The following is a 55807-nucleotide window of genomic DNA, read 5'->3' as shown; positions in this document are numbered from 1 at the left end:
CCCGCCGCTCCCGCCGCCTCCGCCGCTCCGGCCGTTCCCGCCGACCGGCCCGTGTACGTCATAGGCGCCGGCCCCGGCGGGCTCGCCGTCGCGTACGCGCTGCGCGCCCGCGGCGTCCGCGCCGTCGTCCTGGAGAAGTCCGACCAGGTCGGCGCGTCCTGGCGGCGCCATTACGACCGGCTCCACCTGCACACCACCCGGCGGCTGTCCGCCCTGCCGGGGCTGCCCATCCCGCGCCGCTTCGGCCGCTGGGTGTCCCGCGACAACGTGGTGCGCTATCTGGAGAAGTACGCCGAACACCACGAGCTGGAGATCGTCACCGGAGTCGAGGTCTCCCGCGTCGAGCGCTCGCCCGACGGCACCGCCTGGCTGCTGCACGCCACCGGCGGCCGTGAACTGACCGGCGCCGCGGTGGTCGTGGCCACCGGCTTCAACCACACGCCCCACATCCCCGACTGGCCGGGCCGCGATTCCTACACCGGCGAGCTACTGCACGCCGGCGCGTACCGCAACGCCGAGCCCTACGCGGGCCGGGACGTGCTGGTCGTCGGGATCGGCAACACCGGCGCCGAGATCGCCGTGGACCTGGTGGAGGGCGGCGCCAAGCGGGTACGGCTGTCCGTCCGCACGGCCCCGCACATCCTGCGCCGCTCGACGGCCGGCTGGGCCGCCCAGTACACCGGTGTACTGGTACGGCGACTGCCGGTCGGGCTCGTCGACCGGCTGGCCGGGCCGGTCGGCAAGCTCAGCGTGCCGGACCTCTCCGCCCACGGCCTGCCCCGCCCGGACACCGGCCTCTACAGCCGCGTCACCGCGGGGTCGATCCCGGTCCAGGACGTCGGCCTCATCGACGCCGTGCGCAAGGGGAAGGTCGAGATCGTGGCCGCCGTGGACGGCCTGGAGGACGACGAGGTCGTGCTCGCCGACGGCAGCCGCATCTCGCCGGACGCCGTCGTCGCCGCCACCGGCTATCTGCGCGCGCTGGAGGACCTGGTCGGCCACCTCGACGTGCTCGACGCCCGGGGCCGCCCGGTCGTGCACGGCGCCCGCACCCCGCGCAACGCTCCCGGCCTGTACTTCACCGGCTTCACCAACCCGATCAGCGGCATGTTCCGCGAGCTGGCGATCGACGCGGAGAAGATCGCGAAGGCCGTCGCGGGCGGCGCGGCGGGCACCGAGGCGGGGCAGGTGTCCCGCCTCCCGAACTGACCCGGTACCGGCGCACGCCCCGCCCGCCGTCCGGCCCCGGCCCCACGGCGAGCGGGCGGCCGCCCGTTCTTTGCGTGCACAGCCATTCCTGACGGATCGTCAATTCAGTAATCTGACAGTGCGTCAGTTATTGGCTGTCACACAGGAGCGGGCGGACCGATGCTTGGATCAACCCACGGCACCCTCACCACCGACTCCCGCCGGGCCCGCGTCATCGCGTGCGGCGAGCCCCCGGCGCCGGCCGTCCACGGCCGCCCGGCCGACGTGGACGACCTCGACGTCGGCGGACGCCCGCTGTACGCCGCCGTCCCCGACCTGGACCGCCTCTTCCGGCCCGAGTCCGTCGCCGTGGTCGGCGCCTCGGACGCCGACGGCCGGCCCAACACCGGCATCACCCGGCAGTTGCTCGCCTGGGCGGAACGGGTGGGCGCGCGGCTGCACCCGGTCCACCCCACCCGCGCCTCGGTCTTCGGCATCCCCTGCCTGCCGTCCGTCGCCGAGCTGCCCGGGCAGGTCGACCTCGCCGTGCTCCTGGTCGCCGATCCGCTCCCGGTGGTCGAGGAACTTGCCGAGGCCAAGGTGCGGTTCGCGGTGGCCTTCGCCTCCGGGTTCGCGGAGACCGGGGCGGCGGGCGCGGCCGCGCAGGCCCGGCTGGCGGACGCCGCCGCCCGGTCCGGGGTGCGGCTGCTCGGACCCAACACCAACCTCAACGCCTTCGAGCACTTCCGGGACGACCTCGAAGGACCGGCGATCGCCCTCATCACCCAGTCCGGCCACCAGGGCCGTCCCGTGTTCGCCCTCCAGGAGCTCGGCATCCGCCTCTCCCACTGGGCGCCCACCGGCAACGAGGCCGACCTGGAGAGCGCCGACTTCATCTCGTACTTCGCCGAGCGGCCCGAGGTCGGGGCCATCGCCTGCTATGTGGAGGGACTGAAGGACGGCCGTTCCTTCCTGCTCGCCGCCGACCGGGCCGCCCGGCGCGGGGTGCCGGTCGTCGCGGTCAAGGTGGGCCGCACGGAGACCGGCGCCCGCACCGCCGCCTCCCACACCGGCAAACTGACCGGCTCGGACGCGGTGGTGGACGCGGCGATGCGGCAGTTCGGGGTGATCCGGGTCGACGGTCTCGACGAGCTCCAGGACACCGCCGCCCTGCTGGCCCGGGCCCGCGCCCCGCTCGCGGACGGGGTCGTCGTCTGCTCCATCTCGGGCGGCACGGGTGCGCACGTCGCCGACCTGGCGACCCGGGCCGGGCTGCGGCTGCCGGTGCTGTCCGAGGCCAAGCAGGCCGAACTGCACCAGTGGATACCCGAGTACCTGAGCGTGGCCAACCCGGTCGACAACGGCGGGCATCCGGTCGGCGACGAACGCGGCCGGAAGATCATCGACGCGATCCTCGACGACCCGGCGGTCGGCGTGCTGATCTGCCCGGTCACCGGCCCCTTCCCGCCGCTGAGCGACCGGCTGGTCCAGGACCTGGTGGACGCGGCCGAACGGACGGACAAGCTGGTGTGCGTGGTGTGGGGGTCGCCGGTCGGCACCGAGCCGGCCTACCGCGAAGTGCTGCTCGGCTCCTCGCGGGTGGCCACCTTCCGTACCGTCGGCAACTGTCTGGCGGCCGTGCGCGCCCACCTCGACCACCACCGTTTCGTACGCGCCTACCGCTCGCCCTTCGACGAGGCGCCGCGCACCACCTCCCCCTCCTTCCGCAAGGCGCGCGCCCTGATGCGGCCGGGCGAGCAGCTCAGCGAGCACGCGGCGAAGCAGCTGCTGCGCGCCTACGGCATCCGGGTGCCCCGCGAACAGCTGGTGACCAGCGCGGCGGCGGCCGTGCGCGCGGCCGGGCTGGTGGGCTACCCGGTGGTGATGAAGGCGTCCGGCGCGCGGATCGCCCACAAGACCGAACTGGGGCTGGTGAAGATCGGTCTGACCTCGGCCAGCCAGGTCCGCGACGCCTACCGCGAGCTGACGGAGATCGCCCGCTACGAGGACGTGCCGCTGGACGGCGTGCTGGTGTGCCAGATGGTGGAGCGGGGCGTGGAGATGGTCGTCGGCGTCACCCACGACGACCTGTTCGGGCCGACCGTGACCGTGGGGCTCGGCGGGGTGCTGGTGGAGGTCCTGCGGGACACGGCCGTGCGGGTGCCGCCCTTCGGCGAGGACCAGGCCAGGACCATGCTCACCGAACTGCGCGGCCGGGCCCTGCTCGACGGGGTCCGCGGCCGCCCGCCCGCCGATGTCGACGCCCTGGTCGAGGTCGTGTTGCGGGTGCAGCGCATGGCCCTGGAACTCGGCGGCGAACTCGCCGAGCTCGACATCAATCCGCTGCTGGTGCTGCCCCAGGGGCAGGGCGCGGTGGCCCTGGACGCCCTGGCGGTGTGTCGCTGAGATGAGCGCGACCGAATCCGCCGGGTCCTGGGTCCTGCACAGCGTCGAGGACCAGGTCTGCCGCATCACCCTCAACCGGCCCGAGGCCCTCAACGCGCTCACCCCCGACCAGCGGGAGCGCGTCATCCGGCTGCTCGCCGACGCCTCCGCCGACCCGCAGGTGAGAGCCGTGGTGGTCACGGGCACCGGCCGCGGCTTCTGCGCGGGCGCGGACCTGCGGGGCGCTCCGCCGGCCGGGGAGCGGGTCGCGGGCGATGTCGCCCGTACGCTCCGGCTGGGCGCCCAGCGGCTGATCGCCGCCGTCCTGGACTGCGAGAAGCCGGTGCTCGCCGCCGTGAACGGCACGGCGGCCGGTCTCGGCGCCCATCTCGCCCTGGCCTGCGATCTCGTGCTCGCCGCGGAGTCCGCCCGGTTCATCGAGGTGTTCGTACGACGCGGCCTGGTCCCCGACGGCGGTGGCGCCTATCTGCTGCCCCGGCTGGTCGGACCCCAGCGCGCCAAGGAGCTGATGTTCTTCGGCGACGCCCTCACCGCGCCGGACGCCGAGCGGCTGGGCCTGGTCAACCGGGTCGTCCCGGACGAGGAGCTGGCCGCGACGGCCCGGGCCTGGGCCGACCGGCTCGCCGCCGGTCCGACCCGGGCCCTCGCCCTGACCAAGCAGCTCGTCAACGCCTCGCTCGACGCCGACCGCGCCACCGCCTTCGCCGCGGAGGCCGCCGCGCAGGAGATCAACATGACCACGGCGGACGCGCGGGAGGGGGTGGCGAGCTTCGTGGAGCGGCGGGGGCCCGGGTTCCGAGGCCGCTGACCTCCTCGAAAACGGCTCCCGGTGCCCCGCACACCCCTTCCCATCTGACGCATCGTCAGCTTCAATGGTGGATGTGATGGGACACGCGGGGATGGCGGCAGCCGCCGTCCGTTGGCTCAGGTCGGCCGAGGCCGCGCCGGCTGCGCACGTGGAGGCGCTGCCGCGGCCGGAGTTGCGGTGTGTCGGCGAGGACGAGCGGGCGCCGGTCGACAGCGCCGAGTTCCGGCGGGTGCTGGGGAACTTCGCGACCGGCGTGACCGTGATCACCGCGCCCGCCGCGGACGGCGGGGGCTCCCCCGCCGGTTTCGCCTGCCAGTCCTTCTCCTCGCTCTCCCTCGACCCGCCGCTGGTCGCCTTCATGGTCGGCCGTACGTCGACGACCTGGCCGCGCATCGCCCGCGCCGGGGTCTTCTGCGTCAACGTCCTGGACGAGTCCCAGGACGAGCTGTGCCGCGCGTTCGCGGTGAGCGGCGCCGACAAGTTCGCCGGGGTCGCGCACGAACCGGCCCCGGTCTCCGGCGCACCGCGCCTGGCCGGGGCGCTCGCCTGGGTCGACTGCACCGTGCACGCCGTGCACACCGGCGGCGACCACCTCATCGTGGTCGGACGGGTGGACGCCCTCGGCACCGGCGAGGCCCCCGACGGGGGCGGCGGACCGCTCCTGTTCCACCGGGGGCGCTTCGCGCGGCTCGGACCGGCCCGCTGACCCGTCGGAGCCGGTCCGCCGGCTCTCAGGCCATCGCCGGCAGCGTCGGCATCGGCGCCGGCCGCCGCCTGATCACCAGGGCCATCAGCGCCGCCGCCGCGCACAGCGCGCCGGACGCGTACCAGACCACGTCGTACGAGCCGAAGGCGTCCCGGGCGACACCGCCGAGGAAGGCGACGAGCGCGGCCCCCACCTGGTGGGAGGCGAGCACCCAGCCGAAGACGATGGCGCTGTCGTCGCCGTACTGCTCCCGGCACAGGGCCAGGGTGGGCGGCACGGTGGCGACCCAGTCGAGGCCGTAGAAGACGATGAAGAAGATCATCGGCGGGTGCACGGCGGGCGCCAGCAGCATCGGCAGGAACAGCAGCGAGACGCCCCGCAGCGCGTAGTACACGGCCAGCAGGCGGCGGGGTTCGAAGCGGTCGGTGAACCAGCCCGAGGCCACCGTGCCGACCACGTCGAAGACACCGATCACCGCGAGCAGCGAGGCGGCCGCGGTGATGGGCATGCCGTGGTCGTGCGCGGCGGGCACGAAGTGGGTCTGCACCAGGCCGTTGGTCGAGGCGCCGCAGATCGCGAAGGTGCCGGCCAGCAGCCAGAAGGGGCCGGTGCGCACCGCCGAGAGCAGGACGGTCACGGCGCGGCGGGCGGCACCGGGGACGGGCTCGGGCTTCGGCACGAACTCCGCGGACCCGTACGGCTTCTGCCCCACGTCCGCCGGGTGGTCCCGCAGCAGCAGCCAGACGAAGGGGACGACGGCCAGGGCCGCGAGGGCCACCGTGACGGCGGCCGGCCGCCAGTCGTGCTTCTCGACGATCCAGGACAGCAGCGGCAGGAAGATCAGCTGGCCGGAGGCCGAGGCGGCGGTGAGGATGCCGGTGACCAGGCCCTTGCGGGCCGTGAACCAGCGGTTGGTGACCGTCGCCGCGAACGCCAGCGCCATCGAGCCCGAGCCGAGGCCCACCAGCAGGCCCCAGCACAGCATCAGCTGCCAGGCCGCCGTCATCCACACCGTCAGGCCGGAGCCGACCGCGATCACGGTCAGCGCGACCGCGACCACCCGCCGGATGCCGAAGCGGTCCATCAGCGCGGCGGCGAAGGGCGCGGTGAGCCCGTACAGCGCGAGGTTGACGGAGACGGCGGCGCCGACCGTGCCGCGCGACCAGCCGAACTCCTGGTGCAGCGGGTCGATGAGCAGACCGGGCAGGGAGCGGAAGGCCGCCGCGCCGATGATCGTGACGAAGGTGACGGCGGCGACGAACCACGCGCGATGGATGCGGGACCGGCGTGCGGGCGGGGTGTCCGCCACGATGGCTGCGGCTTCGGATGTCTGGGTCACGTCGTAGAGCATCCAGTGCGCGACCATGACAAACGAGTGGCCGGAAGGACAGCATTCGCTAGGATCGGGCCATGACCCGTGAGCGTGCGTTCCGCCCCCACCGTGTCGTCGTGCTCGCCCTCGACGGGCTGCTCCCCTTCGAGCTGGGCATCCCGCACCGCATCTTCGGACGGCCCAAGGACGCCGCGGGACGGCACCTGTACGAGGTCGTCACCTGCTCCGTCCGGCCGCCGGGCCCGGTCGAGACCGACGCCGACTTCGCCGTCCAGATCGCCCACGGACCGGAGGTCCTGGCCACCGCCGACACGGTCGTCGTCCCGGCGTCGTACGAACTGGGACCGGTCTACGAGCAGGGCGTGCTGACCGACGAACTGGCCGCCGCGCTCGCGTACATCCGGCCCGGCACCCGGCTCGCCTCCATCTGCACCGGCGGCTACGTCCTCGCCGCCGCCGGCCGGCTCGACGGCCGTCCGGCGACCACGCACTGGGCCGACGCCGCGCACTTCGCGCGCCTCTTCCCCAGGATCAAGGTCGACGCGGACGTCCTGTTCGTCGACGACGGCGACGTGCTGACCTCGGCGGGGGTCGCGGCCGGCATCGATCTGTGCCTGCACATGGTCCGCCGCGACCACGGCACCGCGGTCGCCAACGAGGTGGCCCGCCGGACCGTCGTACCGCCGCACCGGGACGGCGGGCAGGCCCAGTACATCCACCGGCCCGTGCCCGACCCGCAGGTGTCGGGGACGACCGCCGCCCGCGCCTGGGCCCTCGGCCGCCTGCACGAGCCGCTCCAGCTGCGCGACCTGGCCGCCCAGGAGTCCATGTCGGTACGCACCTTCACCCGCCGCTTCCGCGAGGAGGTCGGCGTCAGCCCGGGGCAGTGGCTGGCCCAGCAGCGGGTGGAACGGGCCCGGCACCTCCTGGAGTCCACCGATCTGTCGGTCGACCAGGTGGCCCGGGACGCGGGCTTCGGCACCGCCCAGTCGATGCGCCAGCACCTACAGACGGCGCTCGGGGTCACCCCCACCGCGTACCGGCGGACGTTCCGGGTCGGCGGCAGCGGCGACGACGTGCGGCCCGGCGACGACGCCGTCGGCGACGGGAGCCCCGTCGGCGCCGGTGCGGGCAGCGAGGCCGACCTGCGCGTCGCGCACTGAGCGGCCGTCCCGCCGGGCCTCGCCCCACCAGCCGAGCGCCGTCAGCACGAGGGTCAGCGCCACCCCGGCCAGGATCGCCGTCGACGGCGCCACGAACCGGAGCAGGGCGCCGGCCAGGGAGCCGGTGGCCGCGTACCCCGCGCCCGCGGCCGCGTACATGACCGAGTAGCCCGCGGCCAGGGCGCCCGGCGGAAGGGCCTCGCGCAGGGAGAGGTTGCGGGTGAGCATCGCCCCGGACTGGAGGGCGCCGCCCACGGTCAGCGCGATCGCGATGCCCGCCGGATGCGGGAGCAGCGCGGCGAACGTGATGCACACCGAGGTGCCCGCCATCAGCACCACACTGCGGGTACGCAGCCGTCCCGGCCAGTTCCGCAGGCCGTAGGCGAACGCGCCCAGCCCGGCGCCCACCGACATCCCGGCCAGCAGCGGGCCGGACCAGCCGACGCCGACGCCGCGCTGTTCGAGCAGGGCGGGCAGGACGAGTTCGCTCAGGCCGAGCAGGGTCAGACTGGCCGCGCCCGTGACGTACACCGGCCAGGCGTCGAGCAGCGGCCGCCGCCGCTCCACCCCGGGCCCGCCGCCTTCGCCTGTTCCCCGTCCGTCGTACGGGGCGTCCTCGCCGCCCGCGCCCCAGCCGGCCGGGAACAGCCGCAGGCCGGCCACCGACGACGCCATCAGGGCCGCCGCCAGCAGCAGCGGCACCCGCGGCGCGACCCCGAGGGCGAGCCCGGCGACCGCGGCCGGGGAGACCGCCCACACCCCGGCCGACAGCATCGACTCCACGGACAGCGCCTGGGCCGCAGCCCGCGCCGGGACCAGCTCGGTGAGCAAGGTGCGCAGACCGCCGGTGACGGCGGCCGGGGCGGCACCGGCGACGCACGCGAACCCGGCCAGGACGGCAGCCGGGGCGGCCGGGAACAGCCCGAGCCCCAGGAAGCCGGCGCTTCCGACGGCGAGCCCGGCGGACAGCTGGGCGCGGGTCCGCTCCGGCCGCAGCCGCGTCCCGAGCACCGGGGCGCCGACGATCTCACCGATGACGTACGCCGCCGCGAGGACCGCGCCCAGGGAATAGCCGCCGGGCCGCTCGCGCGCCAGGAAGACCAGGGCCAGCGGGGCCATGGCCACCGGCATCCGGGCGCCGACGGCGGTACAGGCCCAGGCCAGTACCCGCCTGGAGGCGATGTCGCGATAGGTCATGCGCAGACGGTACGGGCCGGGGCCGACGACGCCCCGGGGTTTTTCCACGGCTGTGGACGACTGCCGGTCGCCGTCAGAACGTGAGCACCCCGCGGGCCACCCGGCCCGCCTCCGCGTCGGAGCGTGCCTTCTCGAAGTCCTCGACCGGATAGGTGGCCGTGACCAGTTCGTCGAGCAGCAGCCGGCCCTGCCGGTACAGCTCGGCGTACAGCGCGATGTCGTGCTGCGGGCGGGAGGAGCCGTAACGGCAGCCGAGGATCGCCTTGTCCAGGAAGAGGGAGGAGACCTTGAAGGACGCCTCGGCCGTCGCCGGGGGCACCCCGAGCAGGATCGCCTGGCCGTGCCGGTCCAGCAGGTCGATCGCCGCGCGGATCAGCTCCACCCGGCCGACGCACTCGAAGGCGTGGTCCGCGCCGGTCGGCAGGACGTCCCGCACGCCCTCGGTGGAGGTGAGGAAGTCCGTCGCCCCGAACCGCCGGGCCATCGCCTCCTTCTCCGGGTTGGCGTCCACCGCCACGATCCGCAGCGCGCCCGCGATCCGCGCGCCCTGGAGCACGTTGAGGCCGATCCCGCCGGTGCCGATCACGAGCACGCTGTCCCCGCGGTCCACGCGCGCGCGGTTGAGCACGGCGCCCAGCCCGGTCAGCACCCCGCACCCGATCAGTGCGGCGGACGGCAGCGGGATGTCCTTCGGGATGCGCACGGCCTGCACCGCCTTCACCACCGTCCGCTCGGCGAAGGCCGAGTTGGCGGCGAACTGGTACACCGGGCGGCCGTCCCGGGAGAACGGCCGCCCGGGCCGGCCGATGGCCTGCCGGCACATCGTCGGCCGGCCCCGGTCGCAGTCCGCGCACGTCCCGCAGTTCGCGAGCGTCGACAGGGCCACGTGGTCCCCGGGCACCACATGACCGACCCCCGCGCCCACCGCCTCGACCACGCCCGCGCCCTCGTGCCCCAGCACCACGGGCACGGGGAAGGGGATGGTCCCGTCCAGCACGGACAGGTCGCTGTGGCACAGGCCCGCGGCGGAGACCGCGACCAGCACCTCCCCGGGTCCGGGATCCCGTACCTCCAGGTCGTCCGCGACCCGGACCTGCTTCCCGTCGTAGATCACGCCTCGCATCACGCGGCTCCCTTGGGCTCCCTGGGCAGGCCGAGCACGCGCTCGGCGATGATCGTGCGCTGGATCTGGTCCGAGCCGCCGTAGATGGTGTCGGCCCGGGAGAACAGGAACAGGTGCTGGAGCGCGTCGAGTTCGTACGGCGCCGCGGGCGACCAGTCCACCGGCCCGACGGTCGCCGCCGCGCCGCGCGCCAGCATGGCCAGCTCCCCGAGCCGCTGGTGCCAGCCCGCCCACAGCAGCTTCGCCACGCTGGGCGCCCCCGCGTCGCCGGTGCTGCCGAGGGTGCGCAGCGCGTTCCAGCGCATCGCGCGCAGCTCGGCCCACTGGCGCACCAGCAGGTCCCGTACGACGGGATCGTCCGCCGTGCCGGTCTCCACGGCCGTGCGCACCACCCGCTCCAGCTCCGCGGCGAACCCGATCTGCTGGGCGAGGGTGGAGACGCCCCGCTCGAAGCCGAGCAGACTCATCGCGACCCGCCAGCCGCCGCCCTCGCCGCCGACGACGTGCTCCACGCGCGCGCGTGCCCCGTCGAAGAACACCTCGTTGAACTCGCTCGTGCCGGTCAGCTGCCGGATCGGGCGGACCTCGATACGGCCCGGCTGGTCCATCGGCACGAGCAGGAGGCTCAGTCCGTGGTGGCGGTGCGAGCCGGGCTCGGTACGGGCCAGCACGAAGCACCAGTCCGCCTCGTGCGCGAGGGAGGTCCAGATCTTCTGTCCGGTGATCCGGTAGTGGGTGCCGGCCGGCTCACGGGCGGCCGCGGTGCGCACGCCCGCCAGGTCGGAGCCCGCGCCGGGTTCGCTGTAGCCCTGGCACCACAGTTCGTCGCCCGCGGCGATCGGGGGCAGGAAGCGGGCCTTCTGGTCGTCGGTGCCGTGGGCGAGCAGGGTGGGGGCGAGGAGGTTCTCGCCGATGTGCCCGGAACGCGGGGGCGCGGCCGAGCGGGCGTACTCCTCGGCCCAGGCGACCTGCTGGGTGAGGGTGGCGGTGCGGTTGCCGTAGCCGTCCTCGGGCCAGCCCAGGCCGATCCAGCCCGCCTTGCCGAGGGCGCGTTCCCAGCTACGGCGGTCACGGGCGTCGCCCGCGTGCGCGGCGAGCCATGCCCGTGCCTCGGCGCGGAACTCCTCGTCCTGCGGCGTGAACCCGAACTCCACGGTGACCTCCTCGGAAGGGACGCGGGACCGTTCTCGGTCAGGCGTTCGGCCGGGCTCCGTCCCGCGCCGCCCGCTCCATCGCCTCGACCCGCTCCAGCAGCGGCATCGGATCGGTCCCCACCGTCCCCGGCAGGAAGTCGGCGATCCGCTGCGGGGTCCAGGCGCCGTCGGCGTAGGCGGCCCGCAGCTCCCTGGGCTGCGCCCACACCGCGATCTTGGGTCCGGCGATCGTGTACACCTGGCCGGTGATGCGCTGTTCCCTGGCCCGGTCGGACAGCAGATAGACCACGAGCGCGGCCACGTCCTCCGGTTCGCCGATCTCGGTGAGCTCCATGGGCACGTTCGCCGACATCCGGGTACGGGCCACCGGGGCCACCGCGTTGGCGCTCACCCCGTACTTGTGCAGACCCAGCGCGGCGCTGCGCACGAGCGAGATGATCCCGCCCTTGGCGGCGCTGTAGTTGGCCTGCGAGACCGAGCCCTGGTGATTGCCGCTGGTGAAACCGATCAGGGTGCCGGAACGCTGCGCGCGCATCACCGCGGAGGCCGCCCGGAACACGGTGAAGGTGCCCTTGAGATGGGTGGCGACGACCGGGTCCCACTCCTGCTCGGACATGTTGAACAGCATCCGCTCGCGCAGGATCCCGGCCACGCAGACGACACCGTCCAGCCGGCCGTACGCCGACACGGCCGTGTCGACCACGCGCTGTCCGCCCGCCATGGTGGAGATGTCGTCGGCCACCGCGACCGCCGTCCCGCCCGCGGCCTCGATCTCCTTGACGACGGTCTCGGCGACCTCGCTGCTCGGTGCGGCGCCGTCCACGGCGACACCGAAGTCGTTGACGACGACCTTGGCGCCCTCGGCCGCCGCCGCCAGCGCCACCGCGCGGCCGATCCCGCGTCCGGCGCCCGTCACCGCGACGACCTTGCCTGCCACGAAGTTCCCCACGCCCGGCCCCTTCCCGCGTTATCTGACGGACCGTTAGATTTTATGACCGGTCGGATGCCTGGAGACAAGCCCCGGGGAGCACCCATGTCACTGCCGGACGAGTTCCACGAGATCGCCAAGCGCGTCAACAACTGGGGCCGCTGGGGGGCCGACGACGAGCGCGGCACCCTCAACCTGATCACCGACGAGGTCGTCCGGGAGGCGGCCGGGTGCGTGCGCACCGGGCGGCGTGTCCCCCTCGCCCTGCCGCTGCGGCAGGACGGCGTGCAGACCGGGATGATCCCGGGGCGGATCGACCCGCTGCACGTCATGGTGCAGATCAACCAGGAGATCTTCGGGCCGGGGACGGTGGCGTGCAGCGACGACGCCGTGACGATGGGGCTCCAGGCCGCCACCCACTGGGACGCGCTGCCGCACGTCTCGCACTCGGGCCGACTCTACAACGGCCGCCCGGCCGGCACGGTCACCGCGCACGGCGGCGCCGGGTTCGCCGGCATCGACAAGGCGGAGCACATCGTCTCGCGCGGGGTGCTGCTCGACGTGGCACGCGCACGGGGCGTCGACCGGCTGGCCGGCGGACACGCCGTCACCCCGGAGGACCTGGAGGCGGCCGAGGAACTGGCGGGCACCCGGGTGCGCGCCGGGGACATCGTGCTGGTGCGGACCGGGCAGGTCCGGCTCTGCCTCGCGGGCGACCGGCACGGGTACGCCCATCCGTCGCCGGGCCTCTCGGTGCGCACGCCGGAGTGGTTCCATGCGCGCGACGTCGCCGCGGTCGCGAACGACACCCTCACCTTCGAGGTGTTCCCGCCCGAGATCGACGACCTCTGGCTGCCCGTGCACGCGCTCGACCTGGTGGAGATGGGCATGCTCCAGGGCCAGAACTGGGATCTCGAAAAGTTGTCCACAGCCTGTGGAGAAGAAGGGCGCTACGCGTTCCTGCTCTCGGCGATGCCCGAGCCGTTCGCCGGCGCGACGGGGACGCCGGTGGCCCCGGTCGCGATCCTCTGACCGAGCGCGGACCGCCGGGCACGGGCCGACAGGCACGGCCCCACAGGCGCGGGCCGCCGGGCACGGGCCGACAGGCGCGGGCCCACAGACGCGGGCCCACAGACGCGGGCCGACAGGCGCGGGCCCACAGACGCGGGCCCACAGACGCGGGCCCACAGACGCGGGCCCACAGACGCGGGCCCACAGACGCGGGCCCACAGACGCGGGCCCACAGACGCGGGCCCACAGGCGCGGGCCCACAGGCGCGGGCCCACAGGCGATACGCGGGTCCGGCCGTCCACGGGCGGGGCCCGCCGGACGGGTTCGGCTGGCGGCGCGCCGCTGCCCGCCCCGAGCACGGCACCGCGCGCCGCCATCCGACCTCGGCGCACCCGCCCCGGTCCCTCTGCCCTGAGAAGAACGGCGCCGAACTCACGACCCGCCCGCGCCGAGGGCCCCCGTCACCGGGGCCCTCGCCGTCCCCCCGGCGAATCGCTGCCACAAGCGTGATCAAACGGACACGCCGCGTCAACACCCGATCGGGGATTTATCGCTTACGACCCGCTTTGCCCTGGGCGCGCACGGAAGCACATCCGGGCGCACACCGTCCCGGCCCTCACCGGACGACGACGCCTCACACACCCGGGCACCAGCGGCAACGGGTTTCCGTCCGCCGTGCGCCCGCCCTGCGCGCCCGCACCGGGCACGGTCACGGTCACGGCGACGGGCGCGGGTCACACGGCTTCGTAGGCCCCGTACACGAGTCCCTCGTAGCCCTCGCACGCCGCCACGCGGCGGCAGGCCGCCTTCGGGTCCTCGGCCTCCTCGGGCCGGTCCACCTCGCACCAGATGCGCTTGCCCGCGCCCTCGGGGCTCCAGCCCCAGCGGTCGGCGAGGCCGTCCACGAGGGCCAGACCGCGGCCGCCGGTCGCGTCGCCGTCGGCGCAGCGGGGCACCGGGGCCCGGTCGCTGGCGTCGGCCACCTCCAGCCGGACGGTGGCGACCTCGGCCGCCACGGCGGCCAGCGACAGGCGCAGCACGGCCGGCCGGCCGGTGTGCACGACGGCGTTGGTGACCAGCTCGGAGACGAGGAGCACGAGGGTCTCGGCGAGCGGTTCGTCGGCCTCTATCCCGGACCCGGCGAGCCGCGAGCGGGCCCACCTGCGGGCGCGCCCGACCTCGGCGGGGTCGGGCCGGATCTCCAGCTGCACTTGTAGCACCTGCACCGCTCACACCATCCGAACCGGCGGACACATGGCCTCGCGCCACGCGAGCGCCACGACGAGGGCCATGACGAGGGCCACGATCGTAGCCATTTTCAGCATGGCCAGGACAATGGCCGCAGCCAGGATCACTGATCGTGAATCCCTTGTAGGACAGCTTGGTTGACGTACAGTCACGCCAACAAGCGCTTCGGGCATATTCCAGCGCCAAGGAGTACCTGTCCGGCATACTGTGCGACCGATGCCCACGGAAGTCGAACAGGTGGGGAAACGCCGCTCGGGGCAAGCCCTTTCTGCCTTGCCGGCAGTGATGCGCACCGCCGGATCCGGGGCCACCCCTGGGGCGGCACCCGCATGGCTCGTACCCGGAACCACTCGCATCCCACACAAGGTACCGGAGCAAGGTGCCGACTCCGGGCCGTGACGAGCCCGCCCCTGGACACAACCCGATATCGACGCTCCGTAGTCCCGGAATGCCACGATCCGCGGCACTCCGGCGCGGCGCACCCCCTGAAGGGCGGTCCTCAGGCCGGTTCGGCGGCCAGATCGGCGGCGAGCAGTTCGGCGCCCTGGGCGCCGCCGCCCGCGCGCCGGGCCCGCACCCACGCCCGCTTCAGGTGCAGATGCACCTCGGACTCCCAGGTGAAGCCCATCCCGCCGTGCACCTGGAGGCAGTCGCGCGCGCCTCGTACGGCCGCCTCGTCGGCCAGCAGCCGGGCCGCGGCGATGTCGACGGGGTCGGCGGTGACGGCGGCCGCGTAGACCGCCGCGCGGGCCGGTTCGGTCCGCTCCAGGATCTGCGCACACAGGTGCTTGACGGCCTGGAAGGCCCCGATCGGCTGCCCGAACTGCTCTCGCGTCCGGGCGTGTTCCACCGCCAGTTCGCACACCCGCACGGCCGTGCCGAGCTGTTCGGCGGCCGTCAGCAGCACCGCGACGGGGTCGGGGGCGGCCTCCGGGCCGTCCGGCGCGGGCACCCGGTGCAGCGGCGTCAGCGGGTCCACGGAGGTCAGCGCCACGGCCTTCGCCACGTCGCCGAGCACCACGTCCGCCTCCGCCAGCCACTCCACGAGCACGCCGTCGACGGCCGCCACGACGACCTCCCCGGCGGCCGCCCCGGGCACCGTGCCCGCCGCGAGATGGGTGGCCACCAGGGGACCCGGCAGCAGGAACCGCCCCGCCTGCTCGAACGCCAACACCGCCTCGGGCAGTCCCAGTCCGACCCCGCCGTCCGCCTCCGGCACCCGCAGCGCGAAGAACCCGGCCGCGCCCAACTCCCGCCACAGCCTCCGGTCCAGGTCGCGCCGTTGGACGGCCGCGCGCAGCGCCTCGGCCCCGAAGCGCCGGGTCAGCAGCTCGCGCACGCCGGCCCGCAACGCCTCCTGGTCCCGGGTGAGTCGGAATCGCACGGTCCGTGTCACCGTCCCTTCGGCAGTCCGAGGATCCGCTCGGCCACGATGTTGCGCTGGATCTGCGAGGTGCCGGCCGCGATCGTGTAGGCCAGCGAGGACAGCCGGTCGAGCACCCAGGGCCGGTCGAGGTCGAGCGAGTCGGCGCCCAGCACGTCGGCCGCGGTGTCGTAGAGCTCCTGACGCGCGTGCGAGTACCTCAGCTTGAAGACCGAGCCCCCGACGCCGGGCACCGCTCCGCCCGCCGCCTCCGCCTCGCTCACGTTCCACTGGGTCAGCCGCCACAGCGCGCGGAACTCGGCGTTGAGCAGACCCAGCCTGCGCCGCAGCCCGGGGTCGTCCCAGCGGCCGTTGTCGCGGGCCGCGCGGGCGAGCTCGTCCAGCACCCGGCGGCAGGCCACCACCTCGCCCACGAACGCCGTGCCGCGCTCGAAGGACAGGGTCACCATGGTCACCCGCCAGCCGTCGTTCTCCGCCCCGACCCGGTTGGCGACCGGCACCCGCACCTCGTCGAGGAACACCTCGGCGAACTCGGCGGACCCGGCGAGCGTGCGCAGCGGCCGTACGGTGACGCCCGGGGCGTCCATCGGCAGGGCCAGCCAGGTGATACCCCGGTGCCTGGGCGCGGCCGGGTCGGTGCGCACCAACAGTTCGCACCAGTCGGCGACTTCGGCGTGCGAGGTCCAGATCTTGGATCCGCTCACCACGTAGTGGTCGCCGTCGCGGTGCGCGCGGGTGCGCAGCGCGGCCAGGTCCGACCCGGCGCCCGGCTCGCTGAAGCCCTGGCACCAGACCTCCTCGCCGCGCAGGACCGGCGGCAGCCAGCGGGCCCGCTGTGCGGCCGTGCCCTCGGCGGCGATGGTCGGCCCCGCGTGCAGCAGCCCGACGAAGTTGGCCCCCACATAGGGCGCCCCGGCCCGCTCGGTCTCCTCCAGGAAGATCAGCTGCTGGGTGGGGGTGGCGCCCCGGCCGCCCGCGTCGGCGGACCAGTCCAGCCCCGCGTACCCGGCGTCGTAAAGCATCCGCTGCCAGCCGAGGTCGTAGGCCCGGCGCGCCGGCCAGTCGCCGGGGGACGGCTTCGGCGGCAGCGCGGGCAGCACCCGCGCGAGCCAGGCCCGCAGCCCCGCGCGGAACTCCTCCTCCTCGGGCGTGTGGGAGAGGTCCATACGCCACCCGTCTGATAGTCCGTCAGATAGTCGCTGCCGAGCAGGCTAGCCGCGCACCCCTGGACCGACAAGGCGGCCGGGCCTACGCTCTGCCCACCATTTGACGCATCGTCAGCTATCTGTGGGGGCCGAAGTGGACGACACCGCACACACGCTGAGCTCCGCCCGCACCCTGTGGGACCTGGTGGTCCGCCGCGCCGGGCTCACCCCCGACCGGCCGGTGTTCCTCCAGGGCGAGCGCTCCTTGACCTTCGGCGGGCTGCGGGCACGGGCCGAGCGGGTGGCGGCCGGGCTGTACGGCCGGGGTGTGCGCCCCGGCACGGTGGTCGCCTGGCAGCTGCCCACCCGCGTCGAGACCGCCGTGCTGTCCTTCGCGCTGGCCCGGCTGGGCGCCGTGCAGACCCCGGTCATCCCGTTCTACCGGGACCGGGAGGTCGGCTTCGCCCTGCGCAAGTCACGGGCGGAGTTCTTCGCCGTTCCGGGCGTCCTGCGCGGCTTCGACCACACGGAGATGGCCCGGCGGCTGGGCGCGAAGAACGTCTTCGAGGTGTACGAGGACGAAAGCCTGCCCGACGGCGATCCGGCCGTGCTGCCGCCGCCGCCCGCCGAGGGGACCTCGGTGCGCTGGATCTACTGGACCTCCGGCACCACCTCCGACCCCAAGGGCGTGCTGCACACGGACCGCTCGCTGCTCGCGGGCGGATCCTGTCTCGCCCACGCCCTGCGGCTGTCGGCGCACGACGTGGGCTCGATGGCCTTCCCGTACGCGCACATCGCCGGCCCCGACTACACGGTGATGCTGCTGCTGTACGGCTTCCCGGCCGTGCTGTTCGAGCAGTTCGCACTGCCGGACGCGCTGGCGGAGTACCGCCGGCACGGGGTGACGGTGGCGGGCGGCTCGACGGCGTTCTACTCGATGTTCCTCGCCGAACAGCGCAAGCGGCCGAACGAGAAGGTCATCCCGACCCTGCGGCTGCTGGCGGGCGGCGGAGCGCCCAAACCGCCCGAGCTCTACCACAGCGTCGTACACGAGATGGGGGTGCAGCTCACCCATGGCTACGGCATGACCGAGGTGCCGATGATCACCATGGGGGCGCCGGACGACACGGCCGAGAACCTGGCCACGACGGAGGGGCGGCCCCCGGAGGGCATGGAGATCCGGATCGTGGACGGGGAGGTGCGGCTGAAGGGGGAGGCCGTCTGCCAGGGCTATCTGGACCCGGCGCAGACGGCGGAGGCCTTCGACGACGACGGGTTCCTGCGCACCGGCGACCTCGGGCATCTCACCGGCAGCGGCCATCTGGTCCTCACCGGCCGGCTCAAGGACGTCATCATCCGCAAGGGCGAGAACATCTCCGCCAAGGAGATCGAGGATCTGCTGCACGCCCACCCGGCGGTCGGGGACGTCGCGGTCGTCGGGCTGCCGGACGCCGAACGCGGGGAGCGGGTCTGCGCGGTCGTCGAACAGCCCGCGGGCGCCGCCCGGCTGACGCTGGAGGCGGTGACGTCGTATCTGCGCGAGGCAGGGCTGTCGGTGCACAAGCTGCCGGAGCAGCTGGAGGTGGTGGACGCCCTGCCGCGCAACGAGACCCTGCGGAAGGTCCTCAAGTACCGGCTCAGGGAGCGCTATTCGGGGACGGTGAAATAGCGGGCGAAGGCGGGCACGATCTCCGCCTCGCCGACTCGGCCGTCGCCGTCGATGTCGAGCTCGGCGGCCGTCGTACGCGCGATCTCCTCGGGCACGCCCAGGATCATCAGCACCCGCGCCGTGTCCGCGACGGCTGCCGTGCCGTCCTCGGCCGCCGCCAGGTCCAGGGCCGCGTGCAGGAAGGGGCGGGCGATCTCGCCGAACCGCTCGGGGTTGTCGCGCAGCCGCTTGACCGCGCCGTTGACGAACTCCTCCCGGGTGATGCGCTGGTCGCCGTCCCGGTCGGCCATGCCGGCCATGCCCTGCCAGAACGCCTCGGCACCCGCGTACAGGGCCTGTCCCTTGTCGGAGCGGGCCGCCGTGTCGAACTCCGCGAGCAGCGCCTTGGCCGCCGTGCTGAAGTCCTCGCGGTCGATGTAGCCGTTGCCGTCCTGGTCGAAGACGACGAACCGGGCCGCGATCCTGCGCTCGTACTCGCTGCTGACCATGTCTTCTCGGTCCGCCTTACCTCACGTCGGGTGCATCGGGTGCCTCTGACCGGGAGCGTACGACGCCGGAGGCCGTCCGGGAGGGGGAAAACGGCGCTTGCACCAAGACCGGGGAAATTCCGGGACAACGGTACGACCGCCGGCGGCAGCCCACCGCCGCCGTGCGGGCGGGGAGACCGCGCGCCGGCGCTCAGGCGGAGAGCGGGCTCGACTCCTCGGCGGCGACCGCAGCGTCGAGGTCCGGATGGACGTCGAACAGCCGCCGCACGCCCAGCGCGCCGAAGACCCGGTTGACGTGCGAGCCCTCCACCGCGCCCTGGGCGGGCAGGACCAGCCGCAGCCGGCCCTGGCAGGAGCGCAGCAGCCGGCGGGCCGCGATGAGGACGCCGACCCCGCTGGAGTCGCAGAAGTACACCCCGGACAGATCGAGGACGAGCCGGTGGCGGCCGTCGGCCACCACGTCGTGCACCCGCTGTCGCAACGTGGGCGACGTCACCAGATCCAGTTCGCCCGACACATGGAGCACGGCCCAGTCTCCCTGTGTGCCGTCGGTCACTTTGAACGCCACCACCACGCCCTTCGTCCGCCAAACGGAAGCTGTCCCATCACTTCCTTGCAGCGCGGCTGCCCAGCGGGCTGTTCCCTGAAACACCGACCAAAAAACGAAGACTGACCGAAGTCGGCTTGTTTCAATCGTCTTCGATCCTGTTCGATCGAGTCTGATCACCCGGATTTCGGGGAACCGGGCGATCGAAGCCTTTCCATGCGGGCCCCTGCCGGGTTCGCTACCACTCACGGCCGCTCCAGGGGCGCACATTGCAACAAAGGGGCGTGCGTTGTCGGACGTGCCGACTACATTCGAGGAGACGGTGGGCGCACGCTGATCTCAGGGACGAACCGGCGAGAGGGGCACGATGGCGAAGAAGGACGCACCGCCCCGCTGGGACCGCAAGATGCAGCAGCGGCTCGCCCGCGGCGAGTTCTACGACCGTTTCGCTTCACTTGTGCACGGTCTCGCTCATCGCGTGCTCGAAGACGACCAAGCCGCGGACAGTGTCACCCGCGAGGTCTTCACCCATGTCTGGGAACACCCGGACGCCTACGACCCGAAGACGGGACCCCTGCGCACCTGGGTGGCCGCCCTGACCCACCGTCTCGCCGTACAGCGGCTGCGCGCCACCGGAACCGCGGCGCTCACCGACGAGGACGGCGGGGCGAGCGCCGCGGAGCTGGAGCTCAAGGTGCGTCACGCCTCGGTCGCCGCCCGCGCCGACTACATCGTCCAGTCCATGCCCGCGCCCCTGCGGGCCGCCCTGGACCTGGCCTACTTCCAGCGCCGTGACTACCGCCAGACCGCCGCCGACCTCGGCGTCACCGAGGACGAGGCCCGCCGCAGGCTCCGCCTGGGCCTGCAACTGCTCTCCACCGCCCATGACGCGGGCGCCTCCGGGGCACCACCCGAATACGGAGGTGCCGCGTGAGCGGGGCGGACCGCTTCGACCCGGGCGACGAGAGCGCGCACGAGAAGCACGAGGACCTCGAAGGGCACGGGGGGCAGGACGGGGACGGAAAGAACGCAGAGGGCGAACCGGTGCAGAACGAGCAGGGAGAACGCGGGTCCGGCGGACCGGGCGGCCCCGACGGCGGACGGGTGCCGGACGAGGGCCGGCTGCGCATACCCACGCCCCGCGCCTCCGTCGAGGACACCGGGCTGCCGCTGCCCGCGCCCGCCGACCCTGCGCCCGGCGCCGCCCCGCTCGCCCTGGAGCACCCGGTCCTGAAGTCACTGCTGGGCGCCTGGGCGCTGGCGGCCTGCTCGGCCGAGGAGACGGCGGCCGTCGAGGAGCACCTGGGCGACTGCGGCTCCTGCGCGGACGAGGCCCGGCGGCTGCGCGAGGCGGTCGGCCTGCTGCACCCGCCCGAACCGCTGGACCTCGACCCGGGGCTGCGCACCCGGGTGCTGGCCGGCTGCCTGGCCCGGCGCCCGCCGCGCATCCCGGTACCCGACTGGGCCCACGCCTACGACGCCGAGACCGCCCGCCTCGACGCGCTGCTCCAGGACTTCGGGGACGCCGAGTGGCACGCGCCGGTGCGGCTGCGCTGGTTCGACGGGACCGCCACCGCGAGCCGCCGTACGACCGTCGCCGGGGTCATCGCGCATCTGCTGGCGGTCGACGGCCTCGTCGCGACCGCCCTCGGTCTCGACGACCCGGTGGCCGGCCTCCCGGCCGACCGGACCGCGTCACCGGGAACCCGCACGGAGGCGTACTGGCGGGCGTCCCACTTCCCGCCCACCCGCTCCGTGCGCACCCCGTGGCGCCGGCTGAGCCACGACATCGTCCGGACGGTGTCCTTCACCGGCGGGAGCGCCGGGAAGCTGGCGGTGTCCTACGGCGGCACCGGCGACGGCGGCGAGATCGCGCTGCCTCTGCGCGACGCGATGCTGGACCGCGCCTTCGAGTGCTGGGTGCACGCGGAGGACATCGCGGAGGCGGTGGACTACCCCTACGACCCGCCGTCCCCGCGCCATCTGCACCGCATGATCGACCTCGCGGCCCGGATGCTGCCGCTCGCCCTGGCCGAGCGCCGCCGCGCCGGACTCGCCACGCCGGGCCCGGGACGGCATCTGGTCCCGGCCGGCACCCCGGGACGCAGCCTGCGGCTGGAGATCGAGGGGAACGGCGGCGGGCAGTGGCTGATCCCGCTGGACTCCCCCGCGGCGACCACCTCACCGGACCACGAGGTGGCCCATGTCGCCCTGGACGGCGTGGAGTTCTGCCGGCTCGCGGCCGGACACGTGCCTCCGGAGGAGGCGGCCGCGGGGCAGGTCGGGGACCGCGAGGCGATCAGGGACGTACTGCTGGCCGCGGCCTCGCTGAGCCGTATGTAGCCGCCCGCGGCACGGGACCGCGCGGGCAGACGGGACTTTCGAAACACGCCCTAGGCGAAGACGACCGTCCGTCGGCCGTTGAGCAGGATGCGGCGCTCCGCGTGCCACTTCACGGCCCGCGCCAGCGCCTGGCACTCCACGTCGCGCCCGATCGCGACGAGCTGGTCCGGCGTGACGTCGTGGCCGACCCGCTCGACCTCCTGCTCGATGATCGGGCCCTCGTCGAGGTCGGCGGTCACGTAGTGCGCCGTCGCACCGATCAGCTTCACCCCGCGCGCATGTGCCTGGTGGTACGGCTTGGCGCCCTTGAAGCTCGGCAGGAAGGAGTGGTGGATGTTGATGATCCGGCCGCTGAGCGCCTTGCACAGGTCGTCCGACAGCACCTGCATATAGCGGGCGAGGACGACGAGCTCGGCGTTCTCCTCGCGCACCAGGTCCAGGAACCGGGCCTCCGCGTCGGCCTTGGTCTCCTTCGTCACCGGGATGTGGTGGAAGGGGACGTGGTACGAGCCGACGAGCTCGGCGAAGTCGGTGTGGTTGGACACCACGGCCGCGATCTCCACGGGCAGCGCGCCCGTGCTCGCCCGGAACAGCAGGTCGTTCAGGCAGTGCCCGAATTTGCTGACCATCAGGACGACACGCATCTTCTCCGCGGCCCGGTGGATCTGCCATTCCATACGGAAGGTGTCACCGATCGCCGCGAAGCTGGCCCGCAGCTTGTCCAGCGTCACCGGCGCCTCCGCCGTGAAGTGGACGCGCATGAAGAACAGACCCGTGTCGTGGTCGCCGAACTGCTGGCTGTCCTCGATGTTGCAGCCCGTCATGAACAGGTAGCTCGACACGGCGTGCACGATGCCCTGCTTGTCGGGGCAGGACAGGATGAGGACGTACTGGTCGGCCGGGGCCGCGGCTCGGGTGGACTGCTCATTCATGCAGGACAGGGTCCCATATCCGCCCCGCACCGGCCGAGCACCGTCCGCTACGCGGACCGCGTCATGATCTGGAGCACTTCGAGGGTGCGCGGCGGCGCGTCCGGGTCGTCCCCGTCGCTCACCGCGAGGCGCACATGGGCGTCGCGCGCCGCGCGTATCGCCTCCGGCCACGCCTCGTGGTCGACGTAGGCGGAGACGGGCGCGTCCGGGCCGACCTGGTGCATGATCCGCAGCACCCGCAGCACGGCGGTGTCGACGAGCGCCGCCTCCTGGGAGTCGCGGAAGATCGTGCCGACGTACTTCTCGGCCGACCAGTTGTCCAGCCAGGTGTCCTCGACCAGGCGGTACACGGCGTCGGTGACGTCACCGTAGCCGTCCACGCCGGCCAGCCAGACGTCCCGCTGGAACACCGGATCGGAGAGCATGTGCAGCGCGGAACGCACGTTGCTGCGCCAGCGCCACCAGGGCATGTCGTTCAGTGGCATGCCGCCCATGGTGGATGAGCGACGGCCGCGACGGGAAGAGTTCTCCGAACCTTGCACGGTCACCGATCGTACGTTCTTCCGCTCCGGCCCCTCGACACCCCCTGCAATTCACCTTGACGTCACCGCTCGTTGACCCGAGGTCACTCCACGGTTAGCGATGTGGCGGAATCGTGCATGCTCATGACTGGCAGGCAACACACGCGCAGCACCTTTCCTCCCCACACCAGCCGGCGCGCCAGAGCTGTCCGCCGCACCCTGGGTGTGCTGGTGGCATGCGCGTCCCTCACCGTCGGCTGCGGGGCCCTCCCCGGCACCGACGGAGCATCGGGAGACGACCCGATCACCGTGATGACCTGGGCGCCCCAGGACACGAACGCCACCAACAAGCCCGGTATGCCCGCCTTCGCGGCGGCGTACGCCCGGTACATCAACGCGCACGGCGGCCTGGCCGGGGGCCGCAAGCTGAAAGTCCTCACCTGCAACGAGAAGAACGACTCCGTCACCGCGGCGAAGTGCGCCCGGCAGGCCGTGAAGGCGAACGCCGTCGCGGTCCTGGGCTCCTACAGCCAGTACTCGGACTCGTTCTTCCCGCCGCTGGAGGGCGCCGGCATCCCCTACATAGGCGGCTACGGCATCACCAACTCCGAGTTCACCAGCCCGCTCTCCTACCCCGTCAACGGCGGTCAGGCGGTGCTGCTGGCCGGCCTCGGCAAGGAGCTCGCGTCGGCCTGCGGATCCGTCGCGCTCGTGCGCCCCGACAATGTCGCCGGGGACTCGCTGCCCGAGTTGCTCAACTCGGGACTGACAGCCGGCAAGCACGCGCCGACGGTCGACGTGCTGGCCGAGGACGACGCCACCGAGTACTCCACGCAGTCGCAGAGCGCTCTTCGCGAGGTCGCCACCTCCGGCGGCGGGAAGAACGACCAGGGGTGTGTGGTGCCCGCGCTCGGGGACGCCACCAGCACCTTCATGGACTCCTTCCGGCGTGACCGCGAGGACTACCCGGCCGTGCGGACCGCCACCGTGCTCGGCAGCGTCGACCAGACCGTGATCGACGCGTCCGGCGGGGCCTCGGGCCCGTACGAGGGCGCGTACATCACCGGCTGGTACCCGCCCGCGAACGACGGGCGCTGGGACAACATGAAGAAGGTGATCAGCGAGCAGGCCTTCTCCGACAACCGGATCGACCCCGCGGACGCCGGCGTGCAGACGACGTACATCGCGTACACCGTGTTCAAGCGGATCGTCGAGTCGCTGGCCGGCGGCGAGGTGTCCGCCGACACCGTGCGGCACGCGCTGGACGACGGCCTGGAGGTCGGTACGGGCGGGCTGACACCGACCCTGCGGTGGCGGTTCCAGGACCGTCTCGCCTCCGTCGGCTTCCCGCGCCTGACCAACGCCGACGTGACCGTCCAGGTCGTGACCAAGGGGCGGCTGGTCTCGGCCAGGAAGGGCTTCATCGACGTCACCGGGACGCTGGAGGCCGCGAAGCTCAGCTGACGTGCCAGGGCCGGGAGGGGGATCCCGGCCGACGGGGCACGACCGAGGGACCAGGGCCGGGAGGGGGATCCCGGCCCACGGAGCCCGGCCCACGGAGCCCGGCCGACGGAACTCAGCCGACGGACCGGGGCCGGGAGGGGTGATCCCGGCCCGCGATCCTCACAGCTGGGTCGACTGGCGCTCGGTCAGGCCGTACTTCCGCGCGATCGTGTTCCACAGCTGCGCGGCCTTTTTCTTCTGCGCGCTGGCGTTGCCGCTCGCCACGTTGCCCGCCTGGGCCTCGCCGGTGTTGCGGGCCTGGCCGTGCTTGCAGGCCTTCTTGTTCCCCGCGGTCTGGTCCGCCCACGCCGCGTAGTGGGTGTCGGCCGACGCGGACGCCTTCCACGCCTCGGTGAGCGCGCCGGTCAGCCGATCGTGGTCGGGCAGCTTGTCGACGGACAGCCCGGACAGCCTGGTGACCAGCTCGTTGCGCTGCTTGGCCGCGTCCCGCAGGTCGGCGGCCGCCTGGCCGAGGTTGTCGCAGGACTTGACACTGGCGACCGCCGCGATGACCGAGGCCCGGCTGCTGCCGCTGTCGGCCAGCAGCTTGTCCAGCTCCGCGGCCTGCGCCTTCGCCCCGTCGCCGCCGGCGGCGGGAGCGGCGCCCTGGCTCGCGGACGCCGAGGCGGAGACGGTCGCGCCCGCCTCGCCCTTGTCGTCGCCCCCGCCGCCGAGCAGCGAGCCCGCGCCGATGCCGACCACGGCGATGGCGATGCCGATACCGGCGATCAACGGCACCCGGGAACGGCTGCGGCCGCCCCCGGCCCCGCCCTCGCCCGGGTGGCCGGCACCCCAGCCGTCGTCGCCCCGGGCGCCGCGGCGGCCCGCGCCGGGACCGGCGGGACCGGCGGGCGGGGCGTACGAGGCCTGCGCGGGGTAGCCGCCCGGCCCGCCGTACGCCGCGGGTCCGGCGTCGTGCTGCGGGATGCGCGGCAGCTGCTGCGTGGACCCGGCCGGAACGTCACCGCCCATGTCGTTGCGGAACAGGTTGTCGAACTCGGCGGGCGGCTGCCGGTCGCCGCCGTCACCCGGCAGACCCCCGCCGTACGGTCCGGCGGACGGGTCGGCGGGCACCGGCGCGATGTACTGCGTCGCCTGGGCGTCGGGGTGCATCCCGGCAGGCGCCGCCTCGGGCGGCAGGGCCCCCGGCCCCACCGGCGGTATGAACTGCGTCGCTCCCTCGTCCACGGCGGGCGCGACGACGGGCGGCAGGAACTGCGTGGCCCCCTCGACGCCGCCCGGCGCGGGCGGGACCGGCGGAATGAACTGGGTGGCGCCCTCGTGGGCGGCGGGCGGCAGCGGCGCACCGTACGCCGCGTGCGGCGGCTGCGGGTTCTCCGGCGGCATCGGGCCCGCGCCGCCGGAGGCCTGCGGCCAGGACGGCGCGGCGGGCGCCGCCTCCGGCGCGCCCCAGGCCGGCTCGGCGGGTGCGGCGGGCGGCCAGTCCGCGGCGGGCGGCTGGGCCGCCCCCGGGTGCTGGCCGGGACCCCACGCCCCGCCCCAGGCCTGCCCGCCGGCCGGTGCCGCGCCGGCGGTGTCCTGACCGTACGTCTGTCCGTACTGCTGAGCGCTGTCCTGATAGCTCTGGTAGGGCATGCCGGCGGGCTGCGCCGACATGCCGGGGAGCACCGGCTCGCCTCCGTCGGAGGGCAGCACGATGCCTTCGCGCGCTGACCGCGCCGAGGGCTCCTCGCCCTGTCCACTCTGCGTCACCGGGACTCCTACGAATGGGGGACCTTCGGGATCGTCGGCTCACGCTACCGGGTCCCCGGAACCGGGTGCTACGCAGCTCAGGACCTGACCTGCCTCCTTGTGACGTCAGTAACAGATCCGGGGCGCCGTACGCTGTTCATGCCGGATCCCGCGCACCGGCGGGCCGTTTCCCGCAGATTCACGCGGCGGCGCCCTCCGTGTTCACGCGGCCACCGGCAACTCCAGTCGCGCCCCGAACTCCCGCACCACCGGCTCGTCACGGTACGGATCCAGCCGCTGCTGGAAGTCCTCCAGATACTCGGCGCCCCGGTTGGAACGCAGCGTCTCCAGCAACTCCACCGCCTTCAGGCCCGTGTTGCAGGCCTCCTCGATCTCGCGCTGCTGCACCTGGGCGGTGGCCAGCAGCACATAGCCGATGGCCCGTCGGCGCGCCCGCGACTCGGGGTGCCCGGCCAGGGACTCCTGCGCACACCGCGCCGCCGCCTCGGCCTGTCCCAGGTCGCGGTGGCAGTGCGCCAACTCGTCGGCCAGATAGGCCTCGTCGAAGTGCGCGATCCACGCCGGGTCGTCGCCCGAGGCCGCGTCCGCCTGTTCCATCGCCGAGACCGCGCGCCCCGAGGCGATCTGGGCCGCTCGCGCGTCGCCGAGCAGCGCGTGCCCGCGGGCCTCCGCCGCGCAGAACATGGCCTCCGCCCGCGGGGTCACCCTGCCCCGCGCCCCCTCCTGGGCCGCTCGCGCCAACTGCGCGATCTCCCGCGGGTTTCCGAGCTGCGCGGCGAGATGGCTCATGGACGCGGCGAGCACGTAGCCGCCGTACCCGCGGTCGCCCGCCGCCTGGGCCAGCCGCAGCGACTGGATGTAGTAGCGCTGCGCGAGACCCGGCTGCCCGGTGTCCACGGCCATGTAGCCGGCGAGTTCGGTCAGCCGTGCCACCGCGGCGAACAGGTCGCGGCCCACCGCCTCCCGGTACGAGCCGGCCAGCAGCCCGGAGACCACGCTGTTGAGGTAGTGCACGACGACCGGGCGCACATGCCCGCTGCCGTACTGGTGGTCCAGGTCGACCAGCGCCTGGGTCATGGCCCGTACGGCCGTCACGTCGGACTGGCCCACGCGGGGACCCGCCGCCCGCGCCACCTGCGAGTCCGGCACGGAGATCAGCCAGTCACGGCTGGGCTCGACCAGCGCGGACGCGGCGACGGAGGACCCGGACAGGAAGTCCCGGCGTCCGACGTCGCTGCGCCACAGCTCGCAGACCTGCTCGATGGCCCCCAGTACCGTCGGCGAGAACTGGAGACCGACCCCCGACGCGAGGTTCTTGCCGTTGGCCATGCCGATCTCGTCGATCGTGACCGTACGGCCCAGCTTGCGGCCGAGCGCCTCGGCGATGATCGCCGGGGCCCGTCCCCGCGGCTGCTGGCCCCGCAGCCAACGGGCCACGGACGTCTTGTCGTAGCGCAGGTCGAGGCCGTGTTCGGCGCCGCACATGTTGACCCGGCGGGCCAGCCCGGCGTTCGAGCAACCCGCTTCCTGGATGAGCGCCTGCAACCGTTCGTTCGGCTGCCGGGCGACGAGAGGCCTTGCGGCCATGGCTGAACCCCCTGTGGCTGCGGTGCCTGCCCACGCACCGAGTTGACGTGTCTTCACTGGCCGGACCCGGTCGGATCCGCCGAGCGGATCCGGCCTCGAAGATCAATGCCCAACGGACATAGCGAAAATGCCAGACATGCGAGGATTGCCGGGGTAAAGGTGGAAGCCGACCCCACTCGTGGCTACCCACTTCCGCCGTGGATCCTCCTGCGCGCCCCCACACGTGCATCCATGCGCCCCGGACACGGAAGCAGTGCTCCTCCCCCGCGCGCGCCGGAACAAGCCCCGGGGCCGTAACCCGAGGTGTGTGCGGAAGTTGAGTGGGCGTGGAAGAGACGATCCCGGCCGCCGAAGCCGCCCAGATTCCTCAGCAGCGCAGGGAATCGCTGCTGGAGACCGCCGTTCGCTACGCCGAGGAACGCCACTGGGAAGTGGTCCCCGGCACCTGGCTGGAAGCCGTCGCGGGGGTGGAGCGCTGCTCCTGCGGCCGGGCCGAATGCGGCGCGCCGGGCGCGCATCCCGCGCGCGAGGACTGGGCGACGCAGGCGACCGGCAGCGCGAGCGTGGTGCGCCGGATGTGGCAGTGGCAGCCGACGGCGTCGATCCTGCTGCCGACGGGCCGTACGTTCGACGCGATCTCGGTGCCGGAGTCGGCCGGCTTCCTGGCGCTGGCCCGGATGGAGCGGATGCGGCTCACGCTCGGTCCTGTGACGTCGGCGCCCGACCGGCGGATGTACTTCTTCGTGCTGCCCGGGGCGTGCGCGAAGGTGCCCGAGCTGGTGCGCCGGCTGGGGTGGGCGCCGGCCTCGCTGGACCTGGTCGCGCTCGGGGAGGGGGCGTACGTGGCCGGGCCGCCCACCCGGTTCGGCTCCCGGGGGGCCGTGCAGTGGGCGTGCCGGCCCACCCCGGCCAACCGGTGGCTGCCGGACGCGGAGGAGCTGATCTCGCCGCTGGCGTACGCGTGCGGCCGGGACCGGTAGGGCGGGCCCGTCCCGCGCCACCCGCGCGCTGCGTACGGTCGTAGGGTGCATCCATGACGCAGGGAGCAGGGGTGGGCGCAGCCGCGGTACGCGTGCAGGGGCTCTGGAAGCGGTTCGGGCAGCAGGTCGCCGTCGCCGGGATCGACCTGGAACTGCCCGCGGGCAGGTTCATCGGGCTGGTGGGGCCGAACGGGGCCGGGAAGACCACCACCCTGTCCATGGTGACCGGGCTGCTCCGGCCCGACCAGGGCCGTGTCGAGGTGGTCGGGCACGACGTGTGGCAGGACCCGGTCGCGGTGAAGGCCCGGATCGGGGTGCTGCCGGAGGGGCTTCGGCTCTTCGACCGGCTCTCGGGGCGGGAACTGCTCGGCTACTCCGGCCGGTTGCGCGGGCTGCCCGGCGCCGAGGTCGACAAGCGCGCCGCCCAGCTCCTCGACGTCCTCGACCTGACCGGCGCGCAGCACAAGCTGGTCGTCGACTACTCGACCGGCATGCGCAAGAAGATCGGGCTGGCGGCCGCGCTGCTGCACAACCCCGAAGTCCTCTTCCTCGACGAGCCGTTCGAGGGCGTCGACCCGGTGTCCGCGCAGACCATCCGGGGCGTCCTGGAGCGGTACACGGCCTCGGGCGCCACGGTGGTGTTCTCCTCCCATGTGATGGAGCTGGTCGAGTCGTTGTGCGACTGGGTCGCCGTGCTGGCCGCGGGCCGCATCCGCGCCCAGGGCACCCTCGACGAGGTGCGCGGCGGGGCGCCCACGCTCCAGCAGGCCTTCCTCGAACTCGTCGGCGCGCACAGCCGCGACACCGGCTCCGAACTCGACTGGCTGGGCGGCGGGGCCCGATGACGCATCCGGCCGACCTCCGTCCCACGGCCCCCGCGAACCCCCGTCCCGTCGGCCTCACGGCCACCGTCGTGCGGCTGAAGCTGTCCCTGCTGCGCAACGGTCTGCGGCAGTCCGGCGGGCGGCGGGCGGCCTTCGTCGTCTCCGCCGTCGCCGCGCTGCTCTTCGCCGCGCTGCAACTGCTCGGGCTGATCGCGCTGCGCGGCCACGCGCACGCCGCGTCCCTGGTCGGGCTGCTGACGGCGGTGCTGGCGCTGGGCTGGGCGGTGATGCCGCTGTTCTTCCCCAGCGGCGACGAGACCCTCGACCCGACCCGGCTGGTGATGCTGCCGCTGCGGCCCCGGCCGCTGGTACGGGCGCTGCTGACGGCGTCCCTGGTCGGCGTCGGCCCGCTGGTCACCCTCATGCTGCTGGCCGGCAGCGCGGTCTGTGTGGCGCACGGGACGGCGGCGGGTGTCGTCGCGGTCGTGGCCGTCGCCCTGGCCCTGCTGGTCTGCGTGGCCCTCGCGCGGGCGGTCGCGATCGCCAACATCCGGCTGCTGACCAGCCGCAGGGGCCGCGATCTCGCGGTACTGAGCGGCCTGGTCATCGCGGTCGGCGCGCAGGTCGTCAACTTCGGCGCGCAGCGGCTCGGCGTGTCGGGTCTGGCACCGCTCGACCCGGTGTACGCGGTGGTGCGCTGGCTGCCGCCCGCGTCGGCGATCGGGGCGGTGGACTCGGTGAGCCGGGGCGCGTACGGCGTCGCCGCCGCCCAGCTCGCGCTGACCACGGTCGCGCTGGTGCTGCTGGTGGCGGCGTGGGCGCGCAGTCTGACCCGGCTGATGACCTCCCCCGACGGCTCGACCTTGCAGCGGACCGAGTCCGAGGGCCGCGAGCGCGCTACGTCGTGGGCTCCGGCCCGGCTGCTCCCGGCCGGCCGCACCGGCACCGTCATGGAGCGCAGCCTGCGCTACATCTGGCGCGACCCCAAGACCAAGGCGGCCTGGGTGACGTCGCTGGCCATCGGTCTGATCGTGCCGGTGTTCAACGCCTTGCAGGGCACCGGCTCGATCTACTTCGCCTGCTTCGCCGCGGGGATGCTCGGCATCCAGATGTACAACCAGTTCGGCCAGGACACCTCCGCGTTCTGGATGGTCGCGCTGACCATCTCCACCCCGCGTGACGCGTACGCCGAGCTGCGGGCCCGGGCGCTGGCGCTGCTGCTGATCACCCTCCCGTACGCCACCCTGGTCACCGTCCTGACGACCGCGGTGCTCGGCGACTGGCGCCGGCTGCCGGAGGTGCTGGGGCTGTCCCTGGCGCTGCTGGGGGCGATGCTGGCGACCGGCGCCTGGACCTCGGCCCGCTTCCCGTACTCCATCCCGCAGGAGGGCTACAAGAACGTGGCGCCGGGGCAGAGCGGTCTCGCCCTGATCTCGATCCTCGGCGGCATGGTCGCCGCCGCGCTGCTGTGCGCCCCGGTCCTCGCGCTGACGATCTGGCTGAACGTCAGCGCGGGCGGCGATGCGTGGACCTGGCTGCTGCTGCCGGTGGGCGCGGGGTACGGGACGGCGATCACCGCGCTCGGGCTGCGCCTGGCGGCCCCACGCACCGCCGCACGACTGCCGGAGATCCTGGCGGCGGTCAGCAAGGGCTGAGACGGGCGAGGCGCCGGGCGCACGGACTCGGACGGCGGCGGCGGACGGCAGACGGCAGACGGCGGTCGGCGGTCGGCAGACGGCGGTCGGCGGTCGGCACGGACTCGGGCACCCGGCCGGTAGTCGGCCGGGACTCGGGCGCGATCGGCACGGACTCGGGCGGCGGACGACGGTCGGCGAAGGGCGAGGTGGTGGCGCGGGCGGGGTCAGGGGGTGAGGACGCCGTCCAAAAACGGCTCGATCGCCGCCCGCCAGGCCTCCGGCTGGTCGTAGTGGACGAGGTGGCCGGCGTCGGCCACCTCCGCGTACTGCCCGCTGGGCAGCACCCGGACCATCTCCTGCGCCTCGGCGCGGCCCAGCTCGCCGTCCTGGCCGCGGACCACCAAGGCGGGGCAGCGGACCTGGGCGAGCTCCTCCCAGTGCGCGTCGTACACCCACGTCTCGCGGGACTTCAGCATCTGCCCGGGCTCGAAGACGGGACGCCAGCCGTCGGAGGACTCGTGCATGACCTCGGCGTAGAACTCGCCGCGGGCCGGGTTGGGGCGTTCCACCCAGGGGTCGTCCTCGCCGAACCACTTGCGTACGTCGGCGAGGGTGGCGAAGGGGACGGGCCAGGACTTGAACCAGTCGGCCCACTCGCGCTGCGAGGCCGCGCCGAGCGCGGAGGCCCGCATGTCGCAGATGATCAGACCGTGCACCAGATCGGGGCGCTTGGCGGCGAGCTGCCAGGCGGTCAGCGCGCCCATGGCGTGACCGACGAGGACCACCTGGGTGAGGCCCACCTGTTCCAGGGCGGCCTCGGCGTCCTCGACGTAGGCCTCGCGGGTGAAGGACGCCTGTGGGGGCTTGCCGCTCTGTCCGTGGCCGCGCTGGTCGAGGGCGACGGCCCGGTGCCGCTCGGAGAGCCAGCGGGCGGTGGACGCCCAGTGGGAGGCCCGGCCCATCAGTCCGTGCAGTAACAGGACGCCGGGCGTGGCCCCGCTCTCCTCCGGCAGACCCCGGTCGTACGGGTCCCGGCCGTGGGTCTCCGGTCCGGGTGGTCCGGCCTGCTCCGGCAGGAGTGCGGCCGGGTCGCGCTTGGGCGGGTCGCCGAACTCCCAGGCGGCCAGGCGCACGCCGCCCGCCCCGGTCACGTCGATGCGTCGCGCCATAGGTCCTGGCACCCCCCTAGCTCCGCTCGGACCGCTCGCGCCGGCCGGTCCTGTGAACCGCTTGCTGCCTGCCGTCGTTGCCGTGGTACCGCTTTCCCTCATCCACATCTACGGACTCTACGCAGACTCATCCGCAAATTATCGAAAAAGTATTCGAAGTACGCCTTCTCCGCGGGCAACACCCCTCGTTCGAGTGACCCCTCTCAAGGAATGATCGCCTCAGCCGAGGGGAGATCTTCAGCGGGAGGCGGACCGCTCGGGGAAAACGGTCCGAGGGAATCGACCTTGAGAGCTCGGGGCTCCAGGTCGGAACAGGGGAGGACAGGCCCCGGCGCCTTCGGGCGCCGGGGCCACCCTGGTCTCCGCGGCACATCCTCCCCGCCCCCTCAGCCCGTATGCCTCGTGCGACAGCAAGCCTGGCACGCGAAGCGGCGGACCGCTGCGATTCGGCGCACTCAGCGCTTGGCGACGAACACGTGCGAGGCGACGTCCGCCACCAGCTCGGCGGCCTCGCCACCGCTGCCCACCAGCACACCGCCGGGGGACTCGGTCACGCTCACCACCGAGCCGGGCTGCACGCCCGCCCGGCGCAGCGTGTACATCAGCTGCGCGTCCGTCTGGATCGGCTCGCCGATCCGGCGCACCACGACCGTCTTGCCCTCCTGGCCCGGGTCGAGTTCGGCCAGGGACACCATGCCCTCGTCCAGGAACGGGTCGGCGCCGTCCTTCTCGCCGAGCTCCTCAAGACCGGGGATCGGGTTGCCGTAGGGCGACTCGGTCGGGTGACGCAGCAGCTCCAGCACGCGCCGCTCCACGGCCTCGCTCATCACGTGCTCCCAGCGACACGCCTCGGCGTGGACCTGCTCCCACTCCAGACCGATCACGTCCACCAGGAGGCACTCCGCGAGCCGGTGCTTGCGCATCACCCGGGTGGCCAGCCTGCGGCCCTCGTCCGTCAGCTCCAGGTGCCGGTCGCTGGCCACGGACACCAGCCCGTCGCGCTCCATCCGTGCCACCGTCTGGCTGACGGTCGGCCCGCTCTGGTCGAGCCGTTCGGCGATCCGGGCGCGCATGGGGACCACACCTTCCTCCTCCAGCTCGAGGATGGTGCGGAGATACATCTCCGTGGTGTCGATCAGTCCGGACATACCTGCCCCTAAATGAGATCTGCCGGAAGCACGGCTGGCTCCGCGGCGCGTGCGCTGGCCCTGGGCTCAATTCTGACGCATGGCACTGACAACCGTGCCGCGCCTGCGAAACGGGACGGTTACGCGGGAGCGCGGGGCTCCCCGAGGCGGCCGCCGGTCGACCGGGTGACGCGCGGTCACCCGCGGGCCGCCCAGGAGAACCGGACACCGGCGGACACGGAGTGCACCCGGTCGGCACGACCGGCGCCGCCGTATTGACAGGGCACTGGTCCAGACCGCACGGTGATCGGCGGCACAGACGCCGCCAGACGCTGTGAAGGGGCATCGCATGGGCGACAGCACACCGGCCGGCCAGTTCTTCGACGCCGCGATCACCCTGCTGCAACGGGTGCGCGACGAGGAGGCCGAGGCCGTCGAGGCGGCCGGCACGCTCCTCGCCGACGCGGTGGCCGACGGCGGCCGGCTCTTCGCCTTCGGTGCCGGACACTCCTCGCTCGCCGCCCAGGACCTCGTCTACCGGGCCGGCGGCCTGGCGCTGATGAACCTGCTCACCGTGCCGGGCATGGTCGGCGTCGACGTCAGGCCGGCCACCCTCGGCTCCGCCCTGGAGCGCGTCGACGGGCTGGCCGACGTCGTCCTGGACTCCTCCCCGCTGCGCGCGGGCGACGTCCTCGTGATCGTCTCCCTCTCGGGCCGCAACGCCCTCCCCGTGGAGATGGCCATGGGCGCCCGCGCCCGCGGCGTGAAGGTCATCGGCGTGACCTCGGTGGCGTACGCCGCGCAGACGTCGTCCCGGCACACCTCGGGGACGTACCTCAAGGACCACTGCGACCTCGTCCTCGACTCGAAGATCGCGGTCGGTGACGCCGAGCTCAGCCTGGACACCATCCCGGCCCCCTTCGCCCCGGCCTCCACCGTCGTCACCACGGCGCTGCTCCAGGCGGTCATGGCCACCACGGCCTGCACCCTCGCCGAGCGGGGCGTCGAGCCCCCGCTGCTGCGCTCCGGCAACGTCGACGGCGGCCACGACTGGAACCGCCGGATCATGCAGGAGTACCGGGACCGGATCTTCTACCAGCACTGACGGGAGCCGCCGGAGCGGCTCGGCGCGCTCCGGCGGCGCGGACTACTTCGTCCCGAGCAGTCCCGCGAGGTCGAGGGCGCCCGCGATCCGTAGCGCGACGTCCTCCGCGTACGCCGTGTCGGAGCGCTCGAAGGCGCTGCGGCCGCCCGCGCGCAGGAACGTCACCACGCCCAGCGTCCGCCCCCGGCTGCGCAGCACCGCGCACAGCGCGTGCACCGTGTCCGGCGGCCACTGCCGGGCCAGCGCCCACTCCCGCACCTCCTCGGCCGACCCGGTCCCGGCGGCGGACCGCACCGACCCGGTCCGCTCCACGCACTGAAGGGCCGGATGCCCCGGGCCGTAGCACACGGGCAGCCCGGCCTGCCCGGTGAGCTGGGCGGGCCCCGGGGTGCCTGCGGGCGTCTGGGCGATCCGCACCAGCCGTACCGGCCCGTCGGCCGACTCCGTCACCCGGTCGATCAGGGCCTGGTCGGCGAACCCGGCGAGCGCGAAGTCGAGATGGACGGTGACCGCCTCGGCCGGGTCCTCGCACTCGGCGGCCGCGCGGGCCGCCCGGTGCAGCTGGTTGCCGCGGAAGCGCAGCAGCGCCGCCTCCTGCTCGCCCTGCCGGGACTCGGTGACGTCCAGGAACAGCCAGCCGACGCCGAGCGGGACCGGCTCCTCCGCGAGCGGCGAGGCCAGCCGCAGGAAGCCGCTGCGCCAGCAGCGCCGGCGCTCGCCCTCGGGCGTGCGCACGGCCACCCAGATATCGGCGGGCGCGGGCGGCGCGCCCTCGGCCAGGACGTGGGTGAGCGCGCTCTCCAGTTCCTCGACGCCCTGGGCGAGCAGTTCGCCGAGCGGCCGTCCCAGCGCCGCCGTGCGCCCGATGCCCAGTGCGCGGGCCGCGTGCGCGTTCACGACGGCGGGCCGCAGATCGGCGTCGACCAGGACGACACCCCAGCTCGCGTTCTCGAACAGGGCCTCGCTCAGCGCGATGGACCGCTCCAGGTCGATCTGTGCGTGCACCTCGCTGAAGGCGCAGTACAGGCCCGCGGGCTCGCCGTCGGGGCCGTGCACGACGGCCGACTGGGTCCGTACGAGCACCCGGCCGCCGTCCTTGGTCAGCAGCGCGAACTCGTGCACCTGACGGCCGGTGGCCCGCATGGCGGCCATCAGCCGCGCCTGGACCTCCTCGGCGTCCGCGGGGCGTACGGCCCACCCGGCGAACCCGTGCCGTCCCACGGCCTCGGCCGCCGTCCAGCCCAGGATCCGCTCGGCCTCACGGTTCCAGTGGGTGACGACCCCGTCCGCGTCGAAGGCGCACAGGGCCGCGTCCATGCCGTCCAGCAGCGCGGCGAGCAGATCCGAACCGCCCGAGGCCTCCCGCTCGGGCTCCGCGGGCTCGTCCGGCCCCAGCTCGTCGGTGGTCCCACTACGCCGGGAAGCACTCACCTGGACCCCCTGCCGGCTGCGTCACTTGCCATCATTCAACTCGAACGTGATGCAGCACACATCGAGTTCCCACAAGATTGAAGGAATCGTTGTACGCCGGGGTCTATCCGGCACAGGACTCGCGGCGCATCGTCAGCCACAGGTCGCTCTCCCCGTCCAGCGCATACCGCTCGACCTCGACGAACCCGCGCGCCTCGGCGAACCGGACACCGTCCTCGTTGGCCGCCAGGATCACGGCCTCGACCGTCCGGGCCCCCAGCGTCCGGGCCTCGGCCAGCCCGTCCTCGTACAGCGCCGTGCCGAAGCCCCGCCGCCGGAATGCGGGCAGCACCCGGGCGATGACGGTGGCGACCGCCTCCGCGCCCTCGGGCGGCCGCACGGTCGAGCAGCCGACCAGCACGTCACCGAGATAGGCGTTCACCAGGCGGTAGCGGCCGACGCGCTCCCGCGCCTCGGCCGGGGTCATCGCCGCGGGCGGCACCACCACGTTGTGGACGTGCCGCCACTGCTCCACCATCGCCTCGCCCGCCACGGGCGCCATCCGAAGCCCCGCCCGGACCGCCGCGTCCGCCGCGTCCGTCCGGTCCGCCTGATCCACCTGATCCACCTGATCCACCTGATCCGTCATGGCAGCAGGGAATCGCGGCCCCGCCCGCCGGTCAACGGGATTGCCCCGCGCGCGACGGCGAGGGTCGGCAGGGGCGGCGGAAAAAAGGTTGAAGGTCCGCCGCGGCGTTCTTAGGGTGGGGATTACACCGAAGGGAGGTGATCGGGTACATGAGTGAAACCCGGACGCGTGAGGTGGCTGCGGGCTAGCGGCCCGCCACCACACCGAGTGCGGTGCCGGACCAGCGCGTGACAGACGCGTGCAGCCGGCCCAATCCCAGGCAGTCACCCGACCCGCGAGTCGCCGGTACGTCCGGCCGGCCCCTCTTTCGGAGGGCCAGACTCGCGGGTCGTCTGCGTTCCCGGACGGATCCGAGGCAGGTCGACGGCCCGGGCGACCTCAGTGGCCGATGTCCTCGTAGCCCTCGATCTCGCGCGGGTCGCGGGGGCCGGGGCCGATGTAGCGGGCGGAGGGACGCACCAGGCGTCCGGTGCGCTTCTGCTCCAGGATGTGCGCCGACCAGCCGGCCGTACGGGCGCAGGTGAACATCGACGTGAACATGTGGGCCGGGACCTCGGCGAAGTCCAGCATGATGGCCGCCCAGAATTCGACGTTGGTCGCCAGGACCCGGTCCGGGCGACGGTTGTGCAGCTCCTCCAGCGCCGCCTTCTCCAGCGCCTCGGCGATCTCGTAGCGCGGGGCGCCGAGCTCGCGGGCCGTACGGCGCAGCACCCTGGCGCGGGGGTCCTCGGCGCGGTAGACGCGGTGGCCGAAGCCCATCAGGCGCTCGCCGCGGTCGAGGGCCTGCTTGACATAGGCCTCGGCGTCGCCCGTGCGCTCGATCTCCTCGATCATGCCGAGCACCCGGGAGGGGGCGCCGCCGTGCAGCGGTCCGGACATGGCGCCCACCGCGCCGGAGAGGGCGGCGGCCACGTCCGCGCCGGTGGAGGCGATGACCCGGGCGGTGAAGGTGGAGGCGTTCATGCCGTGCTCGGCCGCCGACGTCCAGTAGGCGTCGACCGCCGCCACGTGCTTGGGGTCGGGCTCGCCACGCCAGCGGATCATGAACCGCTCGACGACCGACTGCGCCTTGTCGATCTCGCGCTGCGGGACCATCGGGCGGCCCTGGCCGCGGGCCGACTGGGCGACGTAGGACAGCGCCATGACGGCGGCGCGGGCGAGGTCCTCGCGGGCCTGCTCGGCATCGATGTCCAGGAGCGGTTCGAGGCCCCAGACGGGGGCGAGCATGGCGAGCGCGGACTGGACGTCCACCCGGATGTCACCGGAGTGCACCGGGATCGGGAACGGCTCGGCGGGCGGCAGGCCGGGGTTGAAGGCGCCGTCGACGAGGAGGCCCCAGACATTGCCGAACGAGACGTGGCCGACCAGATCCTCGATGTCGACGCCCCGGTACCGCAGCGCGCCGCCCTCCTTGTCCGGTTCGGCGATCTCCGTCTCGAACGCTACGACTCCTTCGAGTCCGGGTACGAAGTCGGACATCAGGCGGCTCCTCATGATGTGTGCGACGGATGATGTTGTGGGGCCGAGAACCGGGACCGAGAACCGGGACCGGGGACCGGGCGAAACGGTGGGTCGGCGTACGCCCCACGGATCCACGGTCGTCTGCGACGGCTCGCGGTCCTGGGCGCCCCTCCTGGTGATGCCCCGTGCGGTCGGCGGTCATCCAACCAGGACGCCATCAGCACCATATCCCCGAGTGTCACCTTTGGGGAGTGCTTGCGGCACTGAGTGCCACCCCGATGATCCGGGACAGCACCCGGTGGCGGACATGCATACGGCAAGATGACCGCGTGAACGCCGCCCACGACGCCGCCGCCCTGGATCCCGCCTCGATGCGCAAGCAGTACCGGGCCGAGGGTCTCGCCGAGTCCGATCTGGCCGCCACGCCCGTGGAGCAGTTCGCCCGCTGGTTCAGGCAGGCCGCCGCGGAGGCACACCTGTTCGAGCCGAACGCCATGATCGTCTCGACGGTGGACGCGGAGGGCAGGCCCAGCTCCCGTACGGTGCTGCTGAAGCAGTTCGACGAGCACGGCTTCGTCTTCTACACCAACTACGACTCCCGCAAGGGCCGTGACCTGGCCGGGAACCCGAACATCTCGCTGCTGTTCCCCTGGCACCCGATGGCCCGCCAGGTCATCGTCCAGGGCGTGGCACAGCGCACCGGCCGGGACGAGACGGCCGCCTACTTCCGCACCCGGCCGCACGGTTCCCAGCTGGGCGCCTGGGCCAGCACCCAGTCCAGTGTGGTCCCCTCCCGCGCCGAGCTCGACGCCTCGTACGCCGACCTGGAGGCCCGCTATCCGCAGGGCGAGCAGGTCCCGGTCCCGCCGCACTGGGGCGGTTTCCGGGTGGCCCCGCGGACGGTGGAGTTCTGGCAGGGCCGCGAGAACCGGCTGCACGACCGGTTGCGGTACGTGGCGGAGGCGGACGGCGGCTGGCGCACGGAGCGGCTCAGCCCCTGAGCCGGCCGGTCACGGCGCCCGGCGCCGTGACCGACCCGGGCCTCGGGCCTCGGGCCCGCGGTGCCCCGTCGTGGGCCTCAGTCCCGCAGTGCCCCGTCGAGGACGGCCGCCCACTGCGCCACGACCCGTTCGCGGCGCTGGCGGTCGTCGGTGAGCAGATTGGCCAGGCCCAGGCCGCGGGCCATGTCCAGCAGGCCCTGGACCGTCTCGCGCACCCCGGGCCGGGACTCGTCCGCGCCCAGCAGGTCGACGGCTATCCGGTGGGTCTCCCGGCCGACCCGGGCCTCCAGCTCGATCACCCGCGGGCTCAGCTGCTCCTCGTTGGAGGCGGCCACCCACAGATGCAGCGCGGCCCGGAACAGCGGGCCGGTGTAGAGGTCGACGAGGGCCGACACCACCTCGCGCCGGTCCTGGGCGGCGCCCTCGGGGAAGAGGGCGCGCAGCGCGCCGGAGCGTTCCTCCGCGACGTACTCGACGGCCGCCGTGAACAGGTCCTCGCGGGTCGGGAAGTGGTGCTGGGCGGCGCCCCTAGAGACCCCGGCGCGCTCGGCGACGACCAGCACCGTGGAGCCCGCCCAGCCGTGCTCGGCGAGGCAGGCGACCGCGGCCTCCAGCAGCCGCTGCCGGGTGGCCCGGCTGCGGTCCTGCTTGGGGGCGCGGTCGCGGTCGGCTGTGGTCACAGCACCCATGCGGGATCCCGTCGTTCGAGGAAGGCCGTCATCCCCTCCCTGGCCTGCGTGGAGGAGAACAGCCGGGCCGAGAGCGCGGTGAGGTCGGCCGCGTCCTGGTCGAATGCCTCCAGCACCCTAGCCGTGAGCAGCGCTTTCGTCTCGGCCAGCGCCCCCGGGGCGGCCTTGCGCAGCCCGTCCAGGACGGGCTCCAGTACGTCGTCCACGTCGTCGCCCGCCACGGTCAGCAGCCCGGTCCTGACCGCCTCGGCGGCGTCGAACCGCTCGCCGGTGAGGTAGTAGCGGGCGAGGGCGCGCGGGTCGGCGCGGGGCAGCAGGGTGAGCGAGATGACCGCCGGGGCCACCCCGATCCGCACCTCCGTGAGCGCGAAGCTGGCGTCGTGGGAGGCGGCCGCGATGTCGCAGGCGCCGAGCAGGCCCAGGCCGCCCGCCCGTACGTGCCCGGTGACCCGGGCCACGACCGGCTTGGGCAGCTCGACGATGCCCCGCAGCAGGGCGACCAGCGCGTCCGGGTGCGGCGGGTCGCGCAGGTCGGCGCCCGCGCAGAAGGTGTTGCCGGTGTGGGTGAGGACGACCGCGCGCACGTCGTCGTCCCCGGCGCAGTCGGCCAGCGCGTCGGCGAGCTCTCCGACGAGCGCCGCGGAGAGCGCGTTGCGGGTGTCCGTGGCGTCGAGGCTGAGCGTCTGCACGCCCCGCTCTCGGGTCCGTCCGACCAGGGTCATGCCCGCTCCTTCAGCTCTCGGCGCAGTGTCTTCCCGGAGGCGGCCCGCGGCACCGCGTCGATGAAGGTGACCTGCCGGACGCGCTTGTAGGGGGCGACGCGCTCGGCGACGTACATCATGACCTCGCCCTCGGTGAGGTCGCCGGCGGCGGCCTGCTGGGCGACCACGAAGGCGTGCGGTATCTCGTTGCCGTCCTCGTTGCGGACGCCGACGACGGCGGCGTCGGCGATGGCGGGATGGGTGAGCAGGATGGCCTCCAGTTCGGCGGGGGCCACCTGGAAGCCCTTGTACTTGATGAGCTCCTTGACCCGGTCGACGACGAACAGCCAGCCGTCGTCGTCGACATGGCCGACGTCCCCGGTGTGCAGCCAGCCGTCGGCGTCGATCATCTCGGCGGTGGCGTCGGGGCGGCCCAGGTAGCCCTTCATGACCTGGGGGCCGCGGATCAGGATCTCGCCGGGCTCGCCGACGTCGAGGTCCTTGCCGGGGTCGTCGAGGGAGACGATCCGCATCTCGGTGCCCGCGATGAGCCGGCCGACGGTCCCGGGCGGCGCGTCGGCCATGGCGTCCAGCGGGACGACATGGGTGCCGGGCGACAGCTCCGTCATCCCGTACGCCTGGCCGACCGGCGGCAGGCCGAGCCGCCGGGAGCAGGCCGCGGCGAGCTCGGCGTCCAGCGGGGCGGCGGCGCTGACGATGTACTTCAGCGACGACAGGTCGTACTGCGTGACGGCCGGGTGCTTGGCCAGGGCGAGGACGATCGGCGGGGCCACGTACAGGCCGGTGATGCGGTGGTTCTGGATCGCCGCGAGGAAGGACTCCAGTTCGAAGCGCGGCAGGACGACGACGGTGGCGCCCTTGCGCAGCGGCGCGTTCATCAGGGCCGTCAGGCCGTAGATGTGGAAGAAGGGCAGCACGGCGAGGATGCGTTCGCCGGGGCCGGTGTCGACCGCGGGCTCCAGCTGCGCCAGGTTGGTGGCGATCTGCCGGTGGGTGAGCATCACGCCCTTGGGGACGCCCGTGGTCCCGGAGGAGTACGGCAGGGCCGCGACGTCCTCGGCCGGGTCGACGGCGACCTCCGGTTCCGGCGCCTCGGAGGCGAGCATGTCGATCAGCGAGCGGTGCCCCGGCGCGCTGTCGCAGACGAAGATCTCCTGCACGCCGCCGGCCAGCTCGGCGGCCTCGCGCGCGCTCGCCAGCAGCGGTGACACGGTGACGATCCAGCGGGCCGCCGAGTCGCGCAGCTGCTTGGCGAACTCCTGCGCCGTGGCGAGCGGGTGCACGGTGGTGACGGAGGCCCCCGCGCGCGTGGCGCCGTAGAACGCGACCGGGAAGGCGACCGTGTTGGGGCTGTGCAGGGCGAGCACGTCGCCCTTGCGCACCCCCGCCTCGGCCAGCGCGGCCGCGACCCGCCGGTGGAACCGGTCGACCTGTTCGTACGTGAGGGTGGTGCCGTCGGTGCCGTCCACCAGGGCGGGGGTGTCCCCGAACTCGGCGGCCCGGCCCAGTACCGCCTCGTGGATGGGGAGTTCGATGGCAGGGACGTCTGCGTACGCGCTGCGGAACACGGTTCCTCCTCGCACAACGTTGTGCTGGATCAGTACGACTTGGGCAGACCCAGGGTCTGGTGGGAGATGTAGTTGAGAATCATTTCCCGGCTCACCGGAGCAATACGAGCCACACGGGAGGCTGTTATCAATGTGGCGAGGCCGAATTCACGGGTGAGGCCGTTGCCGCCGAGGGTGTGCACCGACTGGTCGACCGCCTTCACACAGGCCTCCCCGGCCGCGTACTTGGCCATGTTGGCGGCCTCGCCCGCGCCGAGGTCGTCCCCCGCGTCGTACAGGGCGGCGGCCTTCTGCATCATCAGCCGGGCGAGTTCGAGGTCGATGTGCGCCTGTGCGAGGGGGTGGGCGATGGCCTGGTGGGCGCCGATCGGGACCTTGAAGACGGTCCGCTCCCGCGCGTACTCGATCGCCCGGGCCAGGGCGAAGCGCCCCATGCCGATGGCGAACGCGGCCGTCATGATCCGCTCCGGGTTGAGGCCGGCGAACAGCTGGAGCAGCCCGGCGTCCTCGTCGCCGACGAGCGCCTCGGCGGGCAGCCGCACCTCGTCCAGGACGAGCTCGAACTGCTTCTCCGCGCCGTGCAGTTCCATGTCGATCGCCCGCCGGGAGAAGCCCTCGGCGTCCCGCGGGACGATGAACAGACAGGGCTTGAGGCTGCCGGTACGGGCGTCCTCGGTGCGGCCGACGATCAGGGTGGCGTCGGCGATGTCGACACCGGAGACGAAGACCTTGCGGCCGCTGAGCAGCCAGTCCCCGCTGTCGCCGTCCCGGCGGGCGGTGGTGGTGATCCGGTGCGAGTTGGAACCGGCGTCGGGCTCGGTGATGCCGAAGGCCATCGTGCGGGAGCCGTCGGCGAGGGCGGGCAGCCACTCCCGCTTCTGCTCCTCGGTGCCGAAGCGGGCGATGACCGTGCCGCAGATGGCGGGCGAGACGATCATCATCAGCAGCGGGGCGCCGGCCGCGCCGAGCTCTTCGAGGACGATGGACAGCTCGGCGATGCCGCCGCCGCCCCCGCCGTACGCCTCCGGCAGGTTGACGCCCAGGTAGCCGAGCTTGGCGGCCTCCTGCCACAGCTCGCTCGGGTAGCCGCCTTCCGCGACGACCCGGGCGAGGTAGTCGCGGCCGTAACGCCTGCCGAAGGCGGCCACCGCGGCGCGGAGGTCCTGGTGCTCTTCGGGCTCGATGAGGGTGCTCATGGTGCTCCTTCGAGTGCGGTTCGTCATGGGCGGGCGCGCTCGTGCCGCGGGACCGCACGGGCTGCGGTCCCGCGTCCCGTCGTCAGGCCTGCTGCACCACGGCCAGCAGCGTGCCGACCTGCACCTGCTGTCCCACGGTCACGGGGAGGGAGGTGAGGGTTCCGTCGGCGGGTGCCGTGATGTGGTGCTGCATCTTCATCGCCTCCAGCCAGAGGATCGGCTGACCGGCGGCGACGGCCGCGCCGGGCTCCAGCCCCTCGGCGATCCGCACCACCGTGCCCGGCATGGGGGCGACGAGGGAGCCGGGCGCCTGCTGGGCGGTCGGGTCGGGGAAGCGGGGCAGGGCGGTCAGCGCGGTGGCGTTGACGTGGACCCGATCGCCGTAGCACGCGACCTCGAACCTGCGCTGCACACCGTCCACTTCGAGTACGACGAGAGCGGCGTCGGCGTGCACGACCCGCACCCCGTCGGCGGTCAGGCCGTCCCGGGTGTGCCGGTAGTGGACCTCGTGCTCCTCGCCGGCCATGGCGTAGCGCCTGGTCTGCGGCTGGGACGGCAGGTTGCGCCAGCCGCCGAAGCGAGAGCGGCCGCGGGCGGCGGCCAGGGCGGCGGCCAGCGGGGCGTGCGGGTCGGCCGGAGCGCCGTCGGTGAGGGCGGCGAGGTGCCGGTCGTAGAAGCCGGTGTCCATCCGGCCGGCGGTGAACTCCTCGTGGCGCAGGGATCGTACGAGCAGGTCCCGGTTGGTGGCGGGGCCGTGCACCGCCGTGCGCTCCAGGGCGCCGGCCAGCCGGCGGAGGGCCTCGGCGCGGGTGGGGGCGTGGGCGACCACCTTGGCGAGCATCGGGTCGTAGTGGACGCCGATCTCGTCGCCGTCGGTGTAGCCGGTGTCCAGGCGGACGCCGTCGGGGACGGCGAGGCGGTGCAGGATGCCGGTCTGCGGGGCCCACCCGCGGGCCGGGTCCTCGGCGTACAGACGGGCCTCGACGGCGTGGCCGTCCGGGCGGGGCAGGGTGCCCGCCAGGGCGTGCCCCTCGGCGATCCTGATCTGCTCGGCGACCAGGTCGATGCCGAACACGGCCTCGGTGACGGGGTGTTCGACCTGAAGGCGGGTGTTCATCTCCAGGAAGTGCGCCCGGCCGTCGGCGACCAGGAACTCGACCGTGCCCGCGCCCACGTAGTCGACGGCCCGGGCGGCGCGCACGGCCAGCGTGTGCAGTTCGCGCTCCAGCTCCTCGGGGAGGCCGGGTGCGGGCGCCTCCTCGATCACCTTCTGGTGACGGCGCTGGAGGGAGCAGTCGCGGGTGCCGAGCGTCCACACCGTGCCGTGGGTGTCGGCGAGGACCTGCACCTCGACATGGCGGCCGTTCTCGACGTAGGGCTCGACGAACACCTCGCCGTCGCCGAAGGCGCTCGCGGCCTCGGCGCGCGCGCCCTCCAGCGCGCCGTCGAGGTCGGCGAGCCGGCGCACGATCCGCATCCCGCGCCCGCCGCCGCCCGCCGCGGCCTTCACCAGGACGGGCAGGTCGGCCTCGGTGACCTCGCCCAGCGGGGCGAGGCCCATCAGTTCCTTGGCCCGGGTCTTGGACGCCATGGCCTCGATCGCCTCCGGCGGCGGACCGATCCAGACCAGGCCCGCGTCCAGGACGGCGCGCGCGAAGTCGGCGTTCTCGGACAGGAAGCCGTAGCCGGGGTGCACGGCGTCCGCGCCGGCGGCGACGGCCGCCTTCACGATCAGGTCGCCGCGCAGATACGTCTCCGCGGGGGTCGACCCGGGCAGCCGTACCGCCGTGTCGGCCGTACGGGTGTGCAGGGCGTGCGCGTCGGCGTCCGAGTGCACGGCGACCGTCCGGATGCCCGCCTCGCGGCAGGTACGGAAGACACGGCAGGCGATCTCGCCGCGGTTGGCGACGAGGACGGAAGAAATCACGTGTACGGACCTCACATCCGGAAGACGCCGAAGCCGCCGCGCGCGCCCTCGAAGGACGCGGTGTGGACGGCCGACAGGCACAGGCCGAGGACGGTGCGGGTGTCGCGCGGGTCGATGACGCCGTCGTCGTACAGCCGCCCGGACAGGAACATCGGCAGCGACTCGGACTCGATCTGCTGCTCGACCATGGCGCGCAGCCCGGCGTCCGCCTCGTCGTCGTACGGCAGCCCCTTCGCGGCGGCCGACTGGCGGGCGACGATCGACAGCACTCCGGCCAGCTGCTGCGGGCCCATCACCGCCGACTTGGCGCTGGGCCAGGCGAACAGGAAGCGCGGGTCGTAGGCCCGTCCGCACATGCCGTAGTGCCCGGCGCCGTAGGAGGCGCCCATGAGGACGGACAGGTGCGGCACCTTCGAGTTGCTGACCGCGTTGATCATCATCGCGCCGTGCTTGATGATGCCGCCCTGCTCGTACTCCCGGCCGACCATGTAGCCGGTGGTGTTGTGCAGGAACAGCAGCGGGATGTCGCGCTGGTTGGCCAGCTGGATGAACTGGGCGGCCTTCTGGGACTCGGCGCTGAACAACACCCCCTGGGCGTTCGCCAGGATGCCGACGGGATAGCCGTGCAGGGTGGCCCAGCCGGTGGTCAGGCTCGTCCCGTACAGCGGCTTGAACTCGTCGAAGTCGGAGCCGTCGACGATCCGGGCGATGACCTCGCGCGGGTCGAAGGGGGTCTTGAGGTCGCCGGGGACGATCCCCAGCAGCTCCTCCGGGTCGTACTTGGGCGGCTCGGCCGGGCCCGGATCGGGGTAGGCCTTGCGGTGGTTGAGCCGGGCCACGACCCGCCGTGCCTGGCGCAGCGCGTCCTGCTCGTCGACCGCGAAGTAGTCCGCGAGCCCCGACACCCGGGCGTGCATCTCGGCGCCGCCCAGCGACTCGTCGTCGCTCTCCTCGCCGGTGGCCATCTTCACCAGCGGCGGCCCGCCGAGGAAGACCTTCGCCCGCTCCTTGACCATGATCACGTGGTCGGACATGCCGGGGACGTAGGCGCCGCCCGCGGTCGAGTTGCCGAAGACCACGGCGACGGTGGGGATCCCGGCGGCGGACAGCCGGGTCAGGTCCCGGAAGATCGCGCCGCCGGGGATGAAGATCTCCTTCTGGGAGGGCAGGTCGGCGCCGCCGGACTCCACCAGGCTGATGCAGGGCAGCCGGTTGGCGAGCGCGATGTCGTTGGCGCGCAGCGCCTTCTTCAGGCTCCATGGGTTGGAGGCGCCGCCGCGCACGGTGGGGTCGTTGGCGGTGATCAGGCACTCCACGCCCTCGACCACCCCGATGCCGGTGACCAGCGAGGCGCCGACGGCGTACTCGCTGCCCCAGGCGGCCAGCGGCGACAGCTCCAGGAAAGGGGTGTCGGGGTCGAGCAGCAGCTCGATGCGCTCCCGGGCGAGCAGCTTGCCGCGCCCGCGGTGCCGGTCGACGTACTTGGGGCCGCCGCCGGCCAGCGCCTTGGCGTGCTCGGCGTCCAGGTCGGCGAGCTTGGCGAGCATGGTCTCGCGGTTCGCCCGGTGGTCCGGGCCGTTGACGTCCAGCGCGGACGGCAGGACCGTCACAGCAGCACCTCCGGTATGTCCAGGTGACGGGAGCGCAGCCACTCGCCCAGGGCCTTGGCCTGCGGGTCGAAGCGGTGCTGGGCGGCGACGCCCGCGCCGAGGATCCCCTCGACGACGAAGTTCAGGGCGCGCAGGTTGGGCAGGACATGGCGGACCACGCGCAGACCGGCGGTCTCCGGCAGCAGTTCGCGCAGCCGTTCGACGGTGAGGGTGTGGGCCAGCCACCGCCAGGCCTCGTCCGTCTCCACCCAGACCCCGATGTTGGCGTTGCCGCCCTTGTCGCCGCTGCGGGCACCGGCGACCAGGCCGAGCGGAGCCCGCCGGGTCGCCGCGTCCGGCGGCGACGGCTCGGGCAGGGCGGGCTCCGGCACCTCGTCGAGTACGAGGGTGTCGGGGGCGGCGGGCACGGCGACCCGGCGTCCGTCGTGGAGCACCGCCAGATGTTCGACGGCGTCCTGAGGGACGTACGCGGCCTCGAAGACCCCGTAGGGCGCGCCCTTCCCGGGTGGCGCCACCACATGGAAACCGGGGTAGCTCGCGAGGGCCAGCTCGATGGCCGCACCGCTCAGCGCCCGTCCCACGGACGTCTGGTCCTGGTCGCGCACGACCAGCCGCAGCAGCGCGCTCGCGGTCTCCTCGGTGTCGGCGTCCGGCCGGTCGGTGCGGACCAGGTCCCAGCGGACCTCGGCGGGCGGAGACTTGGCGAAGGCGTCCGCCATCTGCTCCCGCACCAGCGCGGCCTTCGCCTCGATGTCGAGGCCGGTGAGGACGAAGACGACCTCGTTGCGGAAGCCGCCGAAGCGGTTGAGGCCGACCTTGAGGGTGGGCGGCGGGGCCTCCCCGGTGACGCCCTCGACCCGCACCCGGTCGGGGCCGTCCTGGGTGAGCCGTACGGTGTCCAGCCGGGCTGTGACGTCGGGGCCCGCGTACCGGGCGCCCCCGGTCTCGTAGAGCAGCTGGGCGGTGACCGTGCCGACGTCGACGAAGCCGCCGGTCCCGGGATGCTTGGTGATCACGCAGCTGCCGTCGGCGTGGAGTTCGGCGAGCGGAAATCCGGGCCGACGCAGGTCATGGGCCCGGTCACGCTTGTGGAAGAAGGCGTAGTTGCCGCCGGTGGCCTGGGTCCCGCACTCCAGGATGTGTCCGGCGGCCACGGCCCCGGCCAGCCGGTCGTGGTCGTCCGGCGTCCAGCCGAAGTGGGCCGCGGCGGGCCCGGTGACCAGGGCCGCGTCGGTGACCCGCCCGGTGACCACGACGTCCGCGCCCTCGCGCAGGCACCGCGCGATGCCGAAGCCGCCGAGGTAGGCGTGGGCGGCGAGGGCGCCGGGGTGACGGGCCAGCAGGTCGTCGCCCTCGACATGGGCGACCCGGACCGGGATGCCCAGCCGGTCCGCCAGCTGCCGTACGGCGTCCGCGAGTCCGGCCGGGTTGAGGCCGCCCGCGTTCGTCACGATCTTCACGCCCCGCTCGTGGGCGAGGCCGAGGCCCTCCTCCAGCTGCCGCAGGAAGGTGCGGGCGTATCCGGCGGCCGGGTCCTTCATCCGGTCGCGGCCCAGGATGAGCATGGTGAGTTCGGCGAGGTAGTCGCCGGTCAGCACGTCGAGCTCGCCGCCGGTGAGCATCTCGCGCAGGGCGTCGAAGCGGTCGCCGTAGAACCCGGAGGCGTTGCCTATCCGCAGGGTCACCGCGCGGCGCCCTTCGGGGGACGTCCGGTGCCGGGCAGCCCGGCGAAGGCCTGGGCGAGGTCGAGCCAGCGGTCGGCGTCGGGACCCTCGACGCGCAGGTCGAGGTCGGACCGGTGGGCGCGCTGGGTGACCAGCAGGCAGAAGTCGAGGGCGGTGCCGCTGACGCGCTGCGCGGCGCCCTCGGGCCCGTACGCCCAGTCGGCGCCGGAGGGCAGGACCAGCTCGACGCGGAAGCTGTCGGCGGGCGGGGTGAGCCCGTGGATGCCGAAGGCGAAGTCGCGGGTGCGCACCCCGAGCCGGGCCACATGGCGCAGCCGGTCGGTGGGCTCGCGGACCACGCCGAGCGCGTCGGCCACGTCCTGGGCGTGCGCCCAGGTCTCCATCATCCGGGCGGTGGCCATGGAGGCGGCCGACATGGGCGGGCCGTACCAGGGGAATCGGGCCCCGGCCGGGGACTCGCGCAGGGCCAGGTCGAGCGCGGCGCGCCCCTCCCGCCACCCTGCCAGCAGCACGTCGGACGGTTGCCGGGCGCCCTCCTCGGCACCCTCGTCCACGAACGAGTCCGGCGCCGCGAGGGCCTTCTCGACCAGGCCGTGGAAGGCGTCGGCGTCCGTGACGGAGAGGTGGGCGGAGTGGTCGGTCCAGGCGAGGTGGGCGATCTGGTGGGCGACGGTCCACCCGGGCGCGGGAGTCGCGAGCTCCCACTGCTGTGGACTCAACCCGGCCACAAGCCGGTCGAGTTCATCGCTCTCGTCACGCAGATCATCGAACACTGGCGTCGGATCGGACATGCCGGGGAGCATGCCAGCGGGCCCAGAAACAATCAAGCATGCTTGCATGAATTTGTTCGGACGGGACGCCGCCCTCACTCACGCCCGCAGGAGCGGGCCGCCACGGCGTCCTGAGCCCAGGAGCTCTCGGCGCAACGCGCGACAGCAGCGGACGGTCGTCAGGACAGCGGGTCCGGGGTGATCTGCCAGATGCTGACGAGCTCCGAGCGCGGCGTGACCATGTACACGAAGAAGCCATCTGCCACGAACGCGTGCTTCGCGCCTTCGTCGGCGCCCTGATACGCGGGACCGTGGAGGTGAAGCGCCTCGGCCGCCCGGACCAGTTCGTCCGCCGTCTTCTCCACTTCGGCGACGAACCCGGGCGGCGCCCCGACTGCCACCGTCTCCTCGTCCGGGACGTACTCCCAGCGCCAGGTCACTTGGCGAGCACCGTCCTGGAGGCGGCGCGGTAGATACCACTCGCGGTGCTCAGATGCTCGCGAGCTTCGTCCGGCTTGACCGCGACGTGGGCGAGGTATTCGGCCCGGTGGTACGCCTTCGCCGTCTCCGGGTGGCGCTCGATCTCGATCAGCGCCGCCCAGTGGTTGAGGAAGGCGTGGACCGGCCTGAGCGAACCGTGGTCGACGGCTTCGGCGAGGGCTTGATCCTTGGCCCGGTCGTAAACGGTCAGAAGTTGCGGCGCGACAACGGCACAGGCGGCACGCAAAGCGCCCGGAGTACGTTCCGGTCGCGGGATCAGCGGTCCGCCGCCGGCTGTTTCGCTGTGCTGCGTACCCATCCGCCGTTCCCTTCACGTCTCCGACCGACGGGCCGGCCGTGCGCCGGCGCCGGCTCGGGGCACGAACCCGACTCTAGTACCCGGCCGTACGGTCACACCCCGGAAAACGTCAGGAAGCGCTCGGCGGCACCGCTGCCTTCCCGCGGCCCACCTGGGTGCGTACCGCGCCCATGCTCGCGCCGATGACCAGCGCGATCGCGGCCGCCTGTAGGGCGGTCAGGGCCTGGTCCAGGATGAGGAAGCCCGCGGCCGCGGCGATGGCCGGCTCCAGGCTCATCATGATCGCGAAGGTGGAGGCGGGCAGCCGGCGCAGGGCGAGGAGTTCGAGGGTGTAGGGCAGGACGGAGGAGAGCACGGCCACCCCGGCGCCCAGGCCGAAGGTCACCGGGTCGAACAGCTTCGTCCCCGACTCGGCGAGCCCCAGGGGCAGGAACAGCAGCGCTCCGACCGCCATCGCGAGGGCGAGCCCGTCGGCCTGCGGGAAGCGGCGGCCGGTACGGGCGCTGAAGACGATGTACGCCGCCCACATCGCGCCCGCGCCCAGGGCGAAGGCGACGCCCACCGGGTCGAGGTCGCCGAACCCTCCGCCGCCGAGGAGGAAGACACCGGCGAGGGCCAGCCCCGCCCAGACCAGGTTGAGCGCGCGACGGGAGGCGACCACCGACAGCGCGAGCGGGCCGAGGACCTCCAGCGTGACGGCCGGGCCCAGCGGGATGCGGTCGACGGCCTGATAGAAGAGGCCGTTCATCGCGGACATCGCGATGCCGAAGACGACGACCGTGCCCCAGTCGGCGCGGGAGTGGCCGCGCAGTCGCGGACGGCAGACGAGCAGCAGGACCAGAGCCGCCACCAGCAGTCGCAGGCTCACCACGCCGAGCGCGCCGGCCCGCGGCATGAGGGTCACGGCGAGGGCTCCGCCGAACTGGACCGAGACGCCCCCGGCCAGAACCAGTCCGACCGGCCCGAGCGAGCCGAACCGGCGGGGCGCGCCACCCGTGGGGACGGGCACGGGGTCCGTCGCCGAAGTCGGCGAGGACGAGGGGGTGGTGGCGCTGGGGGTGGTCACAGGCGGTCCTGGGGCTGGCTCGGATCAGAGATCGTTCATCGTGATGCACTTCCGAGTCCAGGGTAATGGACTCCGTCAGGAGTGTGAACCCTTGACGGGACTGTTCCGAATGTCGAGATCGACAGCCCCGTCGAACGCCTTGTGGCGGTGCCGGGTCAGCGGCGGGCCAGGTAGAGCTCCAGCGTCCGGTGCAGCAGCCGGTTGAGCGGGAAGTCCCACTCGCCGAGGTACTCGACCGCCTGCCCGCCGGTGCCCACCTTGAAGCGGAGCAGGCCGAGCAGATGGTCGGACTCCTCCAGCGTGTCGGTGATGCCCCTCAGGTCGTAGACGGAGGCGCCCAGCCGGTGGGCGTCGGTCATCATCCGCCACTGCATGGCGTTGTTGGGCTGGACCTCGCGCCTGCGGGCGGTGGAGGCGCCGTAGGAGTACCAGACGTGGTCGCCGACGGTCAGCATGGTGGCCGCGGCCAGCACCTCGCCGTCGTGATGGGCGAGGTAGAGCCGCATCCGGTCGGGGTGCTCGGAGTTGAGCGCCGTCCACATGCGCCGGAAGTACGACAGCGGGCGCGGGGCGAAGCGGTCCCGCTCGGCGGTCTCGGTGTACAGCTCGTAGAACACCGGCAGGTCCTCCTGCCCGCCCGGCACGATCTTGACCCCGGCCTTCTCCGCCTTCTTGACGTTGCGCCGCCACTGCTGGTTGAGCCCGCCGTGGACGTCCTCCAGCGACCGCCCGGCGAACGGCACCTGGAAGACGTAGCGCGGCTGCCCGGCCGCGAACCCGTCCTCCCCTCCGGCCGCGGCCTGCCGCCAGCCCATCCCGCGCAGCCGGTCCGCGACCTGCGCGGCGAGCGGCTCGGACGAGGTCGCCTCCGCCTCTCCCAGCCGCCGGACGCCCGGATCCGCGATCGCCGCCTTGACCGCCTCCGCGCTCCAGCGCCGTACGACGACGGGCGGCCCCATCTTGACCGAGAACGCGCCCCGCGCCTTCAGCCGGTCGAGCATCGGCCGCAGCCATCGCTCCAGGTCGGGCGCGGACCAGTCGATCACCGGCCCCTCCGGCAGATACGCGAGGTACCGCTTCAGCCGGGGCAGCGGTCGCAGCAGCACCAGACCCGCCCCGACCTGCCGCCCGTCCTCGTCGAACCAGCCCAGGCTCTCCGCCCGCCAGTCGGGCTTCACGTCACCCCAGGACGGGATCTGGAGATGGCTGACGGAGGGGCGGGCCGAGACGAAGGCGAGGTGCTGGGCGCGGCTGATGGGCTGGACGCGGAAGGTCATGCGCGGGGCTCCCTCGTGCGATTCCTGGCGATACGCGGCTCATCGGCCAGCCTAGGAGGGCTCGCCCGCTTCGTCCTGCGCCACTCGCCCGCTCCGTCCTCTCCGCCGGCTCCGTCCGCCCGCGCCGACGACCCGGCCGGGGCCCGGCCGGAGGCTCCACCCGGAGGTCCCTCCGGCGGCGGGCCCACTACTCCGTCCGGGGGCCACCGGGGAGGTCCGCCCCACCGGCCCGGCCGCACACCCCCGCCCGGTCGGCCCATCGCTCCGGCCGCGCTCAGCCGACCCCGTCCGGCCCCGCCGATCGCCCGTCCGGCCCCGCCGATCGCCCGTCCGGCCCCGCCGATCGTCCGTCCGGTCCGCTCGGCAGGCTCTCCGCCAGCACCTCCGCCAGATGTCTCCCCCGCACCCCGGCCAGCTGCTCCAGCTGCGTCCGGCAGGAGAACCCGTCGGCCAGCACCACCGTCCCGGCCGCCGCGGCCCGCACCGACGGCAGGAGCCGTTCCTCGGCGCACGCCCTCGACACCTCCTCGTGCCCCTTCTCGAAGCCGAAGTTGCCGGCCAGTCCGCAGCAGCCGCCGCCGAGCTCGCCCGTCAGTCCCGCCGCCGTACGCAGCCGGCGGTCCGGTCCGTCGCCGAGCACCGCGTGCTGATGGCAGTGGGTCTGGCCGACGACCGGGCGGTCGACGCGGGGCGGAACCCAGTCGGGAGCGTGCTGTTCGAGGACCTCCGCGAAGGTGCGGACGCGGGCCGCGAGGAGGGCCGCGCGCGGGTCGTCGGCCAGCAGTTCCGGCAGGTCGCCGCGGAGCGCGGCGGCACAGCTCGGCTCCAGGACCACGACCGGGGCGGCCGTCTCCAGCACCGGCGCCATCAGGTCGAGGGTGCGGCGCAGCACGGCGCGGGCGCGGTCCAGCTGGCCCGTGGAGAGGTACGTCAGACCGCAGCAGACCCGGTCGTGACGCGCCGTCAGCAGAGCGGCCGCCGACCTCGTCCGGCCGTCCGCGATCCGGCCCCGCGGCGACCGCAGCGTCGGCGGCAGCGCCACCCGCAGGCCCGCCGCCTCCAGCACCCGGACGGCCGCCCGTCCCACGGCGGGCGAGAGGTACTCGGTGAAGGTGTCCGGCCACAGGACGACCAGGTCACCGGACCCCGGGTCGCCCGCCACCGCACCGCCCGACCCCACATCACCGGACCCCGGGCCACCAGTGGCCCGTCGGCCCCGCCACCACCGGCTGAACGGCTCGGCCGCCAGCCGGGGGATCTCCCGCTCCGGGGAGATCCCGCCGAGCCGTTTCGCCGCCCACGCCAGCGGCCGTACGCGGGCGAGCGCGTTGAGCACCCGTACCGCGCGCGTCCGGGCGGCCCAGCGCAGCCACACCGGCAGCCGTCCGAGCGTGTGGTGGGCCATGGGGCGGCGGCGCCCGGCGTAGTGGTGGTGCAGGAACTCCGCCTTGTACGTGGCCATGTCGACCCCGACCGGGCAGTCCGAGCGGCAGCCCTTGCAGGACAGGCAGAGGTCCAGCGCGTCCCTGACCTCCGGGGAGCGCCAGCCGTCCGTCACCAGCTCACCCGCCAGCATCTCGTGCAGCAGCCGGGCGCGTCCCCGGGTGGAGTGCGCCTCCTCGCCGGTCGCCCGGAAGGACGGGCACATCACCGCGGGCCCGGACACCTCGGTCGTACGGCACTTCGCCACCCCGACGCAGCGGCGCACCGCCGCCGCGAAGTCGCCGCCGTCCGCCGGATAGCCGAAGGCCACGTCCACGGGGGTGCGCGGCAGCACGGAGAAACGGAGATTCGCGTCCAGCGGGGCCGGGCGCACCAGCATCCCGGGGTTGAGCAGGTCGTCCGGGTCCCAGACCGCCTTCGCGCGCTCGAAGAGCGCCACCGTCTCCGTGCCGTACATCCTCGGCAGCAGCTCCGCGCGGGCCTGCCCGTCGCCGTGCTCTCCGGAGAGCGAGCCGCCGTGGCCCACCACCAGATCGGCGAGCTCCTCGGAGAAGCGGCGGAAGCGGCCCACACCCGCCGCGGTGAGCAGGTCGAAGTCGATACGGACATGGATGCAGCCGTCCCCGAAGTGCCCGTACGGGGTGCCCCGCAGTCCGTGCGCGTCCAGCAGCCGCCGGAAGTCCCGCAGATACGCGCCGAGCCGGGCGGGCGGCACCGCGCAGTCCTCCCAGCCCGGCCAGGCCTCGGAGCCGTCCGGCATCCGGGTGGCCGTGCCGCTCGCGTCCTCCCGGACCCGCCACAGCGCGCGCTGCCCGGCCGGGTCCGTCACCACCAGCGCGTCCACGGCGTCGGCCGCCCGGACGACCTCTCGGGCCCGCGCGTGCGCCTGGGCCGCCGTGTCGCCGCCCGTCTCCACGAACAGCCAGGCCCCGCCCCTGGGCAGACCGGCCGTCCCGCGCACCAGGTCGGCCGCCATCCCCTCCACCGTCAGCGGACCCAGCGGGAGCAGCCCGGCGGCCGCCTCGGCGGCGGCGCCCTCGTCGGCGTACCCCAGCACGGCGAGGGCGACCGCGCGGGGTGCCTCGACCAGTCGTACGACCGCTTCCGTCAGCACACCGAGGGTGCCCTCGGAACCGCAGAACGAGCGGGCGACGTCGGCGCCCCGCTCGGGCAGCAGCGCGTCCAGGGCGTACCCGGAGATGCGGCGGGGCAGCTCGGGGAAGCCGGTGCGCAGCCGCGCCAGTTCGCCCTCGGCCAGCTCCCGCAGACCGTCCGGCGCGCCGGCCCAGCCCGGTCCGAGGCGCGAGCGCGCGCCGCGCGCGGTGATCACCTCCAGCTCGCGCACGCTGTCCGCGGTGGTCCCCCAGGCCACCGAGTGCGCGCCGCAGGAGTTGTTGCCGATCATCCCGCCGAGCGTGCACCGGCTGTGGGTGGACGGGTCCGGACCGAAGCGCAGCCCGTACGGCGCGGCGGCCTCCTGGAGGCGGTCGAGGACGAGCCCCGGCTGCACGACGGCCGTCCGCGCGTGCGGGTCCAGCGAGACGAGCCGGTTCAGGTGCCGGGTGAAGTCCAGCACCACCCCCGTCCCCGTCGCC

46 protein-coding genes are annotated in these 55807 nt (G+C 73.6%); 15 read left to right on the top strand and 31 right to left on the bottom strand.

Features of this window, described 5'->3' with window-relative positions:
* The first annotated feature begins 51 nt into the window (after positions 1–51).
* From FNH09_RS10545 to FNH09_RS10530, 4 genes are all read left to right on the top strand, one after another.
* Positions 52–1209: an NAD(P)-binding domain-containing protein gene (locus tag FNH09_RS10545; RefSeq protein WP_162468375.1), complete on the top strand. Its 1158-nt coding sequence runs from the start codon at positions 52–54 to the stop codon at positions 1207–1209.
* 159 nt (positions 1210–1368) lie between these two features.
* Entirely contained in the window at positions 1369–3594 is a 2226-nt protein-coding gene (locus FNH09_RS10540) for an acetate--CoA ligase family protein (RefSeq protein ID WP_152886482.1), read from the top strand.
* Between the two features lies 1 nt (position 3595).
* A complete protein-coding gene (locus FNH09_RS10535; protein WP_152886481.1) occupies positions 3596–4402 on the top strand; it encodes an enoyl-CoA hydratase/isomerase family protein in 807 nt (268 codons plus the stop codon).
* 64 nt (positions 4403–4466) lie between these two features.
* Positions 4467–5108 (top strand): flavin reductase family protein, encoded by a 642-nt coding sequence (locus tag FNH09_RS10530; RefSeq protein WP_238426595.1) that lies wholly within the window; start codon positions 4467–4469, stop codon positions 5106–5108.
* Positions 5109–5133: 25 nt separating this feature from the next.
* Here the strand turns inward: FNH09_RS10530 and FNH09_RS10525 are convergent, their stop codons facing one another.
* Complete coding sequence (locus tag FNH09_RS10525; protein WP_162468372.1) at positions 5134–6447, bottom strand: MFS transporter; 1314 nt, start codon at positions 6445–6447, stop codon at positions 5134–5136.
* A 71-nt stretch (positions 6448–6518) separates the two neighbouring features.
* Here FNH09_RS10525 and FNH09_RS10520 point away from each other — a divergent pair, with 71 nt between their 5' ends.
* A complete protein-coding gene (locus tag FNH09_RS10520; protein ID WP_152886480.1) occupies positions 6519–7604 on the top strand; it encodes a GlxA family transcriptional regulator in 1086 nt (361 codons plus the stop codon).
* 1270 nt (positions 7605–8874) lie between these two features.
* On the opposite strand, the gene FNH09_RS10510 is transcribed toward FNH09_RS10520, so the two are convergent.
* From FNH09_RS10510 to FNH09_RS10500, 3 genes are read right to left on the bottom strand one after another with little or no spacing between them, the layout of a single operon-like run.
* A complete protein-coding gene (locus FNH09_RS10510; RefSeq protein ID WP_152886479.1) occupies positions 8875–9924 on the bottom strand; it encodes a Zn-dependent alcohol dehydrogenase in 1050 nt (349 codons plus the stop codon).
* On the bottom strand, positions 9924–11078 hold the full coding sequence (locus FNH09_RS10505; RefSeq protein WP_162468371.1) for an acyl-CoA dehydrogenase family protein: 1155 nt from the start codon (positions 11076–11078) through the stop codon (positions 9924–9926). The genes FNH09_RS10510 and FNH09_RS10505 overlap by 1 nt, the downstream gene beginning before the upstream one ends.
* Positions 11079–11115: 37 nt before the next feature.
* Positions 11116–12027, bottom strand: a complete 912-nt coding sequence (locus FNH09_RS10500) for an SDR family NAD(P)-dependent oxidoreductase (RefSeq protein WP_162468370.1) — start codon at positions 12025–12027, stop codon at positions 11116–11118.
* Positions 12028–12111: 84 nt separating this feature from the next.
* Here FNH09_RS10500 and FNH09_RS10495 point away from each other — a divergent pair, with 84 nt between their 5' ends.
* Entirely contained in the window at positions 12112–13038 is a 927-nt protein-coding gene (locus tag FNH09_RS10495; RefSeq protein ID WP_152886478.1) for a cyclase family protein, read from the top strand.
* A 713-nt stretch (positions 13039–13751) separates the two neighbouring features.
* Here FNH09_RS10495 and FNH09_RS10490 read toward each other — a convergent pair.
* From FNH09_RS10490 to FNH09_RS10475, 3 genes are all read right to left on the bottom strand, one after another.
* Positions 13752–14228, bottom strand: coding sequence for an ATP-binding protein (locus FNH09_RS10490; RefSeq protein ID WP_162468369.1), 477 nt, complete (start codon positions 14226–14228; stop codon positions 13752–13754).
* Positions 14229–14764: 536 nt separating this feature from the next.
* Complete coding sequence (locus FNH09_RS10480; RefSeq protein ID WP_162468368.1) at positions 14765–15649, bottom strand: acyl-CoA dehydrogenase family protein; 885 nt, start codon at positions 15647–15649, stop codon at positions 14765–14767.
* 8 nt (positions 15650–15657) lie between these two features.
* Positions 15658–16815 (bottom strand): acyl-CoA dehydrogenase, encoded by a 1158-nt coding sequence (locus FNH09_RS10475; RefSeq protein ID WP_152886476.1) that lies wholly within the window; start codon positions 16813–16815, stop codon positions 15658–15660.
* Positions 16816–16948: 133 nt separating this feature from the next.
* On the opposite strand from FNH09_RS10475, the gene FNH09_RS10470 reads away from it, so the two are divergent.
* On the top strand, positions 16949–18463 hold the full coding sequence (locus FNH09_RS10470) for an AMP-binding protein (protein WP_162468367.1): 1515 nt from the start codon (positions 16949–16951) through the stop codon (positions 18461–18463).
* Here the strand turns inward: FNH09_RS10470 and FNH09_RS10465 are convergent.
* The gene (locus FNH09_RS10465; RefSeq protein WP_152886474.1) at positions 18442–18951 is read right to left on the bottom strand and encodes an EF-hand domain-containing protein; all 510 of its coding nucleotides are present in this window, start codon (positions 18949–18951) and stop codon (positions 18442–18444) included. The two genes, FNH09_RS10470 and FNH09_RS10465, sit on opposite strands and share 22 nt — an antisense overlap.
* A 190-nt stretch (positions 18952–19141) precedes the next feature.
* Positions 19142–19525 (bottom strand): anti-sigma factor antagonist, encoded by a 384-nt coding sequence (locus FNH09_RS10460; protein WP_162468366.1) that lies wholly within the window; start codon positions 19523–19525, stop codon positions 19142–19144.
* A gap of 340 nt (positions 19526–19865) precedes the next feature.
* Between FNH09_RS10460 and FNH09_RS10455 the strand changes: the two genes are divergently transcribed.
* Both FNH09_RS10455 and FNH09_RS10450 read left to right on the top strand, forming a co-directional pair.
* Positions 19866–20432, top strand: coding sequence for a sigma-70 family RNA polymerase sigma factor (locus FNH09_RS10455; protein ID WP_152886473.1), 567 nt, complete (start codon positions 19866–19868; stop codon positions 20430–20432).
* On the top strand, positions 20429–21841 hold the full coding sequence (locus FNH09_RS10450) for a zf-HC2 domain-containing protein (RefSeq protein WP_338017530.1): 1413 nt from the start codon (positions 20429–20431) through the stop codon (positions 21839–21841). Before FNH09_RS10455 ends, FNH09_RS10450 begins: the two co-directional genes overlap by 4 nt.
* Positions 21842–21891: 50 nt before the next feature.
* Here FNH09_RS10450 and purU read toward each other — a convergent pair whose 3' ends face one another.
* Together purU and FNH09_RS10440 are read right to left on the bottom strand one after the other, a co-directional pair.
* A complete protein-coding gene (gene purU / locus FNH09_RS10445) occupies positions 21892–22773 on the bottom strand; it encodes a formyltetrahydrofolate deformylase (RefSeq protein WP_152886472.1) in 882 nt (293 codons plus the stop codon).
* 47 nt (positions 22774–22820) lie between these two features.
* On the bottom strand, positions 22821–23321 hold the full coding sequence (locus FNH09_RS10440) for an SCO4402 family protein (protein WP_162468365.1): 501 nt from the start codon (positions 23319–23321) through the stop codon (positions 22821–22823).
* A gap of 117 nt (positions 23322–23438) precedes the next feature.
* Here FNH09_RS10440 and FNH09_RS10435 point away from each other — a divergent pair, with 117 nt between their 5' ends.
* Positions 23439–24758: an ABC transporter substrate-binding protein gene (locus FNH09_RS10435; RefSeq protein WP_152886470.1), complete on the top strand. Its 1320-nt coding sequence runs from the start codon at positions 23439–23441 to the stop codon at positions 24756–24758.
* A 159-nt stretch (positions 24759–24917) separates the two neighbouring features.
* Here FNH09_RS10435 and FNH09_RS10430 read toward each other — a convergent pair whose 3' ends face one another.
* On the bottom strand, positions 24918–26510 hold the full coding sequence (locus FNH09_RS10430; protein ID WP_162468364.1) for a hypothetical protein: 1593 nt from the start codon (positions 26508–26510) through the stop codon (positions 24918–24920).
* A 201-nt stretch (positions 26511–26711) separates the two neighbouring features.
* Complete coding sequence (locus tag FNH09_RS10425; protein WP_152886469.1) at positions 26712–28097, bottom strand: NsdA family TPR-like regulatory protein; 1386 nt, start codon at positions 28095–28097, stop codon at positions 26712–26714.
* 326 nt (positions 28098–28423) lie between these two features.
* On the opposite strand from FNH09_RS10425, the gene FNH09_RS10420 reads away from it, so the two are divergent.
* From FNH09_RS10420 to FNH09_RS10410, 3 genes are read left to right on the top strand one after another with little or no spacing between them, the layout of a single operon-like run.
* Entirely contained in the window at positions 28424–29077 is a 654-nt protein-coding gene (locus FNH09_RS10420; protein WP_162468363.1) for a bifunctional DNA primase/polymerase, read from the top strand.
* A 53-nt stretch (positions 29078–29130) separates the two neighbouring features.
* On the top strand, positions 29131–29922 hold the full coding sequence (locus tag FNH09_RS10415) for an ABC transporter ATP-binding protein (RefSeq protein WP_152886468.1): 792 nt from the start codon (positions 29131–29133) through the stop codon (positions 29920–29922).
* Positions 29919–31556, top strand: coding sequence for a transporter (locus FNH09_RS10410; RefSeq protein WP_238426594.1), 1638 nt, complete (start codon positions 29919–29921; stop codon positions 31554–31556). Before FNH09_RS10415 ends, FNH09_RS10410 begins: the two co-directional genes overlap by 4 nt.
* Positions 31557–31762: 206 nt before the next feature.
* Here FNH09_RS10410 and FNH09_RS10405 read toward each other — a convergent pair whose 3' ends face one another.
* Both FNH09_RS10405 and FNH09_RS10400 read right to left on the bottom strand, forming a co-directional pair.
* Positions 31763–32707 carry an alpha/beta fold hydrolase gene (locus FNH09_RS10405; protein WP_152886467.1) on the bottom strand — a complete coding sequence of 315 codons (945 nt, stop codon included), beginning with the start codon at positions 32705–32707 and terminating at the stop codon, positions 31763–31765.
* 455 nt (positions 32708–33162) lie between these two features.
* Complete coding sequence (locus FNH09_RS10400; RefSeq protein WP_152886466.1) at positions 33163–33855, bottom strand: iron-dependent transcriptional repressor DtxR; 693 nt, start codon at positions 33853–33855, stop codon at positions 33163–33165.
* A gap of 328 nt (positions 33856–34183) precedes the next feature.
* On the opposite strand from FNH09_RS10400, the gene FNH09_RS10395 reads away from it, so the two are divergent.
* Positions 34184–34939 carry an SIS domain-containing protein gene (locus FNH09_RS10395; protein WP_152886465.1) on the top strand — a complete coding sequence of 252 codons (756 nt, stop codon included), beginning with the start codon at positions 34184–34186 and terminating at the stop codon, positions 34937–34939.
* A 42-nt stretch (positions 34940–34981) separates the two neighbouring features.
* On the opposite strand, the gene FNH09_RS10390 is transcribed toward FNH09_RS10395, so the two are convergent.
* From FNH09_RS10390 to FNH09_RS10380, 3 genes are all read right to left on the bottom strand, one after another.
* On the bottom strand, positions 34982–36370 hold the full coding sequence (locus FNH09_RS10390) for a PAS domain-containing protein (RefSeq protein WP_162468362.1): 1389 nt from the start codon (positions 36368–36370) through the stop codon (positions 34982–34984).
* 103 nt (positions 36371–36473) lie between these two features.
* Complete coding sequence (locus tag FNH09_RS10385; protein WP_338017529.1) at positions 36474–36977, bottom strand: GNAT family N-acetyltransferase; 504 nt, start codon at positions 36975–36977, stop codon at positions 36474–36476.
* Positions 36978–37376: 399 nt separating this feature from the next.
* Entirely contained in the window at positions 37377–38477 is a 1101-nt protein-coding gene (locus FNH09_RS10380) for a citrate synthase 2 (RefSeq protein WP_152886463.1), read from the bottom strand.
* A gap of 353 nt (positions 38478–38830) precedes the next feature.
* On the opposite strand from FNH09_RS10380, the gene pdxH reads away from it, so the two are divergent.
* On the top strand, positions 38831–39460 hold the full coding sequence (pdxH, locus tag FNH09_RS10375) for a pyridoxamine 5'-phosphate oxidase (RefSeq protein WP_238426596.1): 630 nt from the start codon (positions 38831–38833) through the stop codon (positions 39458–39460).
* A 77-nt stretch (positions 39461–39537) separates the two neighbouring features.
* Here the strand turns inward: pdxH and FNH09_RS10370 are convergent, their stop codons facing one another.
* The 13 genes from FNH09_RS10370 to FNH09_RS10310 form a co-directional block, all read right to left on the bottom strand.
* Complete coding sequence (locus tag FNH09_RS10370) at positions 39538–40149, bottom strand: TetR/AcrR family transcriptional regulator (RefSeq protein WP_152886462.1); 612 nt, start codon at positions 40147–40149, stop codon at positions 39538–39540.
* The gene (locus tag FNH09_RS10365; RefSeq protein ID WP_152886461.1) at positions 40137–40871 is read right to left on the bottom strand and encodes an enoyl-CoA hydratase family protein; all 735 of its coding nucleotides are present in this window, start codon (positions 40869–40871) and stop codon (positions 40137–40139) included. The genes FNH09_RS10370 and FNH09_RS10365 overlap by 13 nt, the downstream gene beginning before the upstream one ends.
* Positions 40868–42439, bottom strand: coding sequence for an AMP-binding protein (locus tag FNH09_RS10360; RefSeq protein WP_162468361.1), 1572 nt, complete (start codon positions 42437–42439; stop codon positions 40868–40870). Before FNH09_RS10360 ends, FNH09_RS10365 begins: the two co-directional genes overlap by 4 nt.
* Before the next feature lie 29 nt (positions 42440–42468).
* The gene (locus FNH09_RS10355) at positions 42469–43635 is read right to left on the bottom strand and encodes an acyl-CoA dehydrogenase family protein (RefSeq protein WP_152886459.1); all 1167 of its coding nucleotides are present in this window, start codon (positions 43633–43635) and stop codon (positions 42469–42471) included.
* 82 nt (positions 43636–43717) lie between these two features.
* Positions 43718–45562 carry an ATP-binding protein gene (locus FNH09_RS10350; RefSeq protein WP_162468360.1) on the bottom strand — a complete coding sequence of 615 codons (1845 nt, stop codon included), beginning with the start codon at positions 45560–45562 and terminating at the stop codon, positions 43718–43720.
* An 11-nt stretch (positions 45563–45573) separates the two neighbouring features.
* Entirely contained in the window at positions 45574–47172 is a 1599-nt protein-coding gene (locus tag FNH09_RS10345) for a carboxyl transferase domain-containing protein (RefSeq protein ID WP_162468359.1), read from the bottom strand.
* Positions 47169–48857: an acyclic terpene utilization AtuA family protein gene (locus FNH09_RS10340; protein ID WP_162468358.1), complete on the bottom strand. Its 1689-nt coding sequence runs from the start codon at positions 48855–48857 to the stop codon at positions 47169–47171. The genes FNH09_RS10345 and FNH09_RS10340 overlap by 4 nt, the downstream gene beginning before the upstream one ends.
* Positions 48854–49648: a TIGR03084 family metal-binding protein gene (locus FNH09_RS10335; protein WP_152886458.1), complete on the bottom strand. Its 795-nt coding sequence runs from the start codon at positions 49646–49648 to the stop codon at positions 48854–48856. The genes FNH09_RS10340 and FNH09_RS10335 overlap by 4 nt, the downstream gene beginning before the upstream one ends.
* A 158-nt stretch (positions 49649–49806) precedes the next feature.
* Positions 49807–50067, bottom strand: a complete 261-nt coding sequence (locus tag FNH09_RS10330) for a hypothetical protein (RefSeq protein ID WP_162468357.1) — start codon at positions 50065–50067, stop codon at positions 49807–49809.
* Complete coding sequence (locus tag FNH09_RS10325) at positions 50064–50426, bottom strand: DUF6247 family protein (RefSeq protein ID WP_152886457.1); 363 nt, start codon at positions 50424–50426, stop codon at positions 50064–50066. The genes FNH09_RS10330 and FNH09_RS10325 overlap by 4 nt, the downstream gene beginning before the upstream one ends.
* A gap of 109 nt (positions 50427–50535) precedes the next feature.
* Entirely contained in the window at positions 50536–51492 is a 957-nt protein-coding gene (locus FNH09_RS10320; protein WP_162468356.1) for an EamA family transporter, read from the bottom strand.
* Positions 51493–51647: 155 nt separating this feature from the next.
* Positions 51648–52769: a lipid II:glycine glycyltransferase FemX gene (locus tag FNH09_RS10315; protein ID WP_152886456.1), complete on the bottom strand. Its 1122-nt coding sequence runs from the start codon at positions 52767–52769 to the stop codon at positions 51648–51650.
* A gap of 274 nt (positions 52770–53043) precedes the next feature.
* Positions 53044–55807, bottom strand: a 2764-nt coding sequence (locus FNH09_RS10310) for an FAD-binding and (Fe-S)-binding domain-containing protein (protein WP_152886455.1), incomplete at its 5' end; no start/stop codon positions are given.

The sequence above is a fragment of the Streptomyces adustus genome, from assembly GCF_009377175.1.
In the GTDB taxonomy this organism is placed as follows: Bacteria; Actinomycetota; Actinomycetes; order Streptomycetales; family Streptomycetaceae; genus Streptomyces; species Streptomyces adustus.
The sequence above is the reverse complement of the archived record's forward strand: the minus strand, read 5'-3'. Positions and strand labels throughout refer to the sequence as shown.

Coding starts and splice junctions, on each gene's coding strand:
- FNH09_RS10540 (WP_152886482.1), top strand. CDS start 1,369: ATGCTTGGATCAACCCACGGCACCCTCACCACCGACTCCCGCCGGGCC.
- FNH09_RS10535 (WP_152886481.1), top strand. CDS start 3,596: ATGAGCGCGACCGAATCCGCCGGGTCCTGGGTCCTGCACAGCGTCGAG.
- FNH09_RS10530 (WP_238426595.1), top strand. CDS start 4,467: ATGGTGGATGTGATGGGACACGCGGGGATGGCGGCAGCCGCCGTCCGT.
- FNH09_RS10520 (WP_152886480.1), top strand. CDS start 6,519: ATGACCCGTGAGCGTGCGTTCCGCCCCCACCGTGTCGTCGTGCTCGCC.
- FNH09_RS10510 (WP_152886479.1), bottom strand. CDS start 9,924: ATGCGAGGCGTGATCTACGACGGGAAGCAGGTCCGGGTCGCGGACGAC.
- FNH09_RS10495 (WP_152886478.1), top strand. CDS start 12,112: ATGTCACTGCCGGACGAGTTCCACGAGATCGCCAAGCGCGTCAACAAC.
- FNH09_RS10475 (WP_152886476.1), bottom strand. CDS start 16,815: ATGGACCTCTCCCACACGCCCGAGGAGGAGGAGTTCCGCGCGGGGCTG.
- FNH09_RS10465 (WP_152886474.1), bottom strand. CDS start 18,951: ATGGTCAGCAGCGAGTACGAGCGCAGGATCGCGGCCCGGTTCGTCGTC.
- FNH09_RS10455 (WP_152886473.1), top strand. CDS start 19,866: ATGGCGAAGAAGGACGCACCGCCCCGCTGGGACCGCAAGATGCAGCAG.
- purU (WP_152886472.1), bottom strand. CDS start 22,773: ATGAATGAGCAGTCCACCCGAGCCGCGGCCCCGGCCGACCAGTACGTC.
- FNH09_RS10435 (WP_152886470.1), top strand. CDS start 23,439: ATGACTGGCAGGCAACACACGCGCAGCACCTTTCCTCCCCACACCAGC.
- FNH09_RS10425 (WP_152886469.1), bottom strand. CDS start 28,097: ATGGCCGCAAGGCCTCTCGTCGCCCGGCAGCCGAACGAACGGTTGCAG.
- FNH09_RS10415 (WP_152886468.1), top strand. CDS start 29,131: ATGACGCAGGGAGCAGGGGTGGGCGCAGCCGCGGTACGCGTGCAGGGG.
- FNH09_RS10410 (WP_238426594.1), top strand. CDS start 29,919: ATGACGCATCCGGCCGACCTCCGTCCCACGGCCCCCGCGAACCCCCGT.
- FNH09_RS10405 (WP_152886467.1), bottom strand. CDS start 32,707: ATGGCGCGACGCATCGACGTGACCGGGGCGGGCGGCGTGCGCCTGGCC.
- FNH09_RS10400 (WP_152886466.1), bottom strand. CDS start 33,855: ATGTCCGGACTGATCGACACCACGGAGATGTATCTCCGCACCATCCTC.
- FNH09_RS10395 (WP_152886465.1), top strand. CDS start 34,184: ATGGGCGACAGCACACCGGCCGGCCAGTTCTTCGACGCCGCGATCACC.
- FNH09_RS10380 (WP_152886463.1), bottom strand. CDS start 38,477: ATGTCCGACTTCGTACCCGGACTCGAAGGAGTCGTAGCGTTCGAGACG.
- pdxH (WP_238426596.1), top strand. CDS start 38,831: ATGCGCAAGCAGTACCGGGCCGAGGGTCTCGCCGAGTCCGATCTGGCC.
- FNH09_RS10370 (WP_152886462.1), bottom strand. CDS start 40,149: ATGGGTGCTGTGACCACAGCCGACCGCGACCGCGCCCCCAAGCAGGAC.
- FNH09_RS10365 (WP_152886461.1), bottom strand. CDS start 40,871: ATGACCCTGGTCGGACGGACCCGAGAGCGGGGCGTGCAGACGCTCAGC.
- FNH09_RS10355 (WP_152886459.1), bottom strand. CDS start 43,635: ATGAGCACCCTCATCGAGCCCGAAGAGCACCAGGACCTCCGCGCCGCG.
- FNH09_RS10335 (WP_152886458.1), bottom strand. CDS start 49,648: ATGTCCGATCCGACGCCAGTGTTCGATGATCTGCGTGACGAGAGCGAT.
- FNH09_RS10325 (WP_152886457.1), bottom strand. CDS start 50,426: ATGGGTACGCAGCACAGCGAAACAGCCGGCGGCGGACCGCTGATCCCG.
- FNH09_RS10315 (WP_152886456.1), bottom strand. CDS start 52,769: ATGACCTTCCGCGTCCAGCCCATCAGCCGCGCCCAGCACCTCGCCTTC.